The 57,671-nt window shown below is 31.7% G+C and carries 54 protein-coding genes (2 of these 54 cut by a window edge); 46 read left to right on the forward strand and 8 right to left on the reverse strand.

Annotated elements, in window-relative coordinates:
• The 10 genes from K8354_RS04130 to K8354_RS04175 all read left to right on the forward strand — a co-directional run.
• Positions 1–58: the 3' portion of a DUF6913 domain-containing protein gene (locus K8354_RS04130; RefSeq protein WP_223445603.1), read on the forward strand. The gene continues 449 nt to the left of window position 1, outside the view; the window shows 58 of its 507 coding nt (coding positions 450–507); its start codon lies off the left edge, out of view; its stop codon occupies positions 56–58.
• Positions 59–160: 102 nt separating this feature from the next.
• Positions 161–1,036 carry a 4-hydroxy-tetrahydrodipicolinate synthase gene (gene dapA / locus K8354_RS04135; protein WP_223445604.1) on the forward strand — a complete coding sequence of 292 codons (876 nt, stop codon included), beginning with the start codon at positions 161–163 and terminating at the stop codon, positions 1,034–1,036.
• 430 nt (positions 1,037–1,466) lie between these two features.
• Positions 1,467–2,318, forward strand: a complete 852-nt coding sequence (locus K8354_RS04140) for an outer membrane protein assembly factor BamD (protein ID WP_223445605.1) — start codon at positions 1,467–1,469, stop codon at positions 2,316–2,318.
• A gap of 12 nt (positions 2,319–2,330) precedes the next feature.
• A complete protein-coding gene (locus tag K8354_RS04145; protein ID WP_223445606.1) occupies positions 2,331–2,651 on the forward strand; it encodes a DNA-directed RNA polymerase subunit omega in 321 nt (106 codons plus the stop codon).
• On the forward strand, positions 2,651–3,859 hold the full coding sequence (coaBC, locus tag K8354_RS04150; protein WP_223445608.1) for a bifunctional phosphopantothenoylcysteine decarboxylase/phosphopantothenate--cysteine ligase CoaBC: 1,209 nt from the start codon (positions 2,651–2,653) through the stop codon (positions 3,857–3,859). The genes K8354_RS04145 and coaBC overlap by 1 nt, the downstream gene beginning before the upstream one ends.
• Positions 3,860–3,993: 134 nt before the next feature.
• Complete coding sequence (porD, locus tag K8354_RS04155) at positions 3,994–4,884, forward strand: type IX secretion system protein PorD (protein WP_223445610.1); 891 nt, start codon at positions 3,994–3,996, stop codon at positions 4,882–4,884.
• Between the two features lie 60 nt (positions 4,885–4,944).
• The gene (recN, locus tag K8354_RS04160) at positions 4,945–6,603 is read left to right on the forward strand and encodes a DNA repair protein RecN (RefSeq protein WP_223445613.1); all 1,659 of its coding nucleotides are present in this window, start codon (positions 4,945–4,947) and stop codon (positions 6,601–6,603) included.
• Between the two features lie 168 nt (positions 6,604–6,771).
• Positions 6,772–7,584 carry an enoyl-ACP reductase FabI gene (locus K8354_RS04165; protein WP_223445615.1) on the forward strand — a complete coding sequence of 271 codons (813 nt, stop codon included), beginning with the start codon at positions 6,772–6,774 and terminating at the stop codon, positions 7,582–7,584.
• A gap of 78 nt (positions 7,585–7,662) precedes the next feature.
• Positions 7,663–8,112, forward strand: a complete 450-nt coding sequence (locus K8354_RS04170; protein WP_223445617.1) for a hypothetical protein — start codon at positions 7,663–7,665, stop codon at positions 8,110–8,112.
• A gap of 3 nt (positions 8,113–8,115) precedes the next feature.
• Complete coding sequence (locus tag K8354_RS04175; protein WP_223445619.1) at positions 8,116–9,078, forward strand: glycosyltransferase family 2 protein; 963 nt, start codon at positions 8,116–8,118, stop codon at positions 9,076–9,078.
• A gap of 54 nt (positions 9,079–9,132) precedes the next feature.
• On the opposite strand, the gene K8354_RS04180 is transcribed toward K8354_RS04175, so the two are convergent.
• From K8354_RS04180 to K8354_RS04190, 3 genes are all read right to left on the reverse strand, one after another.
• A complete protein-coding gene (locus K8354_RS04180) occupies positions 9,133–11,598 on the reverse strand; it encodes a beta-mannosidase (protein ID WP_223445621.1) in 2,466 nt (821 codons plus the stop codon).
• A complete protein-coding gene (locus K8354_RS04185) occupies positions 11,591–12,292 on the reverse strand; it encodes a copper homeostasis protein CutC (RefSeq protein ID WP_223445624.1) in 702 nt (233 codons plus the stop codon). The genes K8354_RS04180 and K8354_RS04185 overlap by 8 nt, the downstream gene beginning before the upstream one ends.
• 156 nt (positions 12,293–12,448) lie before the next feature.
• On the reverse strand, positions 12,449–14,743 hold the full coding sequence (locus K8354_RS04190) for a beta-N-acetylhexosaminidase (RefSeq protein ID WP_223445626.1): 2,295 nt from the start codon (positions 14,741–14,743) through the stop codon (positions 12,449–12,451).
• A gap of 40 nt (positions 14,744–14,783) precedes the next feature.
• Between K8354_RS04190 and K8354_RS04195 the strand changes: the two genes are divergently transcribed.
• The 6 genes from K8354_RS04195 to K8354_RS04220 all read left to right on the forward strand — a co-directional run bounded on the left by K8354_RS04195 (position 14,784) and on the right by K8354_RS04220 (position 21,548).
• Complete coding sequence (locus K8354_RS04195) at positions 14,784–17,714, forward strand: GH92 family glycosyl hydrolase (protein ID WP_223445628.1); 2,931 nt, start codon at positions 14,784–14,786, stop codon at positions 17,712–17,714.
• A gap of 88 nt (positions 17,715–17,802) precedes the next feature.
• Positions 17,803–18,804 (forward strand): isoaspartyl peptidase/L-asparaginase family protein, encoded by a 1,002-nt coding sequence (locus K8354_RS04200; protein ID WP_223447579.1) that lies wholly within the window; start codon positions 17,803–17,805, stop codon positions 18,802–18,804.
• 2 nt (positions 18,805–18,806) lie between these two features.
• A complete protein-coding gene (locus tag K8354_RS04205; RefSeq protein ID WP_223445629.1) occupies positions 18,807–20,126 on the forward strand; it encodes a sugar MFS transporter in 1,320 nt (439 codons plus the stop codon).
• Positions 20,127–20,347: 221 nt separating this feature from the next.
• On the forward strand, positions 20,348–20,737 hold the full coding sequence (locus K8354_RS04210; RefSeq protein ID WP_223445631.1) for a HEPN domain-containing protein: 390 nt from the start codon (positions 20,348–20,350) through the stop codon (positions 20,735–20,737).
• Positions 20,738–20,741: 4 nt separating this feature from the next.
• Positions 20,742–21,122 (forward strand): hypothetical protein, encoded by a 381-nt coding sequence (locus tag K8354_RS04215; RefSeq protein WP_223445633.1) that lies wholly within the window; start codon positions 20,742–20,744, stop codon positions 21,120–21,122.
• Positions 21,123–21,137: 15 nt separating this feature from the next.
• Complete coding sequence (locus K8354_RS04220) at positions 21,138–21,548, forward strand: protein-export chaperone SecB (protein WP_223445634.1); 411 nt, start codon at positions 21,138–21,140, stop codon at positions 21,546–21,548.
• A gap of 99 nt (positions 21,549–21,647) precedes the next feature.
• On the opposite strand, the gene K8354_RS04225 is transcribed toward K8354_RS04220, so the two are convergent.
• The 4 genes from K8354_RS04225 to pyrG all read right to left on the reverse strand — a co-directional run bounded on the left by K8354_RS04225 (position 21,648) and on the right by pyrG (position 28,307).
• A complete protein-coding gene (locus K8354_RS04225) occupies positions 21,648–22,949 on the reverse strand; it encodes an acetyl-CoA hydrolase/transferase family protein (protein WP_496559641.1) in 1,302 nt (433 codons plus the stop codon).
• A gap of 10 nt (positions 22,950–22,959) precedes the next feature.
• Positions 22,960–24,420, reverse strand: coding sequence for a pyridoxal phosphate-dependent decarboxylase family protein (locus K8354_RS04230; protein WP_223445636.1), 1,461 nt, complete (start codon positions 24,418–24,420; stop codon positions 22,960–22,962).
• A gap of 120 nt (positions 24,421–24,540) precedes the next feature.
• A complete protein-coding gene (gene yidC, locus K8354_RS04235; protein ID WP_223445637.1) occupies positions 24,541–26,424 on the reverse strand; it encodes a membrane protein insertase YidC in 1,884 nt (627 codons plus the stop codon).
• A 269-nt stretch (positions 26,425–26,693) separates the two neighbouring features.
• Positions 26,694–28,307, reverse strand: coding sequence for a CTP synthase (gene pyrG / locus K8354_RS04240; protein WP_223447582.1), 1,614 nt, complete (start codon positions 28,305–28,307; stop codon positions 26,694–26,696).
• 224 nt (positions 28,308–28,531) lie between these two features.
• Here pyrG and rpmH point away from each other — a divergent pair, with 224 nt between their 5' ends.
• The 7 genes from rpmH to K8354_RS04275 all read left to right on the forward strand — a co-directional run bounded on the left by rpmH (position 28,532) and on the right by K8354_RS04275 (position 36,687).
• Positions 28,532–28,693: a 50S ribosomal protein L34 gene (gene rpmH / locus K8354_RS04245; RefSeq protein WP_223445638.1), complete on the forward strand. Its 162-nt coding sequence runs from the start codon at positions 28,532–28,534 to the stop codon at positions 28,691–28,693.
• Between the two features lie 108 nt (positions 28,694–28,801).
• Entirely contained in the window at positions 28,802–31,657 is a 2,856-nt protein-coding gene (gene carB, locus K8354_RS04250; protein WP_223445639.1) for a carbamoyl-phosphate synthase large subunit, read from the forward strand.
• Positions 31,658–31,848: 191 nt separating this feature from the next.
• Positions 31,849–32,406 carry a fasciclin domain-containing protein gene (locus tag K8354_RS04255; RefSeq protein WP_223445641.1) on the forward strand — a complete coding sequence of 186 codons (558 nt, stop codon included), beginning with the start codon at positions 31,849–31,851 and terminating at the stop codon, positions 32,404–32,406.
• Positions 32,407–33,412: 1,006 nt separating this feature from the next.
• Complete coding sequence (locus K8354_RS04260; protein WP_223445643.1) at positions 33,413–33,991, forward strand: TetR/AcrR family transcriptional regulator; 579 nt, start codon at positions 33,413–33,415, stop codon at positions 33,989–33,991.
• Between the two features lie 45 nt (positions 33,992–34,036).
• Positions 34,037–34,669: an NAD(P)H-dependent oxidoreductase gene (locus K8354_RS04265; protein WP_223445645.1), complete on the forward strand. Its 633-nt coding sequence runs from the start codon at positions 34,037–34,039 to the stop codon at positions 34,667–34,669.
• Positions 34,670–34,700: 31 nt separating this feature from the next.
• Entirely contained in the window at positions 34,701–35,861 is a 1,161-nt protein-coding gene (locus tag K8354_RS04270; protein WP_223445647.1) for an iron-containing alcohol dehydrogenase, read from the forward strand.
• A 136-nt stretch (positions 35,862–35,997) separates the two neighbouring features.
• Complete coding sequence (locus tag K8354_RS04275) at positions 35,998–36,687, forward strand: type 1 glutamine amidotransferase domain-containing protein (protein WP_223445649.1); 690 nt, start codon at positions 35,998–36,000, stop codon at positions 36,685–36,687.
• 395 nt (positions 36,688–37,082) lie between these two features.
• Here K8354_RS04275 and K8354_RS04280 read toward each other — a convergent pair whose 3' ends face one another.
• The gene (locus tag K8354_RS04280) at positions 37,083–37,988 is read right to left on the reverse strand and encodes an IS982 family transposase (protein ID WP_223445651.1); all 906 of its coding nucleotides are present in this window, start codon (positions 37,986–37,988) and stop codon (positions 37,083–37,085) included.
• Positions 37,989–38,100: 112 nt separating this feature from the next.
• On the opposite strand from K8354_RS04280, the gene K8354_RS04285 reads away from it, so the two are divergent.
• The 23 genes from K8354_RS04285 to K8354_RS04395 form a co-directional block, all read left to right on the forward strand.
• Positions 38,101–38,679: a sigma-70 family RNA polymerase sigma factor gene (locus tag K8354_RS04285; protein ID WP_223445653.1), complete on the forward strand. Its 579-nt coding sequence runs from the start codon at positions 38,101–38,103 to the stop codon at positions 38,677–38,679.
• Between the two features lie 67 nt (positions 38,680–38,746).
• Positions 38,747–40,066, forward strand: coding sequence for an NAD(P)-binding domain-containing protein (locus tag K8354_RS04290; protein ID WP_223445655.1), 1,320 nt, complete (start codon positions 38,747–38,749; stop codon positions 40,064–40,066).
• Positions 40,067–40,240: 174 nt separating this feature from the next.
• Positions 40,241–40,678 carry a DUF6326 family protein gene (locus K8354_RS04295; protein WP_223445657.1) on the forward strand — a complete coding sequence of 146 codons (438 nt, stop codon included), beginning with the start codon at positions 40,241–40,243 and terminating at the stop codon, positions 40,676–40,678.
• A gap of 114 nt (positions 40,679–40,792) precedes the next feature.
• Positions 40,793–41,593 (forward strand): DUF2306 domain-containing protein, encoded by an 801-nt coding sequence (locus tag K8354_RS04300; protein ID WP_223445659.1) that lies wholly within the window; start codon positions 40,793–40,795, stop codon positions 41,591–41,593.
• 75 nt (positions 41,594–41,668) lie between these two features.
• Complete coding sequence (locus K8354_RS04305; protein WP_223445660.1) at positions 41,669–42,349, forward strand: DUF4386 domain-containing protein; 681 nt, start codon at positions 41,669–41,671, stop codon at positions 42,347–42,349.
• A gap of 264 nt (positions 42,350–42,613) precedes the next feature.
• Positions 42,614–43,726 (forward strand): Fic family protein, encoded by a 1,113-nt coding sequence (locus tag K8354_RS04310; RefSeq protein ID WP_223445661.1) that lies wholly within the window; start codon positions 42,614–42,616, stop codon positions 43,724–43,726.
• Positions 43,727–44,106: 380 nt separating this feature from the next.
• Positions 44,107–44,817 (forward strand): DUF6090 family protein, encoded by a 711-nt coding sequence (locus K8354_RS04315; RefSeq protein ID WP_223445662.1) that lies wholly within the window; start codon positions 44,107–44,109, stop codon positions 44,815–44,817.
• A gap of 160 nt (positions 44,818–44,977) precedes the next feature.
• A complete protein-coding gene (locus K8354_RS04320) occupies positions 44,978–45,838 on the forward strand; it encodes a hypothetical protein (RefSeq protein WP_223445663.1) in 861 nt (286 codons plus the stop codon).
• A 590-nt stretch (positions 45,839–46,428) separates the two neighbouring features.
• Positions 46,429–47,418 carry an AraC family transcriptional regulator gene (locus K8354_RS04325; RefSeq protein ID WP_223445664.1) on the forward strand — a complete coding sequence of 330 codons (990 nt, stop codon included), beginning with the start codon at positions 46,429–46,431 and terminating at the stop codon, positions 47,416–47,418.
• 106 nt (positions 47,419–47,524) lie between these two features.
• On the forward strand, positions 47,525–47,899 hold the full coding sequence (locus K8354_RS04330) for a hypothetical protein (protein WP_223445665.1): 375 nt from the start codon (positions 47,525–47,527) through the stop codon (positions 47,897–47,899).
• Entirely contained in the window at positions 47,883–48,377 is a 495-nt protein-coding gene (locus K8354_RS04335; RefSeq protein ID WP_223445666.1) for an anthrone oxygenase family protein, read from the forward strand. Before K8354_RS04330 ends, K8354_RS04335 begins: the two co-directional genes overlap by 17 nt.
• Positions 48,378–48,422: 45 nt before the next feature.
• Entirely contained in the window at positions 48,423–48,812 is a 390-nt protein-coding gene (locus tag K8354_RS04340) for a DUF5367 family protein (protein ID WP_223445668.1), read from the forward strand.
• Positions 48,813–48,827: 15 nt separating this feature from the next.
• On the forward strand, positions 48,828–49,424 hold the full coding sequence (locus tag K8354_RS04345; protein ID WP_223445670.1) for a carboxymuconolactone decarboxylase family protein: 597 nt from the start codon (positions 48,828–48,830) through the stop codon (positions 49,422–49,424).
• 26 nt (positions 49,425–49,450) lie between these two features.
• Entirely contained in the window at positions 49,451–50,275 is an 825-nt protein-coding gene (locus tag K8354_RS04350) for an NmrA family NAD(P)-binding protein (protein ID WP_223445672.1), read from the forward strand.
• 10 nt (positions 50,276–50,285) lie between these two features.
• The gene (locus K8354_RS04355; RefSeq protein ID WP_223445673.1) at positions 50,286–50,711 is read left to right on the forward strand and encodes a hypothetical protein; all 426 of its coding nucleotides are present in this window, start codon (positions 50,286–50,288) and stop codon (positions 50,709–50,711) included.
• 77 nt (positions 50,712–50,788) lie between these two features.
• Positions 50,789–52,009, forward strand: a complete 1,221-nt coding sequence (locus tag K8354_RS04360; RefSeq protein ID WP_223445674.1) for an alpha/beta hydrolase-fold protein — start codon at positions 50,789–50,791, stop codon at positions 52,007–52,009.
• A gap of 177 nt (positions 52,010–52,186) precedes the next feature.
• Positions 52,187–53,533, forward strand: coding sequence for a serine hydrolase domain-containing protein (locus tag K8354_RS04365; RefSeq protein WP_223445675.1), 1,347 nt, complete (start codon positions 52,187–52,189; stop codon positions 53,531–53,533).
• Positions 53,534–53,557: 24 nt separating this feature from the next.
• Positions 53,558–53,851 (forward strand): hypothetical protein, encoded by a 294-nt coding sequence (locus tag K8354_RS04370; RefSeq protein WP_223445676.1) that lies wholly within the window; start codon positions 53,558–53,560, stop codon positions 53,849–53,851.
• Between the two features lie 4 nt (positions 53,852–53,855).
• Positions 53,856–54,266, forward strand: coding sequence for a hypothetical protein (locus K8354_RS04375; protein WP_223445677.1), 411 nt, complete (start codon positions 53,856–53,858; stop codon positions 54,264–54,266).
• A gap of 88 nt (positions 54,267–54,354) precedes the next feature.
• A complete protein-coding gene (locus K8354_RS04380; RefSeq protein ID WP_223445678.1) occupies positions 54,355–55,962 on the forward strand; it encodes a TolB-like translocation protein in 1,608 nt (535 codons plus the stop codon).
• Positions 55,963–56,132: 170 nt separating this feature from the next.
• Positions 56,133–56,603 (forward strand): DinB family protein, encoded by a 471-nt coding sequence (locus K8354_RS04385; RefSeq protein ID WP_223445679.1) that lies wholly within the window; start codon positions 56,133–56,135, stop codon positions 56,601–56,603.
• A 350-nt stretch (positions 56,604–56,953) separates the two neighbouring features.
• Positions 56,954–57,505 (forward strand): hypothetical protein, encoded by a 552-nt coding sequence (locus K8354_RS04390; protein WP_223445680.1) that lies wholly within the window; start codon positions 56,954–56,956, stop codon positions 57,503–57,505.
• 22 nt (positions 57,506–57,527) lie between these two features.
• On the forward strand, positions 57,528–57,671 hold the 5' portion of the coding sequence (locus tag K8354_RS04395) for a TolB-like translocation protein (RefSeq protein WP_223445681.1). The gene runs 792 nt beyond the window's last position; only the first 144 of its 936 coding nucleotides appear in the window; it begins with the start codon at positions 57,528–57,530; its stop codon lies beyond the right edge, outside the window.

Consider the following 57,671-nt stretch of genomic DNA (forward strand, 5'->3'; position numbering starts at 1 on the left):
GAGTTTTCTTTCAGAATTAAAAAAATACTTACTGGTTTTACAAAAACTGAAAAATTAAACTTCCTATAAAAATTTGTGTATTCTTAATGAGAAGTCAATTTTTAATTAAGGATTCAATTTGATTATTGTAATTTTGACTTTCTAAAAAATTAAAAAAATAATGCAAAAATTTATTGGTACAGGCGTTGCTTTAATAACTCCGTTTAAAAATGATTTAACGGTAGATGTTGATGCACTTATAAAATTGGTAAACTTCAATATAGAAAATGGTACTAATTATTTAGTAATCAACGGTACAACAGGTGAAAGCGGTACTATTTCTAAAGAAGAAAAACAACTAATTATCGATATTATTGTACAAACAAATAACAAACGTTTACCTTTAGTTTTGGGTATTGGAGGTAACAATACCTTAGAAGTTGTGAAAGAGTTACAAACGAGAGATGTATCTGAAATAGATGGAATTTTATCAGTTGCTCCGTATTATTGTAAGCCAACCCAAGAAGGTTTTTATCAACATTACAAAGCCATCGCAGAAGCAACAACCTTGCCCATAATTTTATACAATGTTCCTGGAAGAACTGCTAAAAATATGGAGCCAGCAACTACGTTGCGATTGGCAAAAGATTTTAAAAATATTGTGGCTATCAAAGAAGCAGGAAATAATCAGCAACAATATTATACTTTATTAAAGGACAAACCTGATGATTTTTTAATTATCTCTGGAGATGATGATTTGGCTTTAGGAGTTACTTTGGCGGGTGGTTCTGGAGTTATTTCGGTTATTGGACAAGCTTTTCCTAAAGAGTTTTCTAAAATGATTCAACTTGGTTTAGACGGTAAAAATAGAGAAGCGTATCAAATTCATTATAAAATGATGGATGTTATTGATTATATTTTTGAAGAAAATAACCCTGCCGGAATCAAAACTGTTTTACAAGAATTGGGCATTTGTAAAAATGATGTGCGTTTGCCTTTGGTAAAAGCAAGTGCTGAATTAGAGACAAAAATAAGGAAGTTTGTTTCAGATTTTTAAAAGAAGCATTAAAAATGATTCATCAGAGATTGCAAACCAAAATGAATCTTAACAAACTTTTAGGTTCAATTTAGCATCTTTTTAAGTCTTTTTTGTTGATTATTGCGACGCACATTTTAGTGTTGTTTAAATCGTTTTAAGGATCATATCATTTTAAGAAGGTACTATTTTAGTAAATCGTTTCTTTTTCCCTTACTTTTTATTAAAAAAAAATACCTTGAGGAATGCCATGTTAATTCTTTTTAAGTTCAATGAATCAAAAAATAATTTGATGTAGTCACAAGACATTATCAACCTAAAATGGTCTCAGGAAGTTTTTAAAAATGCGCATGCTCTTAAAGGATTTGGAACAAATTGAAAAGATTTATTTTGAGAAAAACAAATTCTTTTATTATCCATAATTAATTACTAATTTTGCCCGATGCAAAAAATGAAAAATTTAGCGTTCTTATTATTGTTCAGTTTACTATTATATTCTTGTGGAGAATATCAAAAAGTGCTGAATAAAGGTACTGTTGAAGAGAAGTACAAGATGGCCGTAAAATTGTATGAAACAAAAAAATACGCCAAAGCTTTGCGCCTGTTTGAGAAAATTACACCTGCTTATAAGGGGAAACCTCAAATGGAGCGTATTCAATTTATGGTAGCGCAATCTAATTTTAACGAAAAAAGTTACACCTTAGCGGGGTATTATTTTGATCGTTTTATGAAAAATTATCCGAAAAGTTCAAAAAATGAAGAAGCAGCATTTTTGTCGGCGTATAGTTATAAATTGGCATCGCCTGTTTTTAGTAAAGATCCAACGGATACAAAAAAAGCATTAGAAGCTTTTCAGAGTTTTATAAATATGTACCCTAATTCTGATAAAATTGAAGAAGCAAATCAGCATTATAAAGATCTGAGATATAAATTGCAGAAAAAATATTTTGAAATTGCAAAAGTATATTACACTACAGCAGAGTACGATAGAAGAAATTATCAGGCGGCCATACAAGCTTTTGATAACTTATTATCAGACTATTTAGGTTCTGAATTTAAAGAAGAAGCTCTATACTATCGATTTAAAGCGGCTTATGATTTTGAATTAAAAAGTACGGATAGAAGAAAATCAGAAAGAATAAAGGTTGCCATTGAAGCGTATGACAAATTAAAAAGAAACTATCCTGAATCTAAATTCATGGAAGAATGTAATGAAATGTTAGAAGTGCTTCAAAAAGAAGAAATTAGATTGAATGAAATTATTGCCAAAAATAAGGAATTATTAAAAGAGGATTCTCAATAGAAATTACAAATTATGGATTATAAAGATACAGAAGCAGCAATCAGTACAGTTACGTATAATAGGAATGAGATTGAAGCTCCCACTCAAAATATTTATGAGGCAATTTCAATTATTGCCAAAAGAGCTGATCAAATAAATGCTGATTTAAAAAAAGAATTGGTTGATAAATTAGATGAATTTGCGACTTACAACGATAGTTTGGAAGAAGTTTTTGAAAATAAAGAACAAATAGAAGTATCTAAATTTTATGAGCGTTTACCAAAGCCAACGGCTATTGCTGTTAGCGAATGGTTAAATGGTAAAGTTTATTTTAGAAATCCAGAAACGGAATAATGTCTGTTTTAAGTGGTAAAAAAATCCTTTTAGGCATTACTGCTGGAATTGCTGCATACAAAACGGCTAGTTTAGTTCGTTTATTTATAAAATTAGACGCAGAAGTCAAAGTAATTATGACGCCTGCGTCTAAAGATTTTATAACACCTCTTACACTTTCTACACTTTCTAAAAACCCAGTACATTCAACTTTTTATGACAAGGAAGAGGAGAATGAATTATGGAACAATCATGTAGATTTAGGTTTATGGGCAGATTATTTTTTAATTGCGCCAGCTACAGCCAATACACTTTCTAATATGGCAAATGGTACTTGTAATAATTTATTATTAGCTACCTACTTATCGGCAAAATGTCCTGTTTATTTTGCTCCAGCCATGGATTTAGATATGTACAAACATCCATCAACTAAAGAAAGTTTAACCAAATTACAATCTTTTAAAAATATATTAATTCCTGCAACTTCAGGCGAATTGGCAAGTGGTTTGGTTGGTGAAGGAAGAATGGCAGAACCCCAAGATATTGTATCCTTTATAGAAAGTGACATTATATCAAAATTACCATTGCGCGGTAAAAAAGTATTAATCACTGCAGGGCCAACCTATGAAGCTATTGATCCTGTTCGTTTTATTGGCAATCATTCTTCAGGAAAAATGGGTTTTTCAATTGCAAATGTAGCGGCTAATTTAGGAGCAGAAGTCTATTTAATTTCAGGACCAAGTCAGCAACAAATAAAACATTCTTTTGTTCATAGAATTGACGTGGTTTCAGCAGAGCAAATGTATACAGCGGCACATAAATATTTTAAAGATATAGATATCGCTATTTTAGCTGCGGCCGTGGCTGATTATAAACCTAAAAATATTGCTGATCAGAAAATAAAAAAGAAGGATGCAACGTTAAGTATGGAGTTAGAACCCACAAAAGATATTTTGGCTTCTCTTGGACTCATAAAGAAACATCAGTTTTTAGTGGGCTTCGCATTAGAAACGAATAATGAAATAGAAAATGCAAAAAGTAAAATTAAACGCAAAAATTTAGATGCCATTGTGTTGAATTCTTTACAGGATAAAGGAGCTGGTTTTGCGACAAACACAAATAAAATTACTTTTATAGATAAAGATTTTGAAGAAAAATCATTTGAATTGAAATCTAAAATAGAGGTAGCAAAAGATATTCTCGACGAAATTCTACTTAAAATGATTTAAATATTTCTTGTCTCCTTTGGCATCATTACTGAAATAAGAATATTTTTTGATGAAAGTAATAAATGCAGTTCTCGAGAGGTATATAGTTAAGTCTCTACTGGCTCAACTAAACAGAAAAATATAAAAAATATAAGATGCGTACACTTGTTTTTCTAGTTACATTTTTTTTAATAACCAACAATTTAAAATCTCAAGAAATCAATTGTTTGGTAAACGTAAATTTTGACCAAATTGCCGGTTCTAATAGGCAAGTTTTTGAAACTTTAGAAACTGCTTTAACAGAATTTATCAACCAAAAAAAATGGACAAATAGAGTTGTACAAACAGAGGAACGAGTTGATTGTGTTATGAATATTATCATTACCTCTAGAGATAATAATACATTTACCGCAACTTTACAGGTGCAATCTACAAGACCTGTTTATGGTTCTAGTTATTCAACGCCAATTTTAAATTTAAAAGACAATGAGTTTAATTTTAAATACAACGAATTTGACCCTTTAATTTATAACAGAAACTCTTTTGATAGCAATTTAATTTCTACCATTGCATTTTATGTATACACTATTTTAGGTGTAGATGCAGATACTTTTTCTAAATACGGAGGTGAAACCGAGCTAAAAGAAGCGCAAAATGTAATGTTACAAGCGCAGCAGAGTGGTTTAGCTTCTTGGCAAAATGTGGTAGGCAAGCAAAATCGTTTTTTATTAATCGATAATTTATTAGCACCTAAATTAAAAGTTTTTAGAGATGCTTTGTATGATTATCATATAAAAGGATTAGATAATTTTGCCTCAAACAAAGAATATGGTAAGCAAGCTATCGAAAATAGTGTATTATCAATTGGAAATATTTTTAATAAAACGGTTGGTAATTATTTAATAAGAATTTTTTTTGATGCCAAAGCAGATGAAATTGTGAATATTTATTCTGAGGGGCCTAGAACTAAAAATGTGAACCGGTTAACTACTGAATTAAGAAAAATATCTCCCAATAATAATTCTAAATGGAGAAATATTGAGTAGTGTTTTATTTTAATTTTCTGAATTTAATTCACTAATTTTATTTCTTAAAATATAGAAAGTTTGCTAACACAACTATCCATTAATAATTACGCATTAATCAATCAATTATCGATTGATTTTTCAGCTGGTTTGTCCATTATTACAGGAGAAACTGGTGCAGGAAAATCTATTTTACTAGGCGCTTTAGGGTTGGTTTTAGGAAATAGAGCAGATTTATCTTCGTTAAAAGATACGTCTAGAAAATGTATTGTAGAAGCAAAAGTTTCTATTGCTAACTACAATTTAAAAGATTTTTTTAATGAAGTTGATTTAGATTATGAATCTGAAACCATTATTAGAAGAGAAATTTTACCATCAGGAAAATCGCGAGCTTTTGTAAATGATACACCAGTTACACTTTCGGTTTTAAATCAATTAAGAACGCAATTAGTAGATGTGCATTCTCAGCATCAAACCATGCAATTAGCCGATAATAGCTTTCAATTTTCTGTGATTGACTCTTTGGCAAAAAATCAAGATAGGATTGCTTCTTATCGAAGAGGATTTCAGCAGCTAAATCATCATAAGAAAGAATTACAAAAGTTAATAGCTATTCAGAAAGAAGCGAATAAACAATATGATTATAATTTGCATTTGTTTAACGAGTTAGAAGAAGCAAATTTAAAGATTGATGAGCAAGAATTACTGGAAGAGAAATTAGAAAAACTGAACAATATCGAAGATATTAAACTTAATTTATCCGAAGCTTTAGAACTTTCTGTGAATGAAGAAATTGGTATTCAGAACTTATTAAATACTTTAGAAAATAGGTTGGATAAAATTGCACCTTTTTCAACGGAATATCAAGAACTTTCAAAGAGAGTTACGAGTATGAAAATTGAGATGGATGATATTGTGACAGAGTTAGAAGATGCGAATGAAAACGTAGAATTCAACCCGAATGAAGCGGAGGAAATTAATGATCGATTGCAATTGATTTACAATTTACAAAAGAAACATGATGTAAATACCAATCAAGAATTATTAGACGTTTTAGAAGATTTGTCAGTAAAAGTAAGTCAAGTAGAAAATGCGGAAGAAACAATCAGTAGTAAGAAAAAAGAAATTGAAGGCATTTCTACAAAACTAGATAAAGTTGCTGCATTAATTTCTAAACATAGAACATCATCTGCTCCTAAATTAACGAAAGAATTACAATTTTTACTAACCGATTTAGGTATGAAAAATGCTCGTTTTTCTATAAAAATTAAACAAACAGCTAACTATTTTTATAACGGAAAAGATGAATTAGAGTTTTTATTTTCGGCGAATAAAGGAGGTAATTTTGGGGAGTTAAAAAAAGTAGCTTCCGGAGGAGAATTGTCAAGAATTATGCTATCCGTAAAGAAAGTATTGTCAGAACATACACAGTTACCAACTATTATTTTTGATGAAATTGATACCGGAGTGTCTGGCGAAGTTTCCAATAAAATTGCTGCAATTATGCAGCAAATGAGTAGACATATGCAGGTGATTTCAATTACGCATTTACCTCAAATTGCATCAAAAGGAGCCCATCATTATAAAGTCTTTAAAAAAGAAATAAACGGAATGACCACTACCAATTTAAAACATTTAACGGAGGGGGAAAGAATTGTGGAAATTGCCGAAATGTTAAGTGGTAAAGATATAACTGAATCGGCATTGATTCATGCAAAAGAATTGTTAGCAAATCCTTAAATCGGTGGGGAGAAGATTAAGTTTTCAATGAATACCATAAGCAAGAACTTGCCATAGGTTATTTTATAATCTTTAGATATTTTATTTCCTCCCTTTGCGAAAATTTCTTAAAGTATAAGGAATTTAAAAATAATCAACCATCAATTAATACCTAAAAACTAAAAGAAAATGTACAATTTATTAAAGGGTAAAAAAGGAATCATATTCGGAGCTTTAAACCAGCATTCTATCGCATGGAAAGTTGCTGAAAGAGCACATGAAGAAGGAGCAGAATTTGTATTAACAAACGCACCAATTGCTTTACGAATGGGCGAATTAAATGCATTAGCAGAAAAAACAGGATCTCAGGTTATTGCAGCAGACGCCACTTCTATCGAAGATTTAAACAATTTGGTCGAAAAATCTATGGAAATTTTAGGTGGTAAAATCGACTTTGTATTGCATTCTATTGGTATGTCTGTAAATGTTAGAAAAGGCAGACATTATACAGATCCTAAATATGATTTTACAACCAAAGGCTGGGATATTTCTGCAGTTTCTTTTCATAAAGTAATGAATGTTTTATACAACAAAAAGGCCATGAGCGAGTGGGGTTCTATTGTTGCCTTAACTTATATGGCTGCGCAAAGAGTGTTTCCAGATTACAATGATATGGCAGATAATAAAGCTTATTTAGAGTCTATTGCACGCAGTTTTGGTTACTTTTTTGGGAGAGATCATAAAGTTCGTGTCAATACAATATCGCAATCTCCAACTCCAACAACTGCCGGAAGTGGTGTAAAAGGTTTTGATGGTTTTATTGAGTATGCAGAAAAAATGAGTCCGTTAGGAAATGCCACCGCTTTAGAATGTGCGGATTATACGATTACAATGTTTTCTGATTTAACAAAGAAAGTAACTTTACAAAATTTATTTCATGATGGCGGATTTTCTAATATGGGCGTTAGCGATCCTGTAATGGATAAATTTACAGATGAATAATTTTTCCTAGCTATTTTTTAAAGAGATGTGCTCCTTTTTTTAGGAATGTATTTTAAATCACTAAATTTAATTTTTAACATGAGTTTTTTTAAGAAAATTGACAAAGTATTTGCAGGTTCTGAAGAGTTTAATCTGATGGATAGAACTGAGGTAGATATTCAAATTGAAGAGAATATAAAAACAGTTGGAATTCATAAATTTGCTGAATCTAAATATGGGGATTTATATTTACGAGTAAACGAATTAGGGGGCTTTTTAATTTTAGAAACGATTATTGTAAGTGCTACCAATTTAAAAAGTAAAAAAGGAAGCAGGCTTACTTTTATAAGAGAAAATGAGATGTTTAAACTAGAATCTGATGAACATAAAATTGAATCTGATTTTTCTAAGACTGTAAAAAAGTCGGTGACTAAAATAGATTATAACATTTCTTTAGAAGAAGTAGAAAATTTTAAAGAGAAAAAATATGATGAAGTTCGTTTTGAAATTAACGGAAAAGAGATTGTATTTTCTGTTGTAACATCATAAATATTGAAATTATCATTTTCTATCATAATTCCTGTTTACAATCGTCCAAATGAAATTGACGAGTTGCTGGAAAGTCTTACAAAACAAGATTTTTCTGGTGATTTTGAGATCTTAATTATTGAAGACGGTTCCACCATTAAAAGTGATGTAGTTGTTGAGAAATATAAAAATGAACTGCATCTAAAATATTTTTTCAAAGAAAATACTGGAGCAGGAGCAAGCAGGAATTTCGGAATGCAACAAGCTTCAGGAAACTATTTTATCATTTTAGATTCAGATATTATTGTTCCATCTCAATATCTATCAACAGTAAAACAAACCTTAGAAAACAATTTTACGGATGCTTTTGGTGGCCCAGATGCTGCACACCAAAGTTTTACATCCTTGCAAAAAGCTATTAATTATTCAATGACTTCTGTTTTAACAACAGGCGGAATTCGTGGAAAAAAAAACGGAGTAGGCAAGTTTCAGTTGAGAAGTTTCAATTTAGGAATCTCTAAAAAAGCGTTTGAAACCACCAAAGGTTTTTCAAAAATGAAAACAGGAGAAGATATCGATTTGACTTTTAGATTATGGAAAAGCGACTTTGAAACTCAATTAATTCCTGAAGCTTTTGTGTATCATAAACGTAAAAGTACCTTACAACAGTTTTTTAAACAAACGTATGCTTTTGGTACAGCAAGACCTATTTTAAATCGAAAATATCCAGGAAGTGCTAAAGTTACGTTTTGGTTTCCTAGTTTCTTTATTCTAGGATTTGGCATCAGTATTATCTTAGTAATTTTTGGTTATCTTCAATTTTTAACTTTATACGGATTTTATTTCGTGCTAATTTTCTTTGATTCCTTATTTCAAAATAAAAATGTACAAGTTGCTTTTTTAAGTATACTAACTTCTTTCACACAATTTTTGGGCTATGGATTGGGGTTTTTGCAATCGCAAATTTTTAAGAAGTTTAAAAATTAATAATTCTCGATACAAAATTGTTTATTTTTCTTAATTACACTCAACTGACATGACTCAGTTCAACGTATTCAAAGTTTTAATTTTTAAATCATCTAAAGAATCTATATCAGATTTAAACTCAATTACTTTCGTTTCATTCGGCATCAAATCAAAAAAGTTATCAGAAAAATGCCCTTTTTTATCAGTAAACAAAAACACATCTTTTTGTAAAACATCGCTTTTTAAAGTGATGGAAAAACCATTTTTTATTTTCGTAATCTTTTGCTGAACCTTTCCTTTTGGTAAGTTTAAATCTTTGGATTTCGAAAAATAAAAGTATGATTTTTGATCATTAAATTCAGTAATGAAGACTGAGTTTTCTATATCAACTTTTTCTAACGGAAATTCATAAAATTGTTTGCTACTATTTTCTAAAACTTTAATTTCTTTCGAATCTGACCAGATCTCTTTTCCATAAAAATCAATTACTTTCAATTTTAAATTTCCTTGTAATCTTTGAAAAGAATCATTAATAACATAAGTTGTTACAGTATCATTTTGTATTACTGACGAAATTAACACATTTTCAAAAGCATTTTTAGCTTTATACTGTAAGGCTTTCCAATTGCCAAAATAATCGATGCTAGACCATGAAATTGCTGGCCAGCAATCATTTAGTTGCCAATATAAAGAACCCATATTGTAAGGTTTAGTTCTTCTGTGTGCTTCAATTCCCATCACAATTCCTTTGGCTTGTACTAATTGACTTACGTATACATAATCTTCTTCATTTGTGGGGATATTATAGTCACGCGCCATATATGTATCAATCAATTGAAAACCTCTAATATGTTTTTGATGCGATTTTACAGCGGTTGTTTTTAAAGAAATTGTATCCGTTTGATTGATATATTTCAAGGTTTCAAAACTCGGAAAAGACTGAAAACCAAACTCACTCATAAACCTCGGAACATTATTTTCAAAGTGCTCAAAAGGATATCCATCATGCCAAACCCACCAATCATGAGCATCTCCTTCTGTTTTGTATTTTGGGTTTCCTCGTCCATATTTTGGCGAAGTTTCCCAATAGTCCGTTTCACTAAATTCGGCAACTACCTTTGGTAATATGGAATCAAAAACTGCTAAATAATCGTTCCAAATATTTTTTTTCTCTTTTTCGGTTCTATTATTTTGCCATCCCCAACGTTTCCATCCTTCAGAATTTTCATTATTTCCGCACCACAGAGCAATAGAAGTATGATTTCTTAATCTTTTAACTTGTTGTATTGCTTCTTCTTTTACATTCGCCAAGAACTCAATATCTCCAGGATACATCGCACAAGCAAACATAAAATCCTGCCAAACTAAGATTCCTTTTTCATCACATAAATCGTAAAAAATATCATTTTCATAAATTCCACCACCCCAAACTCGTAATATATTCATGTTCGATTCGGCAACATCTGACAATAATTTTTCATAATGTTGATTTGAAACTTTATTTTGAAAACTATTTTGCGGAATGTAATTGGCGCCTTTCATATAGACGGGTTTTCCATTCAATTCAAAATAGAAAGATTCGCCAATAGTATCTTTTTTAGTGATGAGTTTTATCGTTCTAATTCCTTTTTTGATTGATTTTTCGTCTTTAATTTTTTTATCATAAATTAACCGAAAATCAAATTGATATAAATAAGGGTTTCCTAAATTATGTGTCCACCACAAGGTTGGATTTTCAATTTCAATAGGAACCTTATAGGTGTGAATTCCTTTTTTTATTTCAATTTTTTGAAGAATTTCTTTTGTGGCAACATTGATTTTAATTTCCGCTACTGCGTCCAAATCGCTTTCAATGGTAATTTCTGCAATCAGATTTGCTTTGAGTTCAGTTAACTTTTCTTGACGGATAAAAATATTTTTAAAACGCATTTCATTCCAAGCAACTAATGAAACTTTTTTCCAAATTCCTGAAGTATTTAGTTGTGGTCCCCAATCCCAGCCATATTGAAATTGAGCTTTTCGGGTATAGACTCTTTTTCCTTCAGGCAAATAGTAAAGATTTTTCTCTTCTAATTTTTTCTCAATTTCACGATTGTTTAGTAAGTATATTTTTAATTGATTTTCTTTTTTTATTAATTTTTTAACATCAAAATTAAAAGTTCTAAATGCATTATTAGTTTCTCCGAGTAAAGAATCATTTAAATAAATTTTAGCATAGGTGTCCAACCCATTAAAATTCAATTCAATATGCTGCTTTTTTAAAATATCCTCAGAAAGTTGAAAAGAGGTTCTATATTCCCAACTCTTATTAGAAACCCATTGCACTTTCTCCTCATTATTTTTAGTGAAAGGATCTTCAATAATTTTATGAGACAATAAATCTGTAAATATATTTCCTGGAACAGTTGCTGTTTTCCAATCTAAAGTGTCAAGTCCTTTAAATTGCCAGTTTTCAATCAATGGTATTTTTATTGGAGTATCTTTTTTTAAGGGATTACATCCAAAAAATAACACGACTAATAAACCAATAATTCTACGCATTTTTAATCACTTTTAAAATTTCTTGAATGTTTTCTAAATCAGAAACTGTTTGTGGAGTTTTATCAAAAAATACACTTGAACTAGTTATCTCTTTTGATGCTGAACTATGAATTTCTTTAAATCCTGCTTTTTTAAATAGAATAGCATTTTTGGAATTTATACCACTTCCTGGTAGAATAATCAAGTTGTCTTTTGCTATTTCTTGTAGTTCTTTCAGTAGGTCAATTCCGTTTTCTGCTTTTTCTTGCAAACCAGAAGTTAGAATTCTATCCACTCCAAGATACATTAATTGATTTAAAGCTTTCTTCGGATGTTCAACACAATCAAAAGCTCTATGAAATGTAAAAGAAAGAGGTTTTGAAAGCTGAATCAGTTCTTTTGTTCTTTCAATATCAATAGAATTATCTTCATTTAGAACCCCAGAAACAATTCCGCTAAAATCGAGTTTTTTACAGATTTTAATATCTGATTTCATTTGTTCAAATTCATCATCAGCATAACAAAAATTACCACTTCTTGGTCTTATTAAAACGTTTACAGGAATAGTAATATTTTCAGAAATATTTTTTAATAATCCGTAAGAAGGAGTAATGCCACCAACAGACAACTCTGAACAGAGTTCAATTCTTTGGGCGCCCGAATTTTGAGCGTTTGTTGCTGATTGATATGAGTTTGCGCAGATTTCTAGTTTCATTTTATTTCTGTCATTCCTTTGAAAACAGGAGTCTTATTAGGTGTTTGTCACATCGAGTGATTTTGAGTTTTTTCTCAAAATTGTATCGAGATGTTTTTTGTTCTCTGTACAAATTTTTTTATTCTTCAAAAATTCACTCGAATTGACACCGTGTTTTTATTCAACAATTATTTCATCAATAAAAGTCCATGCTTTATTCCCCGCACCTTGTTTTCCATCGGGAATTATTCCGTAATTTGGAATTGTAATTTTCAAAGAATTAATTTTTTCTTTCTTAGGGTTTAATTCGGATAAATTATATTTGAAATTCACTAATAATGAATCATTTTTTGTTTGTGTATTTTTTGACAAAGCAACTTTGCCATTTTCTAAATTAAATTGGATATGCACTTCTTTTGGTGCATAAATCCATTGACCATTTCCATTATAAAAACGTGTTGAGATGGAGTTGATTTCTGTGGGTTTATCAAAATCAATCGTAATTTCTACATCATCACCAGAAAACCCTAACCATTCTTGATCTCCATAACGTTTGTTATTTCCAGAAATCCCATTAATTAAAGCTTGTTTTCCTCCAGCATTATAGGCTTTATGAGGTTCAACATTCAAAGAAATATTGGTTCCAACAGCTTTGTGTAAGTTAATTCTTTGTTCAAAAATAGAACCTAATATTTTTTCTGAATCAAAAACAACAGCTTTTATAGTTGTTGATGAATCAATTGGAATTGGTTTTTCATAATAAGCATCACCTAAAAGTAAATTTGGTGTTCTTCCATTCAAACTATAAAAAATCTTTTTATCAGTCGTCGTTTCAAGCTTATACTTTAATTGTCCATTTTCTTTTATCAATTCACCCTTCACTTCATATAAATGGTTGGCATAATTTACATTCATCGCATCCAATCTTTTATTAAAATGCTCTAAACGGTTTATAAAATCTTTATAGTTTTTATTTTCTGATGAAGACCAAACAACTTCAGCCAAAGCAATCGCTCTTGGAAATGCCATATATTCTACTTTTTCAGGAGTTGGAATGTATTCTGTCCAGACATTTCCCTGTGCACCTAAAACATATTTTGCTTCTTCCTTTGTTAATTCTTCAGGAATTGGGTTAAAACGATACACTTTTTCTAAAGGTAAAAATCCGCCAATAGCCAAAGGCTCATTTTCGTTGTCAGATTGATAATGATCAAAATAACAATGAGAATTTGGGGTTAAAATCACGTTGTGTTGTTTTTTTGCTGCTTCAACCCCGCCTTTAGTTCCTCGCCAAGACATCACCGTTGCATTGGGTGCTAATCCCCCTTCTAAAATTTCGTCCCAACCAATAATTTGTTTTCCTTTTTGGTTGATGTATTTCTCCATTCTAGAAATGAAATAACTTTGCAAACCATGTTCATCTTTTAAGCCCTTCTTTCTGATGAGTTGCTGGCAATGAGTACACGATTTCCATCGGGTTTTTGGTGCTTCATCGCCACCAATATGAATATATTTCCCTGGAAATAATTCAACGACTTCATCAATTACATCCTCTAAAAACTGAAAAGTTGTTTCTTTCGGACAATAAATATCTTCGAAAACGCCCCATTTGGTGGCAACTTCAATTTTATTTCCAGTACAACCTAATTCAGGATAGGCAGCAAGTGCCGCCTGAGAATGTCCGGGCATTTCTATTTCCGGAATGATGGTAACTTGTCTTTCTGTAGCATATTGAACGATGTCTTTTATTTCTTCTTGGGTGAAAAATCCGCCATATTTTTTACCATCAAATTGATGTGGTTGCTCTGAATAATGTCCTATTAAAGTTTCGTTTCTAAACGCTGAAATTTCTTGTAATTTTGGATATTTCTTAATCTCAATGCGCCAACCTTGATCTTCTGTTAAATGCCAATGAAAAGTATTCATTTTTAACATTGCCATTAAGTTGATGTATTTCTTAATAAATGCGACAGAGAAAAAATGACGTGCAACATCTAAATGCATTCCTCGGTATGAAAAACGCGGGGCATCTTTAATTTCTAAACACTGAATTGCTATGGATTTTATATGTGTTTTTATGGGCATTAATTGCAGTAAACTCTGCACGGCATAAAATGCACCTTTAGAGTTTTTTGAGGAAATTAGAATTTGATTTTCACCAATTTTTAAATGATACCCTTCTTCGTTATTCATGCTTTCATCAATCTTAAAAACAATTTTTTTATCACTTTTATGATTAGAAAATTCAATATGATACGTTTCTTTTAAGTAGGATTCAAAGTAGTTTGCAACTTCGCTTACTTCATCAGTAAAAATGAAATTAGTTTTCTCATCCAAAATATAAATACCTTGTTCAATTTTTTGAGAAACAGGCTTCGGAATGATATTTGGGGCCACTGGTATTGAAGTTTCCTGAGCACATCCAAATAAAAACAGAACAAATATGATTTTTAAATTATAGTGAATTTTCATTTTAGTATCTTGTGTCCGTAAATTTAAGAAACTGAAACTAATGAAACTTTATAAATCTTTTTTTTATCTCTCCCTACTTTTTTTTGTGGGCTGTACACAAGACAAAATTGAAGAAGCAAAAAAAGACAAAAAGCTTATCTCTTATGTAAATCCGTTTATTGGAACCGGCGGTCATGGGCATACATATCCGGGTGCCACGATGCCTTTTGGGATGATGCAACTATCACCAGACACTCGTTTAGATGGTTGGGATGGTTGTTCTGGATACCATTATTCAGATACTGAAATTTACGGATTTTCACATACACATTTAAGCGGAACGGGAGTTTCTGATTATGGAGATATTTTATTAATGCCCACTAATAAACTAATTTTTAATAATGGCGCTGACGGAAAAGAAGGTTATAAAAGTAAATTTTCTCATGAGAATGAAGAAGCTGAACCGGGTTTTTATAAAGTCCATTTAGACGATACAAATATAGATGTTGCTTTAACGCTTTCTAAACGAAGTGGCATGCATCAATATAATTTTCCAGCTTCGGATAATCAGTTTGTAATTTTAGACTTAGTACACAGGGATAAAGTATTAGATGCAAAAATTAATAGAATTTCAGACACAGAATTAACAGGTTACCGTTTTTCCGAAGCTTGGGCAACAGACCAACGTTTATTTTTTGCCATCGAAACTTCCCATTCTTTTACTGATGTTTTACAATCACCACCTAAAAAAGGGTTGGCAGGAGCTCAGAAAATAGCTTTGAATTTTATCAATCCAAATAATGAGCCAGTTAGTATCAAAATAGGAATTTCGGCAGTGGATATAGAAGGTGCAAAGAAAAATTTAGAAGCCGAAATAGGAAATCAAACTTTTGAGGAAGTCAAAAAAACTGCACAAGATTTTTGGGAGAAACAATTAGAAAAAATTGTAGTAGAGGATACTAATGAAGATCATAAAGTCAATTTTTATACTTCCATGTATCATGTTTCCATCGCACCCAATTTGTATCAGGATGTAGATGGAAGATATCGAGGAATGGATATGAAAATTCATGAAACCAAAGATTTTGATTATTACACTGTTTTTTCTTTATGGGATACTTACCGGGCAGCTCATCCGCTGTATACAATCATAGAACAAGAAAAGACCAACGATTTTATCAACACTTTTTTGGCGAAATATGATGAAGGAGGCATCATGCCAATTTGGGATTTAGCCGCAAATTACACAGGTTGTATGATTGGCTATCACGCCGTGCCTGTAATTGCAGATGCGTATTTAAAAGGAATTAGAAGCTATGATGTGGAGAAAGCGTTTAAGGCGATGAAACATTCTGCAACTCGTGATAAATTAGGGCTAGATTCTTATAAAAACTTCGGATTTATTCCTGTTGAAAAAGAATCTGAATCGGTCTCTAAAACTTTGGAGTATGCCTATGACGATTGGACAATTGCACAAATGGCGAAGTCATTAGGGAAAGAAGATGATTATAAAATGTACTCAGAAAGAGCGCAATATTATAAGAATGTTTTTGACCCTGAAAGTCAATTTATGAGAGGACGTTTTAGAAATACTTGGTTTGCACCTTTTGATCCGTATGAAGTGAATTTTAATTATACAGAAGCAAATTCTTGGCAATACAGTTTTTACGTACCACAAGATATTACTGGATTTACAAAATTATTGGGAGGTAAAGCACAATTGGAAAATCAATTAGATAAATTATTTACGGCAGAAGATAAAACTTCTGGAAGTCACCAAGTAGATATTACAGGTTTGATTGGGCAATATGCACACGGAAACGAACCAAGTCATCACATGGCGTATTTGTATAATTTTGTAAATAAACCTGGCAAAACCCAAGAAAAAGTCCGTCAGATTTTAACAGAATTGTATACAAATACACCAGATGGGATTTCAGGAAACGAAGATTGTGGACAAATGAGTGCCTGGTATATTTTTAGTTCGCTGGGTTTTTATCCTGTTACGCCTGGTTCTAATCAATATATCATTGGTTCGCCTTTGTTTGAAAAAGCGACGATCAATCTAGAAAGCGGAAAATCATTTACAGTTGAAGCTAAAAATCAATCTGAAGAAAATAAATACATCAAATCTGTAAAACTCAATGGAGAAAATTATGAGTATTCTTTTATCAATCATTCTGATATTATGAATGGAGGAAATTTGGTTTTTGAAATGACAAATGAACCTTCAAATTGGGGGACAAAAGATAAATTTATTCCATCAACAAAAATTGATGAGCATGTAATTGTGGCTTCACCATTTATTGCAAAAGGAGCTATTGCTTTTAAAGGAAGTACAGAGGTTAGTTTAGGAAATGTAGACAAAGAAGCTAGTGTATATTATAGACTAGGTTCTAAAGGTGGATTTAAAAAATATGAGAAACCATTGACCATTGCTAAATTTATGAATTTAGCTGTATATGCTGAGAAAGCTGGAATTAAAAGCAAAACGATTACCACTGATTTCTATAAAATAGATCCAAATCTAAAAATTGATTTACTAAGTGACTATGCAAATCAGTACAATGCAGGAGGAAATAATGCTTTAATCGATGGAATCTTGGGAACAGAGGATTTTAGAACAGGAACCTGGCAGGGCTATTTTGATACAGATTTAGTGGCAGTTGTTGATTTAGGAAGTCAGAAAGAAATTAATGAAGTTTCGGTAAGTTTTTTGCAAGATCAAAGAAGTTGGATTTTTTATCCGACTGAAGTTACATGTTTAATTTCTTCTGATAATAAAAATTTTGAAGTTGGTTATTATAGAATAGATAATACAACAGAATCTGATGAAGTAAAAATTAGAGAAATTAAAATTCCTTTTGAGAATAAAAATATTAGATACATAAAAATCATCGCAAAAAAATTAGGCAAACTTCCAGCATGGCATTTAGGCTACAAACATGATGGTAGAAGTTGGTTGTTTGTTGATGAAATTCAAATTAAATAACGTCATTGCGAATGAGGAACGATGGAAGCAATTTTTTCCTATGAAAACAGATTGCTTCGAAAACTCTCAAGAACAAATCATATATAAAATGAAAAGAAGAAACTTTATAAAAAAAGCATCAGCAACAGGTTTAGGATTGGTAGCAGTTTCATCAACTTTTATGAGTTGTGATGAAACCAAAGAAGATAAAAAAATAGTTTCACCAATTTCGGAAGTTATAAAACCATTGGTCATTGCAACTTGGAAAACAGATTTAGCCGTAGAAACTGCAGCGGCAGTTTTAGAAAAAGGAGGAACCGCTTTAGAAGCTGTTGAGCAAGGTTGTAGAATTGAAGAAGCCAATGAGAAAGGGCAGTCTGTGGGTAAAGGAGGTTTGCCAGATAGAGACGGGGATGTTACTTTAGATGCTTGTATTATGAATGAAAAAGGAGATTATGGAGCTGTTTTAGGTGTAAAAAACATTAAACATGTAATTTCCGTAGCTAGAAAAGTAATGGAAGCGACCCCTCATGTAATGTTAGTAGGTGTAGGAGCCGAAAAATTCGCCCTTTCACAAGGTTTTAAAAGAGAAAACTTGTTAACAGAAGCTTCTAAAAAAGCATGGGAAAAATGGAAAATTAAATCAGAATACAAACCGATTATCAATATCGAAAACCATGATACAATTGGTATGCTGGCGATTGACAAAAAAGGTAATATTTCGGGTGCTTGTACCACGAGTGGTTTGGCATATAAAATGGCAGGTAGAGTAGGAGATTCCCCTATTATTGGAGGTGGTTTATTTGTTGATAATGAAATTGGCGGAGCCTCTGCCACGGGTTTAGGTGAAGAAGTTTTAAAAACGGTGGGAAGTTTTTTAATTGTCGAATTAATGCGTCAAGGAAAATCACCGCAAGAAGCTTGTGAAGAAGCTATCGGAAGAATCGTAAACAAACCTGGAAAGGATTTTACTAATTTTCAAGTAGGATATATTGCCGTAAACAAACAAGGACAAACTGGCGCTTATTCCATTCACGAGTGGTTTAGTTATAATATTTATAAGAATAAGAAAAACCAAAATATCAAATCAGATTATTTTAACAAAGTATAAAAATGACATCAACATCAACCAATAAATCATACAAAAGTGCCTTTATATTTTTAACAATCTTATTTTTTCTTTGGGGATTTATTACAGTTTTGGTTGATAGTTTAGTGCCAAGATTAAAAGATGTTTTTGAAATGTCTTATGCAAAAACAGTTTTGGTGCAATTTGCATTTTTTGTTGCATTCTTTGTGTTTTCATTACCGGCAGGTTTTATTTTGTCTAAAATAGGATATAAAAAAGGAATTGTTTTAGGGTTGTTAACCATGGCTTTAGGCTGTTTGTTATTTTATCCTGCAGCAGCTTACAGAGCATTTCCTGTTTTTTTAATTGGTTATTTTACGCTTGCTGGCGGAATTACAATTTTGCAAGTAGCGGCAAACCCTTATGTTGCTTTGTTAGGTTCTGAAGACGGCGCAAGTAGTCGTTTAAATTTATCGCAAGCATTTAACTCTTTAGGAACCACAATTGCGCCAGTTGTTGGGGCTTTATTTTTATTAAGCGATTCTGTAAAAACATCTGCAGAAATCGATGTATTGTCAGCAATAGAAAAATCAAATTACTATATAGTAGAAGCTGAAACTGTGCAAACTCCGTTTTTATGGATCGCATTTTTTATTGTTGTTTTAGCCGTTGTTTTTTTGTTTATTAAATTACCAAAATTAATGCGAGAAAGTCCGAAAGGAGGATATGTTACCTTGTTGAAAAACAAAGTGCTATTAATGGGCGCTTTAGGAATTTTCGTTTATGTTGGCGCAGAAGTTGCCATTGGTAGTTTTTTAGTAAATTATTTTTCTGATATGAATTTGGCTATCATCATTAAAGAAAATGAAACCATGATGCATATTGCAAACACAATTGCTAGTACTTTTAATAAAACATTTTCTGGATCGGATTCAAAATCTTTATTAGGGATTTTTGTAATATTCTATTGGGGAGGAGCAATGATTGGACGTTTTGTTGGTGCGTATTTAAATACAATTATGATGCCTGGAAAAGTGTTGAGTATTTTTGCTTTCTTAGCTATTTTCATGATTTTAATTTCAATGAATACAATAGGGTTACTTTCTATGTGGTCTATTTTAGCGGTGGGATTATTTAACTCCATTATGTTTCCAACTATTTTTACATTGAGTTTAGAAGGGTTGGGAGATTTAAAAGCACAAGCTTCTGGCTTGCTTTGTTTGGCAATTGTGGGCGGTGCTATTGTGCCTTTTATTTTCGGTAGTTTAATTGATGGTTATGGTTTTAAAACAGCGTTTATTTTAACCATTTTATGTTATGGCTATATTTTGTTTTATGGGAGGTTGAAAACAAGGAAAATATAGTTTTTTGATTTGCTAACGAGTTTGTAAATGGTAGTTGCGGTTTAAAGTACTAAAATAAGTAAACATTAACAAACATATAAAGTCCGTTCGAACTTTCATAAATAAGCGATAAGCAAGCAATAAATTATACAAGTTTTTGGTAGTATTTGTTTTTATTATTCGTATATTCAATTGTTGTATATTTGCAACCTCTTAAAATGATGTTTTAATAAAGTTATTGATTGAGTTTTTTAAATAATAAATCAGATTTTAATTTAGAAGGAGCAAAGGTCTTAATTGAAAACAACCTTTTTGCTCCAAGTGTACATTGTTCATATTATTCTGTCTTTCAGAAGTTAAAGTATAAATATATTACAAAGGCAAGCATTTCTTATAATGTACTAACTCAAAATATAATTGCCGATAAGAGAAATACTCATAAATATATCATCGATGAATTTTGTGACTTTATTCAAGACAGATATAAAAAAAGAGATATTAAAAATAAAATAAATGATTTAAAAGCTTTCAGAAATCAATCAGACTATGATGATATAGAAATAAATCATAGTAAAAGTAGTCTGGCATTAGCTAAAAGCGAGGAATTATTAAAAGAATTAAAGACTTTATAAAATTATGAATTCAATAGAAGTATTAAAAGCGGAATTACAAGAATTATTTTCTTTAATTGATGGTATTGAAATAAGATACGAATTTAAAAAAAGTACTTTTACTCACATTGTAGAGGTAAAACCTTTAGATTTATTTAGTTCTAATAGTCTATACATAGAAAAAGAAATAGAGTTAGAGGAGAAGTTTTCTGAATTATTTCCTAATGAAGATTTGGTTTTTGTTTCAGAAAATTCTTTATCAAAAATAGAAGAAGCAGATTTGACATTAATATCTTTCAAGGTGTCTTATAAACAGGAAAAACAGATGTTTTATTCTATTGGTGAACTTATTAATGATTTTCAGATGGATATAAATAGTGAAATTAATTATGCATTAGCAGCTTAGTTTTAAATAAAAAAAATGGAAAATTCAGAATTTCAATTTATTGGGTTTTTAATAAAAAAATCTAAGATAGAAATAAATAGTACTAAAGATTTGGACTTATCAATTAAGTTCAAACCTTCAGGTAAGTTGAATAAAGTTAATTCTACATTTAAATTAGTTTTGGATATTCTTATTACAGAAAAAAATAATGAACTAAATATAGAAGTTCAGTCAGAAGGAGAGTTTGTTTATAATAATTTGACTGATGAAAGATTAAATCAATTTTTGTATTTAAATGCACCAGCGATATTATTTCCTTACATAAGGTCATATATAACAAGTTTAACTGCTCTTTCAGGAGTTAGTCCAATAGTATTACCAACATTGAATTTAAGCAGTCTTAAAGATGAATTAAAAAAGAATGTTACTGTTGTAGACAAGACTTAATTACTGCCAATGCGTTAGCGAATATGCGTCATTTTAATAACTTATAATCGTCGTTAGCGAAGTTAGTTTTTTTGAATCAAAAAATTAAATGAATGCGACCTACAAAAACCGTTCATGCGCTTCTTTTTCTAGAGCTTCTCTAAAATTGGGATGTGCAATAGAAATTAATAGTTTGGCACGTTCTTTTAAACTTTTCCCGAAAAGATTTACCACGCCATATTCTGTAGCAACATAATGCACATGAGCTCTTGTGGTGGTTACGCTTGCTCCTTGCTTTAAAAAAGGGGTGATTTTAGAAATTCCTTTTTGGGTGATAGAAGGCATGGCGATAATAGCTTTTCCGCCTTTAGATAAAGATGCGCCTCTAATAAAATCCATTTGTCCTCCAACTCCAGAATATTGATACGTACCAATAGAATCTGCGCAGACTTGTCCAGTTAAATCAATTTCTAAAGCACTGTTTATAGCAGTAACTTTTGGGTTTAATTGTATAATACTAGTATCGTTTGTATACCCCGCCTCTTTAAAATGAACAAGAGGATTATCATCTATAAAATCGTATAATTTTTGAGTTCCCATGGCAAATGAAGTTACAATTTTTCCGGTTTTAATTTCCTTTTCTTCACCTGTAATTACTCCATTTTCAATTAAGGGTAATATTCCGTCAGAAAACATTTCCGTATGAATACCCAATCGTTTATGGTTTTCAAGATTACTCAGAACTGCATTGGGGATATTCCCAATTCCCATTTGTAAAGTGGCTCCATCTTCAATTAAATTAGCAACATTTTCTCCAATTTTAGTTTCAATAGCTGTTGGATTTTGATTGGAGATTTGATGGATGGGTTGATCTACTTCAACTGCAAAATTTATTTGATTGGCATGTATAATTCCATCTCCATGCGTTCTAGGTACTTGTGAATTTACCAAAGCCACTACTTTTTTTGCAGTTTGTATGGCAGGTAAAGTAATATCTACTGAAGTTCCTAAAGAACAATACCCATGTTTATCGGGAGGAGAAACTTGAATAAAAGCAACATCTAAAGGCAAAATATGCTTTCTAAAAAGGATATGAATTTCACTTAAAAAAATAGGAATATAATCGCCATTATTCGTATTTACTCCTTTTCTTACATTATTGCCCACAAAACAACTGATCAATTTAAAGGAATCGCTGTAAGGTTGGGTTAAAAATTTGGCTTCTCCATGGGTATGAATTTGAATAATTTTCACATCTTTTAATTCTTGATAACGATTACAAAGCGTATCAATTAATAAATTTGGTGTCATGGCTGCCCCTTGAAAAAAAACACTATCTCCAGATTGCACATTGCTTACAGCTTCTTCTAAAGTAACGATGTTTAAATAATGATTCATGTAGTTGACTTGTTTTGTAAGGATTTACTTTAATTTACGAACTATAAATGGTAATATCATTCAATTTTTTTTGGATCTTAGCGCCAATTTCCTCGCATTTTTGAATTGTTTGAAGCACATCCTCAAATTTAGTTCTCGGATTGATCAAGCACATTCTTAGTACAATTTGATTTTGTAAAATAGTGGTCACGAGCATAGCTTCTTCAGAAGAGATAATTTCTTGAGAGATTCTTTGATTGATAACATCTAATTTTTTTTCAGAAAAATTTTCAGATAAAGGATGATATCTGAAATTAATAATTCCTAAAGTAGCTGGAGAGACAATTTCCCAACAGGTGCTTTTTCGAAGATGCTCTTCTGTTTTTTTCGCTAAATTAATCGAATAATCTATGGCTTCTCTAAAAGATTGTAAGCCGAAACTTTTAATAGACATATAAAATTTTAGAGCTCTAAAACGCCTTGTTAATTGAATACCATGATCATAAAAATTAATTTCTGATGTATTGCCTTCTATATCTCTTAGGTATTCTGGTTTTTCTGTAAATGTATTACTTAACCATTTATGATTTCTAACTAATAAGCAGCCCATTTCGTAGGGTTGAAAAAACCATTTATGTGGATCTACGGTGATAGAGTCTGCTTTCTCTATGCCTGTTAAAATACTTTTTCCTTTTTTTGATAAAATCGCAGCGCCACCATATGCAGCATCAACATGAAACCAAATCTTTTCTTCTTTGCAAATTTTAGCGATTTCTTTTAAAGGATCTACGGTTCCAGTATTTGTTGCACCCGCAGTACCAATAACACAAAAAGGATCCAAATCTTCTAAGCGGTCTTTGGCAATAGCGTTTTTAAGCTTGTTTATAGACATCTTAAATTCTAAATCTGTAGGAATAATTCTTACCTGCTCTTTTTTAAAACCAATAGTTCTGATGGCTTTCATGTTCGAGGAATGGGTTTGATCTGATAAATAAATTACAGCTTTAGAAAAATCATCTCCACATTTTTGCCATCTTGCGGTAACTAAAGCGGTTAAGTTTGCCATAGAACCCCCACTGGTAAAAATTCCACCTCCTTTTTTAGTAGGCAATTTAAAAAGTTTTAATAGCCAATTGATGGTAACAATTTCTAATTCGGCGGCAGCTGGTGCGTTTGCCCATCCGCCAGAAAAAATATTAAAACCTGTTGCCAACGTATCTGCCATTACACTAATATAGTTGCTAGGTCCTGGCACGAAAGAGTATAGTTTTGGGTGCGATAAAATGTCCGTTTTTTTTAAAACAGTTGCTACTACAAAATCTAAAACATCTTCTATTTTTTCTCCTTGCTCAGGAGCTTCTTCCAAAAATAAAGCATCCATTTCTGCTCTTGTTGATTGATAAACTGGACTTTTAGAGTTTTGAGTTTCAAAATGATCAACAATGGTGTCTATTATTTTATATCCATAGCTTTTCATCTCTTCTTTGGATAGTGTGAGGGTTGGGTTTGATTTCATTGTAAAAACGATATGATCTTTATTTAATAGAGGTAAATGTACCGCTATAAATTTTCCTTAGGTATGATATTCATCATGCTTAAAAGAAAAACCCTCACAATTTGCGAGGGTTTTATTAAGTTACTTTTTTTTCTGTTGTGCTTGTTGTGCTTGCGCTTGTTTCATTGCATCGTCAATTTTTTGACGGAATTTACTTTTCTTCTTTTCTGGACGCTTTTTATTTTCTTCTATTTGAGCATGAATTTTATCTTCATCAATTACATAATTCTTAATAACTAACATAATAGCAATAGTTAACAAGTTAGAAATAAAGTAATACAAACTCAATGAACTTGCATAATTATTAAAGAAAAATAACATCATAATAGGAGAGAAGTAAATCATATACTTCATCATTTTACTCATATCTGGCATTCCTTCTTGCGTTGGTGCTTGCATATTTGCTTGCTGACTTTGATTCATTTTCATATAAAAGAAAATAGCAATAGACGCTAATATTGGAAATAAACTAACATGATCACCATAAAAAGGAATAGAGATCGGTAGTTGAAAAATGGTATCGTAAGAAGATAAATCTGGTGCCCATAAAAAACTTTCTTGTCTTAATGCTAAATTTGTTGGAAAAAACTTAAACAAAGCAAAGAATACTGGCATTTGTAAAACAGCCGGAATACAGCCGGACATCATACTAACTCCTGCTTTTCGTTGAATTGCCATGGTTTCTTGCTGACGCTTCATGGCGTTTTCTTTACCAGGATATTTTTCGTTTAAGGCCGTTAATTCAGGTCTTATTACCTTCATTTTTGCACTCGATAAATACGATTTATATACTAAAGGAGACATAAAAATACGAACCACAATGGTCATCAAGATAATAATCAACCCGAAGTTGCCCATGTAATTTTGTAAGAAATTAAAGACAGGATAAAATAAATTTCTGTTTAAGAAACCAAAAATACCCCAGCCTAAATCGGCAATTTCATCGATATCTGTTCCTGCAAATTGTTCGCTACTTAGCAAATTATAATCACTCGGGCCATAAAACCATTTCATGTTATAATTTAATTCACCACCGGTTAAAGCCAAAGCAGTCTTTAACTCATATTTTTTTGTGAAAACGGTATCAATTTCTTCATTATCCACTAAATCTGTTGAAGTGATCGTGGCATTATTAAACGGAGTATCTGTGAATAGATTAGAGGTAAAAAAGTGTTGTTTATACGCAACCCAATCTAAGGTATTTACAATTTCTGTATTACCAGCGTTTAAGTAATCAACTTCATCTTCTGCTTTATAGTAATAATAAGAATACATGGTATTCTCTGTTTTAATACTTTTTTCATGTCTATATCCTTTCAAAGCCCAATCCAAATTGATTGGATTCGAAGAATTAATTACCGAACTTAAGCCTTGAGACCGAATAGAAAAATCAACCAAATATTTCTTTGGTTTTATTTCATATCGGTATTCTAAAAACTGACTATCTGAGACTTTCAGTTTCATGGACAAAACAGTATTCTCTCCATTTTTACTTAAAACAGGCTCAAAAAATAAATCTTTGGTGTTTAAAATTCGGTTGTCTGTAGTTCCAAAATTAATGTTAAAAGATGCATTATTATCTTTTATCATATATAAAGGTAGCGAATCGTAGGTTTTGTAATTTTTGATTAATGCTTCCGTAATTTGACCTCCTTTATTATCGATGGTTAATTTTACTAAATTGTTTTGTATTACTGTAGAACCTTCTGAACCATTTATAGCACTTTGTGCAAAAGCGCCTAGTTTATTTTGAAATGCTATTTTTTTAATCGAATCGTTTTCAAAAGCATCGGTGTAAGTAGAAGTTGTAATTTTGTTTGGGGCTACTGCAGATGAATCTACAGTTTGGTCAGTTGTCAACTCTTCAATATCAGCTGGTTTATTGGTGTTAAAATACCAAAGCAGAATTCCTCCAAGAAGAATCATACCAATAAAAGAATTGTAATCGAATTTTTTTTGTTCCATATGTAAAATTAAATGTCAATTTGTCTTTTGTTCAAGAAAATATCTTGATAAAAATGCGACAAATGTAGCAAAACCTTGTTTATTTTAGTTGATTTTTCTACTGTTATTCTTAGTGGACTAGTATTTCAAAATACGTTCCGTTTTTATGCTGAATTAAAAATGCCTCCTCGAGCGCCGTCGAAAGGTGATTTAGTATTCTTAAAATTCGTTTGGTACTTTAAATCAAAATACATTTTAATTTTAGTAATCTTAAAAAAGACAAACTAATGTTATTTTTTAGATTGTTTTAAAGCTGCTTTTATAAAATCTACAAATAAAGGATGCGGTTTTAGCACCGTACTTTTATATTCAGGGTGATATTGCACACCTACAAACCAAGGATGATTAGAAAGTTCGATAACTTCTACCAAACCAGTTTTAGGGTTGATGCCCGTTGCTTTTAAACCTGCTTTTTCAATTTGAGATAAATACGCATTATTAAATTCATATCGGTGTCGATGTCTTTCGCTTATCAATTCAGAATTATACGCTTTATAAACTTTAGAGCCCATAGTAAGTTTACAATCCCAAGCTCCTAAACGCATGGTACCACCTTTTTGTGTAACATCTTTTTGGCTTTCCATTAAATTAATTACAGGATATTTAGTCCTTTTGTTCATTTCGGTCGAACTTGCATTTTCTAAATGCAATACATTTCTAGCAAACTCAATAACTGCCATTTGCATTCCCAAACAAATTCCGAAAAACGGAATTTTATTTTCACGCGCATATTTTACAGCTTTAATTTTACCTTCTATTCCGCGATCACCAAAACCAGGAGCAACTAAAATTCCGTTTAACCCTTTTAATTTTTTTTCAACATTTTTAGGGGTTAAACTTTCTGAATGAATCCAACGAACATTTACTTTTGTTTCATGCGATGAGCCGGCATGAATAAATGCTTCCGTAATAGATTTATATGAATCTTGCAGTTCAATATACTTCCCTATCAAACCAATTTCAACCTCTGAGGTAGGGTTTTTATGTTTTCTTAAAAAGTTATTCCATACTTTTAATTCTGGTTCTCCTTTAGAAGAAAGTTTTAATTTATTTAAAACAACCGTATCTAGGTGTTGTTCTAACATTAAATTAGGAACATCATAAATGGTTTCTGCATCAATAGATTGTATAACATCTTCTTGTTTTACATTGCAAAATAAAGCCAGTTTTCTTTTAATATCGTCAGAAATTTCATGCTCTGTTCTGCACACTAAAATATCAGGACTAACGCCACTTTGCATTAGCATTTTTACAGAATGCTGGGTAGGTTTTGTTTTTAATTCTCCGGCAGCAGCTAAAAAAGGTACTAAAGTTAAGTGAATAACAATGGCATTGTCTTCTCCTTTTTCCCATAATAGTTGACGAACGGATTCTATATACGGTAAGGATTCTATATCTCCAACTGTTCCGCCAATTTCGGTTATCACAATATCAAAATCGCCAGTTTCCCCTAAAATTTGAATTCTACGTTTAATTTCATCGGTAATATGAGGAATTACCTGCACTGTTTTTCCCAAAAATTCACCTTTGCGTTCTTTGTCAATCACAGATTGATAAATTCTACCTGTAGTTACATTGTTCGCCTGACTTGTAGGAATATTTAAATACCGCTCATAATGGCCTAAATCTAAATCGGTTTCTGCACCATCATCCGTAACATAGCATTCGCCGTGTTCATAAGGATTTAAGGTTCCGGGATCTATATTTATATATGGGTCTAATTTTTGTATGGTTACTGAAAAGCCTCTTTCTTGTAATAATTTGGCTAAAGATGCTGCTATAATTCCTTTTCCAAGGGATGAAGTTACGCCTCCTGTGACAAAAACGTATTTTGTGTTGTGCATGGTAGTATTAGGTTTGGGCAAAAGTACTAACATTCGTTTTTATCACAAATAAAAAAGAGGAAAAACATTAAAAATAATAGTAATTTTGCAACTAGAAAAAATATTTCATTTTTTTTTAAATACTATTTGTCTAAAATAAAAACAATTGTATATTTGCAAACGCTTTTAAAGAGGAAAATCTACAAAGCAAAAACTTATAAAGAAGATATTTAAAAATACATATAATGCCGAAAAGAACGTACCAACCATCAAAAAGAAAAAGAAGAAACAAACATGGTTTCATGGAAAGAATGGCATCTGCTAATGGTAGAAAAGTATTAGCTCGTAGAAGAGCAAAAGGAAGAAAAAAATTATCTGTTTCAACTGAAACTAGACATAAAAAATAAAATGATTAACATTTGTTAATTTATTAGGTGTTACTTTTTTAAGTAACACCTTTTTTTATACCCAATTACCAACTATTTTTGTAAAACTAATATAAACAACTACTTACAATGCCAAAAAGAAAAGACCTCAATTCCATTTTAATTATTGGATCTGGCCCTATTGTTATTGGTCAAGCTTGCGAATTTGATTACTCTGGTTCACAGTCTTTACGTTCTTTAAGAGAAGACGGAATTGAAACAATTTTAATCAATTCCAATCCTGCAACGATTATGACCGATCCTTCGATGGCTGATCATATTTATTTGTTGCCACTAACGACCAAATCAATCATTCAAATTTTAAAAGAGCATCCTCAAATTGATGCTGTTTTACCAACAATGGGAGGTCAAACTGCATTAAATTTATGTATTGAAGCAGATGACAAAGGAATCTGGAAAGATTTTGATGTAAAATTGATTGGTGTAGATATTGATGCGATTAATGTTACCGAAGATAGAGAACAATTTAGGGAGTTAATGTTAAAAATTGGTGTTGCTATGGCGCCACAAGCAACTGCAACATCCTTCTTAAAAGGAAAAGAAATTGCACAAGAATTTGGTTTTCCTTTGGTGATTAGATCTTCTTATACATTAGGTGGGGCAGGAGCATCCATTGTTTATAAAGCAGAAGATTTTGATGAATTATTAAGTAGAGGTTTAGAAGCATCACCCATTCATGAGGTGATGATTGATAAAGCCATGATGGGTTGGAAAGAATACGAATTAGAATTACTGCGGGATAAAAATGATAACGTTGTTATTATTTGTTCTATAGAAAATATGGATCCAATGGGTATTCATACGGGAGATTCTATTACTGTAGCACCAGCAATGACACTTTCTGATAAAACGTATCAAAAAATGCGTGATATGGCTATTCATATGATGCGCTCTATTGGAGATTTTGAAGGGGGTTGTAATGTGCAATTTGCGGTTTCACCAGACGAAAAAGAAGAAATTATTGCGATTGAAATTAATCCAAGAGTTTCACGTTCATCCGCTTTAGCGAGTAAAGCAACAGGTTATCCTATTGCAAAAGTAGCTACCAAGTTGGCTATTGGATATTCTTTAGACGAATTAGAAAACGGAATTACAAAATCTACTTCCGCTTTATTTGAGCCAACGTTGGATTATGTAATTGTAAAAATACCACGTTGGAATTTCGATAAATTCGAAGGTTCAGATAGAACTTTAGGCTTACAAATGAAAGCCGTTGGAGAAGTAATGGGAATTGGACGTTCTTTTCAAGAAGCCTTGCACAAGGCAACACAATCTTTAGAAATTAAGAGAAATGGATTAGGTGCAGACGGAAAAGGGTATACAAATTACAATCAAATTATAGAAAAATTAACCAATGCAAGTTGGGACAGAGTTTTTGCAATTTATGATGCCATTGCCATGGGAATTCCTTTAACTCAAATTTATGAAATCACAAAAATTGATATGTGGTATCTAAAGCAATATGAAGAGTTGTTTCAATTACAGAAAGAAATTTCTACGTTTACAATTGATACAATTCAAAGAGATTTATTGTTAGAAGCAAAGCAAAAAGGATATGGAGATAGACAAATAGCACACATGTTGGGTTGTTTGGAAAGTCAGGTATATAATAAAAGAGAAGAATTAAAAGTGCAGCGAGTTTTTAAATTAGTAGATACTTGTGCTGCAGAATTTAAAGCAAAAACACCCTATTATTATTCAACTTTCGAGAATGAAATAGAAACCGCAGATGGTAAAATTATCATTGCAAATGAAAGTATCGTATCAGATAAAAAGAAAATTATTGTTTTAGGTTCTGGTCCCAACAGAATCGGACAAGGAATAGAGTTTGATTATTGTTGTGTACATGGTGTTTTAGCGGCTGCTGAATGCGGTTATGAAACCATTATGATCAACTGTAATCCAGAAACAGTGTCTACAGATTTTGATACTGCTGATAAATTATATTTCGAACCGGTTTTTTGGGAACATATTTATGATATTATTCGTCATGAAAAACCAGAAGGTGTTATTGTACAATTAGGCGGACAAACAGCCTTAAAATTAGCAGAAAAATTAACTAAATACGGAATTAAAATTATAGGAACTTCTTTTGAAGCTTTGGATATTGCTGAAGATAGAGGAAGATTCTCATCCATGTTAAAAGATAACAACATTCCTTATCCAGAATTCGGAATTGCAGAAACTGCAGATGAAGCTTTGGTTTTAGCAGATGAGTTAGATTTCCCAATTTTAGTAAGACCTTCCTACGTTTTAGGAGGACAAGGAATGAAAATTGTCATCAACAAAGAAGAATTGATTGAACATGTTGTTGATTTATTGCGAGGAATGCCAGGAAATAAGTTACTGCTAGATCATTATTTAGATGGTGCAATTGAAGCTGAAGCAGATGCTATTTGTGATGCTGATGGAAATGTTTATATTATCGGAATCATGGAGCATATAGAGCCTTGTGGAATTCATTCAGGAGATTCTAATGCAACTTTACCTGCTTTTAATTTAGGTGAATTTGTAATGCAACAAATTAAAGATCATACACATACAATTGCAAGAGAATTAAAAACGGTTGGTTTAATAAACGTACAGTTTGCTATTAAAGATGATATTGTTTACATTATTGAGGCTAACCCAAGAGCCTCTAGAACAGTTCCTTTTATTGCAAAAGCATACAAAGAGCCTTATGTAAATTATGCCACAAAAGTAATGTTAGGTCATAACAAAGTAACCGATTTTAAATTTAATCCGCAATTGGAAGGTTATGCAATTAAGCAACCTGTTTTTTCTTTTAATAAGTTTCCAAATGTGAATAAGAAACTAGGGCCAGAAATGAAATCTACAGGAGAAAGTATCTTGTTTATAGATAGTTTAAAAGATGATGAGTTTTATGATTTATATGCAAGAAGAAAAATGTACTTAAATAAGTAAGATTTTTATGTAAGATAAAAAGCATCCAATTCTTGTCTAGAATTGGATGCTTTTTTGTGAACTTTAGTTTTAAAAATTAAATTGTTTAATAAATTTAACTAAACTTTAAACAAATTTATAATTTGATTCGCTGTGATATCTTTTACTTTTGTATCAAATAATAAACACTAACAATTTAATTACAACTAAAAATGAAAACAAAAAACGGATTAATCGCTTTAGCATTTATTGCTATTTTTACATTAACATCAGCAACAATTTTAAATACAACTACTGGTAATGATCCAGTTGAAACAGCACAAACACCAAACATTGTTGGAGTAGCAGCAGCAAATGAAAACTTTACAACATTAGTAGCTGCAGTAAAAGCAGCAGGATTGGTAGAAACGTTAAGTAGTGCCGGACCCTTCACCGTTTTTGCGCCAACAAACGCAGCTTTTGCAAAATTACCAGCAGAAACAGTTCCTTCTTTATTGAAGCCAGAAAATAAAGCTACTTTAACAAGTATTTTAACCTATCATGTTGTGGCAGGGAAGTTTGATGCTACAGCAGTAATTGCAGCAATTAAAGCGAACAACGGAGCATTTACAATAACCACAGTGCAAGGAGGTAAACTGGTAGCTTCTTTAGATGGTGGAAATGTAATGTTGAAAGATGAAAAAGGAAACATGTCTAAAGTAGTAATCGCAGATGTTGCCGCTTCCAATGGGGTTATACACGCTATTGATAGTGTTGTGATGCCTAACTAATCTTATCGAAAATTATATTTTAAAAAGCCTTCAAGAAATTGAAGGCTTTTTGTATTCCGACAGCGTTGCGTTTATAGTCTCTTTACTTCTGATACATGTCTTATGTACTTGTTTTTCAGGGTGCTATAATTTTAAATTTTATAGCACAGAGTTCAAGTTATCTTGTCTTAAGAATGTATAAATATTACTGAAGCTTGCATACATTTTGCTAGTTTCACTTGGTGCCTAACTTGATTATCTAAGTTTTGTTACATAATTTGAGCAATGAATTTACTAAATAAAACACGAACGGCGAAATTCCGAAGAAATTTGCCAAGCGAACTATATTCAGCAATAAGGTTTATTCTGCTTAAGAGAAGGAGAAGATGCGTCTAATGTCAATTTTGCATTGAAATGACTGCAATAAAACGCCCTTTTTTCTTTTCTATTTCAACGTAAAAAGAAACCTTTACGAATGCTATGTTTTTATTTTTCTATTTTCTATCATTGCTGTCCGATAAAAGATAAAAAGACCGCTTTCGCTGTTAGAATCAAGAACAAAGACTTAAATGTAACTAACTGAAAAACAATAGTTTTACGATTTTAAATTTTTCGATACATCATAAATTCTAAAGCGGTTTTAATAGCAAGGTGTACTACTTTAAAAACTCTTGAAAATCAAGACTATCAATACTTTAAAACACTTGAGCTAATTTTAATCGGACAACACTAATTTTCTATAAAGAAAAAAATCATTATTTTATTTGTAGTAATTTCAAAACAGAATTGGTATGACATTCATGAATATCGCAAAGTAGCATCAACCATTAAAGAAATAACGAAAACCTGCCTACCGCAGACAGTCACAGCAAAATCTATACGCAATGCATTCGAGACAATGCGTATCACAAAACCGTTCGCTATTGTTTATTACTTTCTTTAAATTTCAATCAAATTATAAATGTTTTCTAAAAAAAAAGAATGAACATTCATTTTTTACGTATCTTTGTAGTCTAAGTAAAATGAAATGGCTAAACTGCAAAAAAGCATAGATAAACGTAACGCACTTATAAAGGCAACCATAGAATTGGTAAATAATAATGGATTTCATGGAACTCCTATGAGTAAAATTGCAAAAATGGCCAATGTGTCACCTGCAACTATTTATCTGTATTTTCAAAATAAGCAAGATTTGGTAAACCAAACATATTTAGAGGTAAAAACAAAATACACAGATTTTGTTTTTAAAACGTATCATGAAAATACATCCGTTAAAACTGGTTTTGAACTTATCTGGAGGCGCATTGCAGAGTTTAATATGAATCAATCTGAATATTCATTTTTTTTAAACCAATGTAATAACACGCCGATTATTGATGAGCCCAGTAGAAAAGAGGGTATAGGTCATTTACAACCCTTACTCGATCTTTGGGAACGTGGAAGAAATGAAGCAGTGATTAAACCCATTTCAGATTATATTTTATATGCCTATTCCATAAATCCATTATCATTTTTAATGATAGCCCAAAAGCAAGGCGAATTTCAATTGACTAAAACACATATTCAACAATCATTTCTAACAGCTTGGGATAGTATTAAACTGTAAAAGGAAAAAGGTAACAACAAATAAAAATTATAAAAAATTATAAAAATGGAATTATTAAACAAATTAAACTGGAGATATGCTGCAAAAGCAATGAATGGCAAAAAAGTATCTCAAGATAAAATTGACAATATTATTGAAGCTGCTCGCTTAGCACCAACTTCAAGTGGTTTGCAACCTTTTGAAATCATTGTAGTTAAAAATCAAGAGATTAAAGAACAAATTAGACCCATAGCTTGGAATCAATCTGTAATAACCGACTGCTCTCATTTGCTCATTTTTGCTGCTTGGGACACCTATACAGAAGATAGAATTAACTATATGTTCGATTTAACAAACGAGATTAGAGGATTCAAAAATGAAGGTTGGGAAAACTACCGTCAACAATTATTAAAAATGTATCCGCAACAAGATGCCGAAGTAAACTTTAATCATGCTGCCAAACAAGCATACATTGCATTTTCACAAGCTATTATAGCTGCTGCCTACGAAGGTGTAGACGCAACTCCTTTAGAGGGTTTTGACCCAGATAAGTTAGATGAAATATTAGACTTAAGAGCGAAAGGTTTGCGCAGTGCAGTAATGCTACCCATTGGTTACAGAGATACCGATAAAGATTGGTTGGTAAATCTTGTAAAGGTTAGAAAAAGCACAGAAGATTTAGTAACAGTAATTGAATAATGATTTACTATAAAAAAGGAATAAAAAAAAGATGAACAATTTTGAATTTAAAAACCCAACCAAAATTATTTTTGGAAAGGACACTATAAAAAAGCTAAAAGAAGAAATTCCTACAGATGCTAAAGTATTATTACTTTATGGTGGAGGTAGTATTAAAAAAAATGGTATTTACAACCAAGTAAAAACGGCTTTGGCAAATTTTGATGTCATTGAGTTTGGAGGTATTTCTGCAAATCCAGAATATGAAACATTATTGGAGGCTTTAAAAGTAATTAAAGTCCAAAATATTACCTATTTATTAGCGGTTGGTGGTGGTTCTGTAATTGACGGAACTAAATTTTTATCAGCCGCAGCTTTATATACAGGTAATGAGCCTTGGCATATTTTATCTAACGGTGTTAGAACCGAAAAAGGAATGCCTTTTGGCACTGTGTTGACCTTGCCCGCAACAGGTTCTGAAATGAATTCTGGAGCTGTAATTACACGAAAAGAAACCAAAGAAAAGCTAGCTATGGGCGGTTCAGGTTTATTTCCGCAATTCTCAATTCTAGATCCTGAAGTTGTAAAATCAATACCTAAACGTCAGCTTGCAAATGGTTTGACAGATGCATTTACACATGTTCTTGAACAATACATGACCTATTCCGTAGATGCTAAATTACAAGATCGTTTTGCAGAAAGTATTTTGCAAACTTTGATTGAAATTGCACCGACTATATTGAAAGCTGAGTTTGATTATAAAGCGGCTTCTAATTTTATGTGGAGTTGTACCATGGCATTAAACGGATTAATTCAAAAAGGAGTGCCTACAGATTGGGCTATTCATGCCATAGGACACGAATTAACGGCTTTATATGGTATAGATCATGCAAGAACATTAGCCATTATTACAGAAAGTCATTATAAATATAATTTTGAAGCTAAAAAAGAAAAATTAGCGCAATATGGTGAACGTGTCTGGAATATTAATGAAGGAAGTATCGATGAAAAAGCCAATGCTGCTATCGAAAAAACAACTGCATTTTTCAAATCTTTGGGAATAAACACTAAACTGTCTGATTATATAAACGATTATGAAGGAACAGCAGAAGAAATAGCAAAACGTTTTACAAATCGTGGTTGGTTAGGCTTAGGAGAACATCAGTCATTATCACCAGAAAAAGTGAAGCAAGTTGTTAAAATGGCTTATTAACTTTAACTCCGTAAAGATTAAAAATGATAGTAGTATTGCTATTTGTTATAACGGCACCCAATTATAAAGACACAAAAAAGAAACGCATTCTGAAAAAGATTCAGAAGTAAAAATGGAATTATAAAAAAAGAACAACATGAAAATATTATTTGTATTAACATCTCACGATACATTAGGAGATACAGGAAAAAAAACAGGATTTTGGGTTGAAGAGTTTGCGAACCCATATTACACATTATTAGACAAAGGAGCAGATATTACCATTGCAACACCAAAAGGAGGCGCTGCACCTATAGATCCTAGTAGTGATTCGCCAGATGCTGCAACTAAAGATACAGAACGTTTTCATAATGATGCTGAAGCAAAAGAAAGCATAGCAAATACAAAAGTATTGGCAGATATGAATCCAGATGATTTTGATGCGGTCTTTTATCCAGGAGGTCATGGCCCTTTATGGGATTTAGCAAACGATGAGACTTCTATTACTTTAATTGAAAAATTTAATAGTCAAGAAAAGCCTATCGCCTTTGTATGTCATGCACCAGCAGCATTAAAAAATGTTAAAGATGCCAATGGGAATCCATTCGTAAAAGGTAAAAAAGTAACCGGATTTACAAATACGGAAGAAGAAGCAGTAGGGCTAACTAATGTTGTACCATTTTTAGTAGAAGATATGTTGTCAGAAAACGGAGGAATTTATTCTAAAAAAGAAGATTGGGCATCTTATGCTATTCAAGACGGGAATTTAATTACGGGTCAAAATCCGGCTTCATCAGAATTGGTAGCAGCATTATTATTAAAAAAAATAGCCCATACTATTGAATAGTGACCGTAAAAAATAGTAGCTATTTATTTATTCAATTCGAAAAGAAAATTTATAGAAAAAAAAAGAAGCACCTGAATTTACCCCCCTTTAACAGGGGGTTTTTCATTTTTGTGTTCAGAATCTAGATATCGAAAATCTTACTAAAAAAATAGTATAGGCTGGTGGTAAACAGAGAATGCCAATAAGATATTAATCTATAGCATATCAGGAATGAGCCAAACATCATACATAATGAGATAGTGTACTGGTTGCTTTTCTGTTCATTGAAAAACTTTTTGTAAATTTATCCATCAAAACTTAAAAACTAAAACCCCTTTCTAATGCCGTTTCAACAATGGTTTTACTTTTTTTTGATGCAGAATAATAAATTTTAAAATTAATAACGTGAGTTCGATTTAATTTATGCCAATATTTGGTAAATATCTTTGTATTTTGATACTAGGTTTAGCATCAAGGAATGAATAAGCAGTTAATCCAGCTATAAGGTTTCTTAAAAAGTTGTCAAAGGAACGATGTCTAGAGTGTTCAATTTGACAAGTGTTTTTAAGGACATCATTTACAGATTCTATGATGGCTCTTTTTCTAAGATATACTTTGTCCATAAAATCAAGAGCTTTCTTTTTCATATTCTTTCTTAATTTGGTCACTAAATGAATACCGTCAACAAATAATTTATCGAATAAATCTTTACCTAGATACCCTTTATCATCATAGATCTTTCCAAATATTTTATCGTGAAAGCTTTCGTTTTTAAGAGGATATCTGTCATCTACATTGGCTTTAGTAATCAAAAAATCAATAATTTGTCCTTTATCATTGCAGACTAAATGTAATTTAAAACCATAGAACCAACCCAATGTTCCATAGCTTTTCTCTGCAATTCCTTTAAATACTTTGTGTTGGTTTTCTCTCTTATAATGACAAACTTTAACAGCTGTAGAATCAATAAAAGAAATGCCAGAACATTTCCCTAATCCGAAGAGTTTTAGATAAACTGCTAAAGGCTGAATAACTTTCCTTTGCAATTCTACAAATCGGTTATAAGACACCACATCTGGAAAAAAATCATCCATATGTTTACACACATCAAATAAATAAAAATGCTTCAAATTACGATATGATTTTAAGTGGAAAATAACCATAATAGTCATTACTTCACTTTTACTCATTTTGGATTTTCTATTTCGTCTTTTAGGTTGTGAAGCATCTGAAATACTGTTTTTTATTAAAACAGTTTCAAATTCTTTCATAAAATCGTCTAGATTACAAAAAAATTCAATAATTTTAGCATAAGAAATCATAAGCAGAATAATTTTAGTTAATTGATTTTCAGATCCTTAGTTTACTAAATTTTCTGCTTTTTTCATAGATTTAATTCTATTTTCTTACATCGAACTCACGTTAATTAATATAATGATGAATATCAATAAATATAAAGAGGTCGCTTTTCTTTGGATAGAATATAAGAGTGAATTAAAATATTATATTTTAAAGAAGATTAAAAATGAATATCTAGCTGATGAATTATCCCATGAGGTATTAATGAAAATTTACAAATCTTGTTGTTCTGGAAATGAAATAAAAAACATTAGATCATGGATGTATCAAATTGCCCACAATACAGTGATCGATCATTTAAAGAAGGAAGATAAATTCGCAGATGAGGCCACAGAAATACTTGGAGTAGATGAAAATAACACATATGAAGATGTTGAAGAATTCGTACAGCCACTGATAAAATTATTACCTAAAAAATATGCTGTGCCACTTTTAATGTCAGATATAGAAGGATTTAGTCAAATCGAAGTTTCAAAAAAAATGAATTTGAGTTTAACGGCCACTAAAAGTAGAATTCAACGTGCAAGAAAATTATTAAAAGAGAAAATTATTGAATGCAGTAATTTGGAAATAAATGCTAAAGGAAATCCTATTTCCATTGAGATTAAGGCAGATTGTGAACCCCTGCAAAAAAAATCGAGAAAAAATAATTGATGAATTTTGCGTCTTTTTATATGTGAATTAGTCTTGGTTATGATATTAAATCTAAAACTAAGAAATAATGAATAATCACGATTTACCAGTAGCAATAATTGGAGGAGGTCCAGTAGGTTTGTCCGCAGCCGCACATCTTAAAAAAAGCAATCAACCATTTATTCTTTTTGAAACAGGAAGTCAAATTGGCGCCAATATTTTAAAATGGGGACACGTAAGGTTGTTTTCACCTTGGGAATATAATATTGACAAAGCAGCAGAAACTTTATTACGAGAAGCGCAATTACCAATTCCAAACAAAGCAGATGTCCCTTATGGAAAGGAACTCATTGAAGATTATTTAAAGCCACTTGCAAATTTACCAGGCATTAAAAAACATATTCATTTGAATTCGAAGGTAATCTCCATTGGAAGAAGCGGTTTAGATAAAATGAAAGATGCCAAGAGAGCAGAACTTCCATTTTCTATTCAAGTTATTGAAAATGGCAAGTTTAAGTTGTATGAAGCTAAAGCAGTAATTGATGCTTCAGGTACTTTGCAAAGTCCAAATCCTGTAGGATCTGGTGGAATATTTGCCCTTGGTGAAGTGGATAATAGAGCCCAAATATATTATGGTATGCCCGATATCAATGAAGCAAATGAGGATAAATATGCCAATAAAACTACTTTAGTCGTTGGCGGAGGGCATTCGGCTATAGGGACTATTTTAGCATTAAATGATCTTATCCATAAATATCCGAATACAAAAATTCATTGGGTATTGCGAAAAAAGCAAGTTAGTGATGTGTATGGTGGTCAAGAGGCTGATAAGTTTAAGGCAAGAGGTGCTTTAGGTATTCAAATTGAAATATTGGTGAATTCAGGAGCTATTGAGATTCATACGCCTGTGTATATTCATGAAATTGAAAAAAATAAGGACCAATTAGCAATTAAAGGTTTAAAACACAAAGACACTTTTGTTTTAGAAGGTATAGATGAAATAATTAGTAATACAGGCTCTCGTCCCGATTTTAATTTCTTAAGAGAAATTCGCTTTGACTCAGATGCAGCTCTTGAAAGTGTTCCAAAGCTGGCTAATTTAATTGATCCAAATATTCATAGCTGTGGTACTGTAAGGCCACATGGGGAAGCAGAATTAAGGCAAAAGGAAAAAGATTTTTATATTGTTGGGATGAAAAGCTATGGGCGTGCTCCTACCTTTTTAATGACTACAGGTTATGAGCAAATAAGATCAATTGTCGCTTTCATGAACGGTGATTTTGAAAGTGCAAAACGAGTAGAATTAAATTTACCAGAAACAGGTGTTTGCAGCTCAGGAATCAGTAGGGCAATTAAAGAAACTGAGGTCAAAGTAAAAACCAGCTGTGCTGCTACTTGTGGTGTATAAATTAATAGTTATCCTAATATTCTATTTAGTTACCAGCAATTTACTGAATAAAGGATATCAAACGGATTGGAAATATTAATGAAGAACTAGCTTCAACAAAGTATAAGAGCAACAGTGTAACAATTACCCTGTTAAATCGTCAAACTTAGTATGAATTATTAAAAACAACCAAATATGAGTATAAAAACGAACTCTTCGAAATCATTAACCAATTATAATATTAACATCAAAATTAAACTAGCAGCACTTTGGAGTACATTGATGTTTTTGTATATATATGCTGACTTTTTTCAGCTGATGACACCTAAAAAGTTGGAGAAAATGATTGACCTTCAAACCCCAATGGGACCAACATCTCCTGTGATTTTGGTTGTATTTTCTGTGATTTTAATTATTCCTTCGTTAATGATCTTTTTATCCGTTTTTCTGAAGCCACAAATTAATAAATGGTTAAATATTTGTATTGCCGCCTTATACGCCAGCATGTCCATTTTAATTATCGTTTCTACCTTAGGCAGTGAATGGCACACATTTTATATTTTATTCAATCTTATAGAAGTTTTTGTTTTTGCAATGATTATTTATCAAGCATGGAAATGGCCGAGAGATTAATGTTTGTTTTTAAGCTTACAGCAATCTATAACTACTTTCTGCAACTAGCTTCGAACTTGTCATTGTTAGTCAACAACTCAGGTTACTTGTAAACTATTAAAAAAATGAAATTAAATGAATAAATCCTCCAAATCATATGTTTTAGAAAATGTGACTATATTATGGTTCTTGGTAACCTTAATTGGACAATGGATATTTGCTTTTTATGTAGCTATTTATCACGGGTCTCTAATTTTTCAAAAGGGATTAAAAGGTATGGGGGAAACTCATATGCCAAACTCCTATATTTCAGGAGATAGCTTAGGAAATATTATACTTGCTACTCATCTGGTTACAGCAGTAATTATAATTGGGGGCGGCCCTTTACAATTAATTCCACAAATACGATTAAAGTTTCCACGTTTTCATCGCTGGCTAGGTCGTATGTATATGCTTTTTGCATGTTTTGGCGCGATGGCAGGATTATACCTTATATGGACACGACCACGACCATCGTTTGGAAATCTATTTCAGGAGGTTGCTATTAGCATTGAAGGAGTCCTAATTCTTATTTTTAGCTTTTTAGCATTGCGATATGCAATTGTTCGTAAAATTCACATACATCGCAGATGGGCGCTCCGCCTTTTTATTACTGCAAGTGGTGTTTGGTTCTTAAGAATAGGTTATAAGTTTTGGTATTTTATTGAAGATTTATTGGGCTTTAAATTGGAGAATTTTTTTGATTTCTGGTCGTTTGGTTCATTTTTGATACCACTTGCAGTTCTAGAATTTTACCTAAGAATAAAAGACAAAAAGAATAAATCTAAACAACTGGCTTTGGCTATTCTTCTTTTTGTTTTAACCTTGATAATGAGCGTTGGAATATTTTTAGCTGTAAAAGAAATGTGGTTACCAAGAATTTTGAAAGTTGTATAAAGATGAAAAACAATAAAAATAAGGACAATGACTTATTGGCAATAAAGCTATATTGCAAATTTAAAACTATCTATCATGAACATAAAAGATAAACAATTGATCTCTTCTGCAAGAACAACTGGCGTGTGGTATTTAATGATGGCCATTTCAGGTATTTTAGGGTTTATGGTCTTTCATTCTCAAATATTTGTTTCTAGTAATCCTGAACAAACGCTAACGAATTTAATAGAATTAGAATCTACTGCAAGAATTAGGTTGCTGTTAGAGTTTGCTATCGTAATATCTCAAGCACTTACCGCAGTTTGGTTTTTCAAATTATTTAAAGATAATTATGAATGGGAAGCTTGGACTCTAGGTATATGGGGAATGGTGAATGCTTTAGTCATTATGATAAGTGCAATTTCAATCGCCTCTGCAATAGGTGTTGCCAATTCTGACATAAGTACTATGGAAGATAAAGTTGTACTAATTGAGGTTTTTCAAAATATAATTTCAAATGCTTGGGGTATTGGTGGTCTTTTCTTTGGGCTTTGGCTGTTTCCTATGGGTTTCATAGTCATCAAATCTAAAAGGATGCCTATCTGGTTAGGGAGAGTTATTATTTTAGGGGGAATAGGCTATCTAATTTCCACCGCTATCCGCTACGCAGGAATTGATTTTAGCTTCAATAGACTACTTATTCTACCTGCAACCATTGGAGAATTTTGGATGATTGGTTATTTGCTAATTTTTGGGATAAGACCTAGTAATGAGTGAAATTAAATTAGAACGGCACACAATAATGGCTATAATTCATTGTGCATTATGCCAAAAACTGAAATAGAAACCATCAAACGGCCTGATTTCATAAGTGGAAAAGTCTACGTCGTTTCCCACAACGAAATCATAGCCTAGGTTTTGTGTGTAAGGTAAAATCACTCGAGTACCGTGAAAAAAACACCATAATCACCGCAATAAATAGTGAGTTTATTTCTCATATGCGATAAATAAGATTTATATTTACCGCATAATAAGCGGATAATGAAACCATTTATACATCAAAAAGAAGATTGGCCTAATTTTAATTGGAATAATGAAGAAATCCTAACTCTATTAGGAGAAGTCAGAAATTTACAAGGAAAAATAATTGGTAAAATGGAAACTCTTGGTTTCGACTTAAAAAACGAAGCTGTACTTGAAACTTTAACGCTTGATGTAATAAAATCCACAGAAATAGAAGGAGAAATATTAAATCCTGGACAAGTACGTTCATCAGTCGCAAGACGTTTAGGAATGGAAATTGAAAACTCTGTTTTTTCAGAAAGAAATGTAGACGGTGTTGTAGATATGTTAATAGATGCAACTCAAAATTTCGAATCCAAATTAACTAAAGAAAGATTGTTTAATTGGCATTATTCATTGTTTCCAACTGGACGAAGTGGAATGTATAAAATATTAATTGGTAATTGGAGAGAAGATTCAACAGGACCAATGCAAGTTGTTTCAGGAGCATTAGGAAAAGAAAAAGTTCATTTCGAAGCTCCTAAATCTAATATCTTGGATAAGGAAATGGAAGCATTTCTAAATTGGCTAAACTCAGATATGAAGATAGACCCTGTTTTAAAAGCTGGTATTGGACATTTATGGTTTATTACGATTCATCCTTTTAAAGATGGAAATGGACGTATTGCAAGAGCTATAACAGATTTATTATTATCAAGAGCAGATGGAATAGCACAAAGATATTATAGCATGTCTTCACAAATTAGAATTGAGAGAAAACAATATTATGATATTCTTGAGAAAACTCAACAAGGAACACTAGACATTACAAATTGGCTTTCTTGGTTTTTAGAATGTTTATTAAATTCTTTGAAAGCATCAAATACAGTTTTAGAGAAAGTTCTTTACAAACATAAATTTTGGAATAAAAATGCGAAAGTAGTTCATAACGAAAGACAGAAATTAATGTTGAATAAATTATTAGATGGTTTTGATGGTAAATTGACATCTTCTAAATGGGCTAAAATAACCAAATGTTCTTCTGACACAGCATTGAGAGATATTCAAGATTTAATGAAAAAAGAAATATTAAAAAAAGAACAAGCTGGAGGAAGAAGTACAAACTATGAATTAATAAAAATCATTGAATAAAACCCTACAGCCAATAACTAAGCATATGGCGTGCCGACCTGTGCCGTGTTTCGATATAGGCCAACTATGTCTTGTTGACTGATCCATTGCTAAGGATATGAAGAAAACGGCGGTTTGAGTGTGCATCATAATAATTCGCAATCTTACAAATTCGTTCTGCTTTGAGAACTCTATCATTAGAAAACAACTTTTTAAACTCAGCGGAAAAATCAAATTGATTTTACTACATTTACAAAGATCGACAAATATTTAAAAAAAATTGTGACAATTATAACGATATGCGATATAACAGCAATGAGGGTATATGATTGTTGTGCTTCATTACCAGAAACCGATAACCAATGATAAAATTCTTTAGAAAAATTCGCCAAAACTTGCTTATGGAAAATAAAACTGGAAAGTATTTTAAATATGCTATTGGCGAAATTGTACTTGTTGTTATTGGGATTCTAATCGCACTTTCAATTAATAATTGGAATGAAGAAAGAAAAATAAATCTTAAAGAAAAATCACTTTTTAAAAATATCGTAGTCGACTTAGCTCAAGAAGAAAAAATATTGAATGAAGCCTTGACTAATTACAAATACAACTCTGATTCATATGAACACATCTATAACGAAACCATTGGAAAGGCATCTTATGACTCTACTAACACTGTCTACAATAGTTTAAGATGGCATAACGTATATGATCTGATTGTCACCAATAAACATGCATCCGCCATTTCGGAAATTAACAATGATAATATCATAGATTTATTAAATCTAAAAATCAGGATTGAAGTAGTAAACTCACAAGCTAAAAATAGATTTAACAACTTTAAAGATGAAATCATACCAGATTTTTTTTCACGCCATGGACTTCACGATAATAAGGTATTATTTAATCTTGAAAAGAATAAATGGTCACCTATTGTTAATACAAATATTGTGAATTATGATAGATTGAAATTACAATATGGATCTATTGAATTTGACCAAATTTTAGCCACATTAAGACTATATACTACCTGGGCAATATATAATTTAGAAAAATTAATTAAACTAAATAAGGAAATAAGCGTCACATTGAATGAAGAGTTGTTGAAATAACGAAAGCACAACACCTTTTATAATTAATGGCTAGTTCGAGCTTGCTTACGAAAATCCTTGCGGATTTTCTATTTGGTTTCTATTTGCTAAATTAGTGGCTTGAACACACCAATAATCATCCACAACAACATTGCCACACATACGAAAAAACCACTGAACATTGGGAAAAACAGCAGAAAATATTGAATACTATCTTGACTCTAAAAATGATAAAGATTATCTTCAAGATTTATTGCTGAATATCAAAGAGGCCTATAAAAATCAAACAAAACTGACTTTCCGAATTGTTAAACCGAAAGAGAAAGGATTTTTGGTGAAAGTTGGTGGCTTATTTGCATTTGTTTCTTTTAACCATTTTGGTTGGTCATATCCTTCAATTGAATTTTGGAGAAATATTTCTAATTCATTAATTGGCGGTTTTTTTTCGGGAAAAATTTATCAAGTCGAGGAAAACCCAATTTCAATTCAAATAGATGCAAAAGAACAGGAATTTGAAAACAGGAACTTAATAAAAGGTTCTAAATACCGTGGAATAATCTTAAGAAAAACAAAGTATGGCTTTTTTGTGGATTTAGGACTTCACTTTAATTGGAAATGTGGCTCCATTTTAGGTTTAATCCATATATCAACATTCTTGAAGGAATCTGATTATAAAAATTGGAAAGTTGGAAATGAGGTTGAAACTGTGTTCCAAGGATATAATGAAAACAATCAACCTGCACTTGGAGATATTATTGAGCGAGGAAAATGGAGAAATGGAGAAATGGAAAAACTGATTGGTACAGTCCAAAAAGTTACTGTGTCAATCAATGAAAGCGGAAAACCTGAATATTATGTTTCAGGAGAACATAAAGCGACAGTTCCAATCAAAAAAGAGTTTTATCCCAACTTAAGGACAACAGCAAAAAAATACACTTACCGATTAAAAGACGGAGAAATAATAGATTGTGAAATAATTAAAATAAATAGGAAAAAAGATAGTTTTGTATTAAAGTTGCAAATTGAACCACCAATGAGCTGAAAAAAATTAACGAAAGCAGACACAATAACTAAGCATATGGCGTGCCGATAGGCCAACGCTATATGCCTTGTTGACTGATCCATTGCTAAGGATAAGGGGTAAAACGACGGTTTGGGTTTGGTTTTTAAAAGTAGTGTGATTGAGGAAAGGAGAGCGTTTTCAATATTTCTATAGCATAAGAGCTATTGATGATGCTTTTTTTAAATTTTTAGTCTTTTTAGAGGGTATTTTAGGGGTCATTTTTTGAGTTTAGACATTAGTATCCTTCATGGGCACATTGCCATTTCTTTATTGTTTGTATTTCAGTATTTTACGTTTTACTTTTTTTTGAGACATCATAATAAATTTTTAATTAAAAGCTAAATTTAACGTTTTTTAAAACAAGAGTGAAAGGCTTCCGAGGAACGAGGATTAGTTCAATGATGGGTAAAAAAATTGCTTAATTATTGCTTTCATTTTGTTCATTGCTTTCTTATTTACTATATTTAACTTTGGAAAGTTTAAACGTTGTTAAACGCAACTTTCATTAAACAAACACGCTGGCAATAATTTAAAAAAATTACAATCAACAACTTAGTATTTTTAAACACATGAAATACTTCTCTATAAATCTATATATCAAAATTCTTCATTGTGCTATCGAAGAAGGTATGCCTAGAGAAGATTTCATGCATTTACCAACACCTATTAATGCTCTAGACAATGTATCTGTGATACCTGCAGAAGAGTTCTTATCCTTGCACGAATTTCTTGTCGATAAACTCGGACGTGGTTTTCCAGTGAGGGTTGGTCAAAAAATGATTATTGAAGATTATGGCGTTTTAGGTCTTTCTTGGCGCACATGCTCAAAAGTTGGAGAGATTTTTGAACGTAGTGAACGCTATTTCAAACTGTTATCAAACACATTTGATTGGCAAATTAAAAAGGAAGGGAATATTTCTCATATTGTACTCAATCGTGAAGCACATCGAAAAGGGATGGAACTATCAACAGAGGCTAGTCTTTCTGCAACAGTAGTAGTACTCAAAGCCATGTCTGAAAAAGATATTTCTCCTATTCAAGTATGTTTCAAACATGAAAAGCCCAAAGATCTTTCTAGCCATATAGTGGCATTTAATTGCCCTATGTTATTTGACCAACCACAATACTCCATAAGTTATAATACAGTCGATCTTAATTTACGAACCGCAAAGGCAGATGCAAGCATCAACAACTATCTACTGCAACAAGTTGATGAAAAAACAAAAGGCATAAAAATACCTGGTCATAAGATTATAAACGATGTTGAAGCTATTATAAAGGATGCACTGCCCACAGGTATTCCAAGTATACATTATATTAGTGACCTGTTGGCCATGAGCAACCGAACACTAACTAGGAGACTCTCTGAAGCTGGTGTGACCTATCGTGACTTAATTAAAAGAACACAGGAAACCATGGCAAAGAATATGTTATATAATACAGAGCAAAGTATTGGTGAAATTGCCTTTCTTACCGGCTTTTCAGAACAAAGTGCATTCAACCGTGCTTTTAAGAATTGGACGGGCCAAACCCCAACAGAATTTCGTAAAAACAACTAATAGTTACATTTTGGCGTAAAATGTCAAAAGCTTGTCTTTAAGTGTCAAAATACTCTTTTGAACACTGCGCATCTTTGTACCATCAAATTAATTAAACAAATTAATGATGGTAATTATAGCAAAACTTTTAACAGGAATTTTTATAGCGCTTTCAGCTGATTCACTAGATACTTATACATCTATTGAGAGCAATAATGAACAAGCTGAATTATATGTGTCAAATTATATAATTCGAAATCCCCGTGAAAAAGCTTTTCAAATACTAGACAACAAATGCAACGTTTGCCACAGTAAACGCAATAAAAGACGAGTATTCACAATTGAAAACATGGATGACTTCGCTCCTGATATTTATAAACAGGTATTTGTAAAAAAACGTATGCCTAAAGGCCGAAAAATAAAACTTACTTCTGAAGAGTATAAAGACATTTTGACATGGATATCAAACAAAAAAAATAAACAAAATGGAACTAAATTATAAAATAGCAGTATTGATGCTAAGTATATTATTTACTGGACTAACCGCAGGATTGTGCTTTACCTGGTCCAACGCTGTGACGCCTGGGTTAGGACGGTTAGATGACCTAGGTTTTTTAAAAGCATTTCAAGCGATGAACAGATCCATCCTTAATCCAACTTTTATAATGGTATTTATGAGTCCATTTTTACTACTCTTTATAAATGCCTTTGTATTCAAAAACACTAACCAGATCACATTTATTTCTTATTTGGTCGCAGCGATTCTGTTGTTTATAGGTGTGGGTCTGGTCACTATTTTTAAAAATGTCCCACTAAATGAAATATTAGACAAAACAGTATTAGAAACTGCTTCTAACGTGGAGTTAGCAGAATTACGAAAAACCTTTGAGCAACCTTGGAACCGCTGGCATTTAATACGTTCCGTATGCTCATTTACCTCATTCGTCTTACTGGTTATAGGTCTGCTATTCAATAAATAAAATCACATAGAAGCTTTCTTACTAAACATTAAAAAACGAACAATCATGAAACATTTAAGAGCTATAATTATTGGCGTTATAATCTGGTTTATTGGAGTTAATATATATAATCTCTCTTTTTATATCTCGATTTTAGAAGATGTACAGCAACAAGCTAACATGCTGCTTTTTATTGCAGTTATGCCATTAGTTTGGTTTGGAGCAAAACAATATTACAAAAAAGATACAAACACCCATGGATATTGGGTAGGGCAATCTTTCTTTTTAACAGCAACTGCTTTAGATGCCTTAATTACGGTTCCCTTTTTTGTAATCCCTAATGGTGGTAGCTATTATCAATTTTTTACAGATATAGGGTTCTGGATCATTGGTTTCGAATTTTTAATCATAGCAGTGCTGTTTTGGTATATCAAAGTTGGCAATAAAAAAACTTAATAAAAAAATAATATCATGCCGTTTTTTAAACATTTAGACGAGTTATCAGACATTACAGATATCACGTGGAACGACCGCAAAAGATTAGGTCCGTTAGACAAAGCCTCGCAACGAATCATGCGTGGAAAATCAAACTTTACTTATGCCCAAAAGGAGCTTTTTGCAGCCTACGTTTCGGGGCTTAACGCCTGTAGTTTTTGTTATGGGTCTCATGTAGCTGTAGCAAAAAACTTTGGAGTTTCTACGAAACTAATTGAAGCATTGGTAGAAGATGTTGACACTTCTCCTGTAAATCATAAGGAAAAACTACTTTTTAAATATCTAAAAAAATTAACGCTATCGGCTAGCAAGCTTACTCAAGAAGATGCTGATGACGTATTCAAAGCAGGATGGAGCGAAGAAGACCTACATGAAGTTATCCTTGTCGGTTGTCTTTTCAATTTTTACAATCGCTTGCTCGATGGTCATGGTATCAAAGGGAATCCTGCTATTTATCAATTTGGTGGAGAGCATCTGCATAAAAATGGGTATGGTGTCCCCTGGTTTATTGGACTCATAAAGGGATTAATTAAAAAAAGTAAACTAAAAAAGCTTCAGGAATTTAAAGCATAAATAATATCAATTTAAAAACTGAAAACATGAAAACTGAAAACATTTTAATTATCGGAGGAACTGGTAAAACCGGTCGCAGAGTAGCCCAAAATTTAACGCAAACCGGCCATAAAGTTCGTGTAGTGGGAAGAAAAACTAATCCAGCTTTTGATTGGAGTAACCCTGAAACTTATGCTGAGGCATTAAAAGATATGGATAGAGCTTACATCGTGTATTATCCTGATTTAGCTGTCCCTGGAGCAAGAGATGCCATAACAGCTTTGACCGAAAAAGCCTTGGAAGCTGGTTTAGAAAAAGTAGTCTTACTATCGGGTAAAGGAGAAACCGAAGCTGAAGCTTGTGAAGATATCGTTGCCAATTCAGGCTTAAATTACACCTTGGTTAGAGCGTCGTGGTTCAATCAAAATTTTAGTGAAGGTGCTTTTTTAGAATTTGTGAAAAATGGTACAGTAGCCCTTCCGATGCCAGAAGCTGAAATTCCGTTTGTAGATGCTGATGATATTGCAGATGTGGTTTCCAAAGTATTGATAGATGATACTTTTAAGGGAAAAACAATAACTGTAACAGGTCCTCAAAAAAGAACATTTAAGGAAATTGTAGACATCATGTCTGAATCCATTGACAAACCCATTCAATATATCCCTATTTCTATTGATGAGTTTAAAGAAGGTATGCGCCAAGCAGGATTACCGGATTCTTATGTTTGGCTATTTGGGTATTTATTTAAAGAGGTTTTAGGTAATCCAGAAAACCAAGAGGTTTCTGAAGATGTGGCCAAAGTCTTGGGCAGACCTGCCAAAGATTTTGAAACCTATGCAAAGGAAACTGCTGCCACTGGTATTTGGAATTAAAATAATTAAAATGAAGACAAAGAGAGCCACAATATCTCTTGTCATTCTTCTTTATTCTGTAGCCGTGCCATTTTTAGAGATTAACAACACCCATGTATTTAATCCAGATTGGACGCCACATGCCAAAATTCATGAAGTATGGCAACTTATCACCAACTCCTCCATAGGTATACTATGCCTATGGTTGGTTTGGGTAAAAAATGAGTTGAGAACTAGTATAGTGTTGAGTATGCTTGTTACTGGTGGGGTCTTAATCGCTTATTGTATACAAGATGTATATGGAGGTTCTATGAAATATTTAGATGATAGTGAGAAAGCTATTCTGGGCATCAATATCGGTGTTCTTGGGTTTGGAATCAGTTTTATATTTCTAATACTAATTTTTTATAGGCTAGAACATCAAAAAAATAAACACAGCATTAAATTGGATTATTAAGGAATAACAATAGTTTTAATTAATTAAATCGGTAACATTATTATTAGAGAATGGCTTCATTATAAAACATTTAATAAATGAACTTTAAATCAATCAAAATTTCGATTGCCCTACTTTCTGTAATCTTCTTTCAACTTATTGCTTATGCACAAATAGCAGACAAAATAGATGTAACCGAAGACAATCAGCTTTTAGGTTTAGGAACACATTACATCTTAAAATCTGAAATTTTACAAGAAGACCGACCAATTATTATTTCATTACCAAAGGGATACAAAGAGGGTGAAGCCAATTACCCTGTTCTTTATCTTTTGGATGGGTTGGGTAACATAAAACATCAAGTTGGTACTGTAGAATTATTAACAGAATCAGGAATTATTCCCCCAATGATTATTGTGGCTATAGAAAGTTTAGATAGATCAAGAGATTTAACGCCCTCAAAAGCAGGCCAAGGTGTTTATGGAGGTGTAGGTGAGTCCGGTATATCACAAAGTGGTGGTGCACCTAAATTTCTTCAGTTTTTAGAGGAAGAATTAATTCCTTATGTAGAATCGAACTTTAGAACGCATCCATACCGTCTTTTAGAAGGCCATTCGTTTGGTGGTTTATTTAGCACTTATACGCTTATGGAAAAGCCAGATATTTTTGATGCATTCATTATTCAGGCTCCTGCACTTTGGTGGAATAAAGAAGAAATGACAGCAAAAGCGAAAACCTTTTTTAAATCAAATTCTAATTTAGATAAAGCCATTTATTTTGGAATTGGAGGTGGAGATGGTTGGGGAATGCGACAAGAACTAAAACGATATGTTCAAGTTATAGAAGAGAATACTCCAAAAATTCTACGATGGAAACATGAAGAAGTTGGAGATGAAGACCATGACACCTCTAGATTATTGCTTAATTATTACGGCTTAAAGTATGTGTTTTCGGACTTAATAGCTGACGAAGAATTACTTAGCCACTATAGCGACGATGCCTTTTTAAAAGGAGAACGGGAGCTTATAAATAAATATGGGCCACAAGCGAGAAGACCCTTAAGTAATTATGTAGACATAGCGTTAAAATTACTCAAAGAAGAAAACAAATTGGGTGCGATTGTAGTGTTTAATAGAGCCGTAGCAGCCTACCCTAAATATATTGGGCTTATGACTAATTTGGCCAAACTTTACGAACAAACAAATCAAAAAAACAAAGCAATAGAAACCTACAAACTGGCTATTACGCTTTCAAAAAAATTAAAACTAGGACAAGAAGCAGCCTTAGAAAAGCAGATAAACAGATTAGAGAACAACTAAGTTGTTTTTTAACCTCAATAAACTTTGCAACACTTTATAATTGATTGCTAAGAAAAACTTATTACCATAAAAACGCCAGAGGAGCTATTGCAACAAGTTTATAATGCAGCAAACGAAACAGGATTATTTGGACAAGATGGCCAAATCCGTAATGAGATTAAATCAGAAATAAAAAAAATGAAAAAACAAACCTTACTAATATTAGTATTCATCACACTACTATTTTCTTGTAAAGAAAATAAAAAATCAACTCATACAATAAATGAGAAAGCGCCTAATAACTATCAAGTTAAAATCGACAGCTTGTTAAACACATATCATAAAAATGATGAGTTCATGGGAAGTATTATACTATCTAAAAATGGAAAAACAGTATATGAAAACACAGTTGGTTTTAGCGATTTTAAAGCAAAAAAGAAAGCGAGTTCAGACACAAAATACCGTATAGGTTCTGTCACTAAAACATTTACAGCAACACTAATTTTTAAGGCTATAGAAGAAAACAAACTAAAGTTAATGGAGACGATAGAGCACTATTTTCCAAATGTGAAAAATGCAAACAAGATTACCATTGCTCATTTATTGCAGCACAGAAGTGGAATTCACAGTTTTACAAAAGATAAATGGTTTTTTGACAATCGTACTATGTATATATCATCTAAAGAAATGTTACTTAAAATTTCTAAGTATGAAAGTGACTTTGAACCAAATACCAAAGGAGAATATAGTAATTCTAATTATTTTTTATTGGCGTTAATCCTAGAGAAAATTTATAATGATTCTTATGAAAACCTTTTACAAGAAAAAATTTGTAAGCCACTCAACTTAAACAATACATACTCAGGAAAAGAAATTAATATATATGATAATGAATCCTATTCTTACAGGTTTGATGAAAAATGGATTGAATTTCCTGAGACTGATTTATCTACTGCGAAAGGAACCGGCTCAATAGTTTCAACACCAAAAGATTTAACTATTTTTTTTGAAAGCTTGCTTACTGGAAAAGTACTCTCAGCAGAAAATCTAACATTAATGAAAACTATTAAAGATAGATATGGAATGGGACTTTTTAGGTATACAACCAATGACATAAAGGGATTTGGGCATCGTGGACGTATAGATGAATTTAGAGCGACCTCAATTTATTTTTCTGAAGAGGAATTATCTTTTACATTAATGTCAAACGGTTCAAAAATCGATATTAATGAAATATATACTGAAATATTAAAATTATTTCTTGGAGATGCACCTGTAAAAATATCAGAAAGTGAATTGAAAAATTTTGTTGGAGTTTATATTTCTCAAAAAGATCCTAATGACAAATCTGTATTTATTCAAGAAAATAATACGCTAACTAATTTTATAAAAAACGAATTTAAAGCTCCTTTAATTTATAAAGGGAAAAATCGGTTTGTTTTAGAGCAAATGTATGCCGAATCAATATCGTTTACTTTTTCAGATGATGGAAAAGAAATGATTTTTGAGCAAGGTGGTAATAGATGGAATTATATAAAAGAATAGATTTTTTCATAATAAACAAAAATAATGACCAAAGAAGGGAGATTAAATATGATAACTAAAAGTTGGGAGCTACACAATGTAGTTGAAAATAGCTATTTAAATAATTCCGCTAAACAAGAAGATGAAGAGTGGTTAGAAAAGCAACGTATACTTTTAGCAGAAATGGCACTTCTTTTGTTGCAGACATCCATAAGTCCAGAAGAAATAAAGCTAGATAGATCACGATATAACATACATGCTATTTTAACTATAGCAGATCATTTTTTACCAAACGCTGAACTAAAAAAGGCAACTGAAAAATTGTACAAACACAATTAATGAAATGAAAAAAATAATAATCACATTTACTGTCAGTCTTTACGCGATTGTCGTTCCTTTTTTGGAAATTAATACAACCCATGTGTTTAATCCAGATTGGACACCTCATGTTCGTATCCATGAAGTATGGCAACTTATTACCAATTCCACAATAGGCATATTCTGTCTTTGGTTAGTTTGGGTGAAAAATGAGTTGAAATCTAGTGCTGTGTTGAGTATGCTTGTGACTGGTGGTTTTTTATTGGCTTATGCATTGCAAAATTTTTATGGCGGCTCAATGAAGTATTTAGATGGAAGTGAAAAAACAATCTTGGGTATCAATATTGGTGTTGTGGGATTTGGATTTGCTTTCATACTGTTAACACTACTTTTTTTCAAGTCTTCTATTAATAGTGAAAAACTTAGAAGAAAATAACAAGCTATAAGCTTATTTGAAGAAACTCATAAAAAAATGAAAAATCTAGCAGTAGAGCTAAAAATGTATTGTTTACAAAACTGAACTCATGAAAGCACCTTACGTTACAATCTTAATCTTGATCTTCTTTTCTTGCAGTAAAGAAACACCATCTAACCTCACGCTATTAGATGCAAACATTCCAACTGATGTCCCCCAACTTTTTGCAAAAGGAATTGTCTCTACAAATAACTATGAGTTTGCTATCACGTTTACCCCAGAAATGGACGAGCTCTTTTTTACACGTAGAAAACCAGAAGAAGACAATAAAATTTATACCATGAAATTAGTTGATGATAAGTGGTCCAACCCAAAACCAGCTTTTTTTACAGCAACTGAAGGATGGGATTTTGAACCGCATATCAATCCAAAAGGAGATAAACTATATTTTGGTAGTACAAGGCCTCTTAATAATACAATCAAATCATTTGGATTACGCCAATGGTATAGTAAGAAAAGTACCGAAGGCTGGAGTTCACCAATTCCCTTGGAGAAACCATTTGTAGATAAAACTATTACTATGTATTTAACGTCTGCGGAAAATGAGAATTTATATTTCACAACTGGAGAGAAGGGAGATGCTCCTGAAGATTGGGTTATTTACAAGTCAATCAAAGAAGATGGTCAATACAAAAGTATTGATAGAATGGGTAAAGAGATAAACGCAAAGGGCAAATGGATTGCTCATTCATACATAGCTCCAGACGAAAGTTACATGATTTATGATTTTAAGAGTGACCTTGGGTTTGGTAAAAGTGATTTGTATATCAGCTTTAATAAAAATGGTGTATGGACAGAACCTCATAACTTGGGATCAAAAATAAATACAGATCAAACTGAAATGGCGGCAAGTGTATCACCTGATGGCAAGTATTTGTTTTTCCATAGAGGTGAAGATGATAAAGGTGATATTTATTGGGTAGAATTCAAAGCTATAAAAGAAAATTTATTGAAAAACATAGACTCGATCTTAGAAGTTGGTAAAACTAATAATGAGAAATCATACATCAATAATTCACCTACCGTAGAATCTATTTATTTTAATGAAAAACCTCCTATGCTAATTCCTAAACTTTTTGATCCAAAAATAGTATCTCCAGAAGGGAGATTCGAGGGTGGTACATTTTCACCGGATATGAAGGAATTCTATTTTACTAGGAAAAATGGGAAATATAAAAAACGTACATTTTTTGCTATTCGATATGAAAATAATCGTTGGGGTGAAGAATCTGAAACTTACATAAAATGGCCACAATTCTCAGTTGATGGCAAAAGGATGTATGTTGGTAAAACGTATAGAGAACGAACGGAAAAGGGTTGGTCTGAACCCAAAAGTCAGGGTGAATTCTTAAAAGATATGGCACATGGCATGTCACTTTCTGCTGAAGGAAACTATTACTTTACTGTTTATAGAAAAGAAGATAATGGTATAAATGGTGCTATTCACTTTTTTGGTGATAAAAATGAAAAACCAATGAAATTGAGCACAAAGATTAATATAGGAAAATACATTGCTCATCCATTCATAGCACCAGATGAGTCTTATTTAATTTGGGATGTTGTCAGAGAAGATGGATACGGAAAAGCAGATATCTACATTAGTTTTAAACAGAGAGATGGTTCATGGTGTCTTGCAATTAACATGGGGATCAAATAAATACCTCTGAGCAGGAAAGTGGAGCGAGTGTCTCACCTGATGGGAAATATCTATTTTTTTCAAGAACAAAACAAAAAGTGAAAGTTGATGGTAGTTCATACCAGGTTGTAAAACAATATTGGGTAAGCTCACAGATTATTGAGGAACTCAGACCTAAACAATAACAAACAATGAATTCAAATGAAATTATTTTATTAAACTTTTCCGAAATTAGAAGACGGAGTATAAAATTATGGAGTGGAATTCCTAATGAATACCTGAATTGGAAACCTGACGAAAATGCATTCACGATTATCGAAATGATAAGACACGTTTTAGAAGGCGAATATCTTTTCCATAAAATTATAGAAAATCGTGGGAATTTAGGAGATTACAAATCGCCTTGGGAAAAACTAAAATATTCGGACTTAAAAAACGAATTAGCTTTTTCCGAAACATATCGAACAGAATTTTTGAGGATGATAAACGGACTGAAAGAATCTGACTTGGAGAATGTGAGAATCGAGAGAAAAGAAGTCGGACAAAGTAAAAAACTTGGAGATTATCTAAACCGAATCGTATATCACGAATCTGTTCACACAGGACAAATGTTGAGTTATTTGAGAACAATTGGAATTGAACGACCGCAAATATGGGACTAGCTGAAAATAAAAAGCTAGTTACCAACAATGTATAAAATTAATTACCTGGTACAAGTCTATTTACAAAAATTCTCACGTATTTTCTAGACGGTTTGTATATGCTAAATTAGTTGTTTAACCACGTACTAATCTTATAAAAAACCGTTGGGATTAACAATGACTAATCGAGCTACTCGAAATGTTTTATTTAAACGAGTTACATTTCTGTAATTCTATAAGTAAAGATTTAAAATAAATGTTTTAAGAATATGAAAAGCATTTTACTCAATAGTATCCTGTTATTTTCTTTTACTAATATATTATTTTCACAAGAAAATAAAAGGAATGCTTCACCTATCCCAATTGAAACTATGTTCGGCAATAAAAAAGTAAATTATCTCTCGATACTCAATGTTCGTTTTAGGGAAGATAGTCGATTTAGTTATTTTGGAGTTATGACCATATCAACCCCTTATCACGATGAAAATGGTTATAATGAATTAGTTTTCTCGAACGCGATAACATATAGACTTAAAACTAAATTATTTGTTACTAGCGGATTACAATACCATTTTTTAAAAGGTATTGTTCCTTATTTTGGTCTTCAATACTTATTTGCAAATCCTAAGTGGTTATTTGTATTGAGCCCAAGTATTGCATTTTTACCAAACACCGCTTTTCAAAGTGTAAGCATTTTAGAATACAAACCTAAACTTTCAAAAAAGTTAAGACTGTACACAAGATTCCAAGGTATTTACAATTTTAATTTAGAAAATGGTTTGCACGAACGAAGTCTGGTATACCTCAGAACAGGATTAACAATAAAGAGAACAAGTCTAGGTTTTGGGTTCAATCTCGATTTCTACAGTCCAAGTATATCGAAACAACAAAATTTAGGCATCTTCCTCCATCATTTATTATAAACAAATTTCATACATAAAAGTCATGCAAAAAATACTAATAATTCTCTTCATCCCGATTATATTTTTCAGTTGTAATGTTAATAATACAAGAAAATATTACAATCAGGCAACTCCTGACGTAACTCCTAAATTATTTGCGCCAACTATAATTAATACCGATAGCATT

This window comes from Polaribacter litorisediminis, assembly GCF_019968605.1.
GTDB lineage: Bacteria > Bacteroidota > Bacteroidia > Flavobacteriales > Flavobacteriaceae > Polaribacter > Polaribacter litorisediminis.

Coding starts and splice junctions, on each gene's coding strand:
- K8354_RS04285 (WP_223445653.1), top strand. CDS start 38,101: ATGATGAATATCAATAAATATAAAGAGGTCGCTTTTCTTTGGATAGAA.
- K8354_RS04335 (WP_223445666.1), top strand. CDS start 47,883: ATGGAACTAAATTATAAAATAGCAGTATTGATGCTAAGTATATTATTT.
- K8354_RS04355 (WP_223445673.1), top strand. CDS start 50,286: ATGAAGACAAAGAGAGCCACAATATCTCTTGTCATTCTTCTTTATTCT.
- K8354_RS04385 (WP_223445679.1), top strand. CDS start 56,133: ATGAATTCAAATGAAATTATTTTATTAAACTTTTCCGAAATTAGAAGA.
- K8354_RS04350 (WP_223445672.1), top strand. CDS start 49,451: ATGAAAACTGAAAACATTTTAATTATCGGAGGAACTGGTAAAACCGGT.
- K8354_RS04270 (WP_223445647.1), top strand. CDS start 34,701: ATGAACAATTTTGAATTTAAAAACCCAACCAAAATTATTTTTGGAAAG.
- rpmH (WP_223445638.1), top strand. CDS start 28,532: ATGCCGAAAAGAACGTACCAACCATCAAAAAGAAAAAGAAGAAACAAA.
- K8354_RS04260 (WP_223445643.1), top strand. CDS start 33,413: ATGGCTAAACTGCAAAAAAGCATAGATAAACGTAACGCACTTATAAAG.
- K8354_RS04190 (WP_223445626.1), bottom strand. CDS start 14,743: ATGAAAATTCACTATAATTTAAAAATCATATTTGTTCTGTTTTTATTT.
- porD (WP_223445610.1), top strand. CDS start 3,994: ATGCGTACACTTGTTTTTCTAGTTACATTTTTTTTAATAACCAACAAT.
- K8354_RS04215 (WP_223445633.1), top strand. CDS start 20,742: ATGAATTCAATAGAAGTATTAAAAGCGGAATTACAAGAATTATTTTCT.
- K8354_RS04140 (WP_223445605.1), top strand. CDS start 1,467: ATGAAAAATTTAGCGTTCTTATTATTGTTCAGTTTACTATTATATTCT.
- K8354_RS04205 (WP_223445629.1), top strand. CDS start 18,807: ATGACATCAACATCAACCAATAAATCATACAAAAGTGCCTTTATATTT.
- pyrG (WP_223447582.1), bottom strand. CDS start 28,307: ATGCACAACACAAAATACGTTTTTGTCACAGGAGGCGTAACTTCATCC.
- K8354_RS04165 (WP_223445615.1), top strand. CDS start 6,772: ATGTACAATTTATTAAAGGGTAAAAAAGGAATCATATTCGGAGCTTTA.
- K8354_RS04255 (WP_223445641.1), top strand. CDS start 31,849: ATGAAAACAAAAAACGGATTAATCGCTTTAGCATTTATTGCTATTTTT.
- K8354_RS04360 (WP_223445674.1), top strand. CDS start 50,789: ATGAACTTTAAATCAATCAAAATTTCGATTGCCCTACTTTCTGTAATC.
- K8354_RS04220 (WP_223445634.1), top strand. CDS start 21,138: ATGGAAAATTCAGAATTTCAATTTATTGGGTTTTTAATAAAAAAATCT.
- K8354_RS04310 (WP_223445661.1), top strand. CDS start 42,614: ATGAAACCATTTATACATCAAAAAGAAGATTGGCCTAATTTTAATTGG.
- yidC (WP_223445637.1), bottom strand. CDS start 26,424: ATGGAACAAAAAAAATTCGATTACAATTCTTTTATTGGTATGATTCTT.
- K8354_RS04300 (WP_223445659.1), top strand. CDS start 40,793: ATGAATAAATCCTCCAAATCATATGTTTTAGAAAATGTGACTATATTA.
- K8354_RS04275 (WP_223445649.1), top strand. CDS start 35,998: ATGAAAATATTATTTGTATTAACATCTCACGATACATTAGGAGATACA.
- K8354_RS04325 (WP_223445664.1), top strand. CDS start 46,429: ATGAAATACTTCTCTATAAATCTATATATCAAAATTCTTCATTGTGCT.
- K8354_RS04345 (WP_223445670.1), top strand. CDS start 48,828: ATGCCGTTTTTTAAACATTTAGACGAGTTATCAGACATTACAGATATC.
- K8354_RS04200 (WP_223447579.1), top strand. CDS start 17,803: ATGAAAAGAAGAAACTTTATAAAAAAAGCATCAGCAACAGGTTTAGGA.
- K8354_RS04145 (WP_223445606.1), top strand. CDS start 2,331: ATGGATTATAAAGATACAGAAGCAGCAATCAGTACAGTTACGTATAAT.
- K8354_RS04280 (WP_223445651.1), bottom strand. CDS start 37,988: ATGATTTCTTATGCTAAAATTATTGAATTTTTTTGTAATCTAGACGAT.
- K8354_RS04375 (WP_223445677.1), top strand. CDS start 53,856: ATGAAAAAAATAATAATCACATTTACTGTCAGTCTTTACGCGATTGTC.
- K8354_RS04365 (WP_223445675.1), top strand. CDS start 52,187: ATGAAAAAACAAACCTTACTAATATTAGTATTCATCACACTACTATTT.
- coaBC (WP_223445608.1), top strand. CDS start 2,651: ATGTCTGTTTTAAGTGGTAAAAAAATCCTTTTAGGCATTACTGCTGGA.
- K8354_RS04185 (WP_223445624.1), bottom strand. CDS start 12,292: ATGAAACTAGAAATCTGCGCAAACTCATATCAATCAGCAACAAACGCT.
- K8354_RS04305 (WP_223445660.1), top strand. CDS start 41,669: ATGAACATAAAAGATAAACAATTGATCTCTTCTGCAAGAACAACTGGC.
- dapA (WP_223445604.1), top strand. CDS start 161: ATGCAAAAATTTATTGGTACAGGCGTTGCTTTAATAACTCCGTTTAAA.
- K8354_RS04170 (WP_223445617.1), top strand. CDS start 7,663: ATGAGTTTTTTTAAGAAAATTGACAAAGTATTTGCAGGTTCTGAAGAG.
- K8354_RS04195 (WP_223445628.1), top strand. CDS start 14,784: ATGAAACTTTATAAATCTTTTTTTTATCTCTCCCTACTTTTTTTTGTG.
- K8354_RS04380 (WP_223445678.1), top strand. CDS start 54,355: ATGAAAGCACCTTACGTTACAATCTTAATCTTGATCTTCTTTTCTTGC.
- K8354_RS04295 (WP_223445657.1), top strand. CDS start 40,241: ATGAGTATAAAAACGAACTCTTCGAAATCATTAACCAATTATAATATT.
- K8354_RS04370 (WP_223445676.1), top strand. CDS start 53,558: ATGACCAAAGAAGGGAGATTAAATATGATAACTAAAAGTTGGGAGCTA.
- K8354_RS04340 (WP_223445668.1), top strand. CDS start 48,423: ATGAAACATTTAAGAGCTATAATTATTGGCGTTATAATCTGGTTTATT.
- K8354_RS04315 (WP_223445662.1), top strand. CDS start 44,107: ATGGAAAATAAAACTGGAAAGTATTTTAAATATGCTATTGGCGAAATT.
- K8354_RS04180 (WP_223445621.1), bottom strand. CDS start 11,598: ATGCGTAGAATTATTGGTTTATTAGTCGTGTTATTTTTTGGATGTAAT.
- K8354_RS04390 (WP_223445680.1), top strand. CDS start 56,954: ATGTTCGGCAATAAAAAAGTAAATTATCTCTCGATACTCAATGTTCGT.
- carB (WP_223445639.1), top strand. CDS start 28,802: ATGCCAAAAAGAAAAGACCTCAATTCCATTTTAATTATTGGATCTGGC.
- K8354_RS04290 (WP_223445655.1), top strand. CDS start 38,747: ATGAATAATCACGATTTACCAGTAGCAATAATTGGAGGAGGTCCAGTA.
- K8354_RS04330 (WP_223445665.1), top strand. CDS start 47,525: ATGGTAATTATAGCAAAACTTTTAACAGGAATTTTTATAGCGCTTTCA.
- K8354_RS04230 (WP_223445636.1), bottom strand. CDS start 24,420: ATGAAATCAAACCCAACCCTCACACTATCCAAAGAAGAGATGAAAAGC.
- K8354_RS04265 (WP_223445645.1), top strand. CDS start 34,037: ATGGAATTATTAAACAAATTAAACTGGAGATATGCTGCAAAAGCAATG.